Genomic DNA, 40,886 nt, shown 5'->3' on the forward strand with positions numbered 1-40,886 from the left:
GGCCGCCGATGTAGACGCCGGTCCAGGTGAAGATGGGCGCCGGCGGCACGTAGACCGGCGGCGGAGCCCGCGACGGCAGATCCGCCGCCATGGCGCTTCCGGCGAGAGCGATGGCGCCCGCCGAAGCCAGGAGGATGGAACGAAGCATTGCTTTCTCCTTTAGATCTAAAGCTCCCGAAAACTAGCCGTTTCCGAGGCCGACGCAAGAGTTCTGGGGCTGGTTGAGGGGCGCGCCGCGCCCTAAGTTCGCGGCAGTGGCGCAAATGCCACATTGGTTTTCAAGATTTAGTTACACAACGTGAAGTTATTACTACTTTCTTAAAGAAAAAGCCCGACGGATTCCGTCGGGCTTCGAGGGCGCGAGGGCGCTTGACATCGCGTATGTTAAGTTTTTGTTCAATATTTGGCGACGACTGGCGCCGGGGGCGGCGCGAGGTCGAACTTGTAGCTGAAGCCGGCCTGCACCTGATTCTGTTTCAGCTGGCGCTGGAAATAGATGCCCGGCTCGATGGCGGAGAGGTTCGTCGGATAGAAAGTCGGATGGCCGAAGTCCGAATAGCGGTACTCGGCGCGGATCGACCAGTTGTTGGTCACGGCGTATTCGACGCCGCCTCCGACCGTCCAGCCGACGCGGCTGTTGCTGGCGCTGTCATAGGTGAACGGCGTAGACACGTTGATCTTCGTGCTGGCGAAGGCGACGCCGCCGGTGGCGTAGATCAGCACGCGGTCCCAGGCGTAGCCGACGCGGCCGCGGATCGAGCCCTGGACGTCGCTGCTGACACTATAGCTGACGGCCGGGTCTGCGCCGCCGAACAGGCCGAGATGCGCATTTTGGCCGATGCTCGTGCCGTCGACCGAGCCTTCGAGGCCGACGACGAACTGGTTGAGCTGCAAATTATAGCCGACATGCGCGCCGCCGATCACGCCGTCCGTATTCTGCGAGAACGACGAGTAGCCGCCGACGGAATCGCCGTAATTGGCGTTCTGCTTGGCGAACGCATAGCCGACCTGGCCGCCGGCGTAGACGCCGGTCCAAGTGAAGATGGGGGCCGGCGGCACGTAGACCGGCGGCGGAGCGCGCGACGGCAGGTCGGCTGCAAACGCGGAACCGACCAGCGCGACGGCGCCGGCGGAAGCGAAAAGCACTCGACGCAGCATTATGATACCTCCTATTGCGTCAGATTACCCGGATTAGACAGCCCGACCAACGCGGACCGCTGCAAAAACGTCAATTTCGCGGCGTAATTATCTGAAGGTGTGGCTTGCCGGCAACGAAGCGCGCGCGGCGAAGCCAATTTGCGCGACGGATCAGCGCCCGAAGATCGGCGACGCGAAACGATAGCTGAAGCCGAGCCTCACGGTGTGCGACGTCAGATGGTTGGTCACGCTCGAGCCGGGCCCGGGGGCTGAGACGTAATCCGTGAAGGAGCCGAGGTCCGTATAGCGATATTCCGCGCGCGCCGACCATTCAGGCGTGATCGCATATTCGAGGCCGCCGCCGATGGTCCACCCGGCGCTGGAGCGCGACAGCGAATCGTAGCCCATCCAGGACTGATAGGACGTGTCGACGCCGGCGAAGGCCGCGCCGCCCGTGACGTAGAGCAACGCTCGGTCGAGCGCGAAGCCGAAGCGGCCGCGGATCGTTCCCTGAACCGGGATCGAGGCCCGGTGCAGCGTCGGGCCGAAGCCGTAGCTTTGCGAGACGCCGCTGCCCTCGACGTCGCCTTCGAGGCCCAGCACGAACTGGTTCATCTGATAGTTGTAGCCGACATGGGCGCCGCCCACGACGCCGTTCGGGCTGTAGTTGACGCCGGAGTATGAGTAATAAGGCCCATAACTCGCCAGCGTGTTCGTCGCCCAAGCGTAGCCGATCTGCCCGCCGAGATAAAACCCGGTCCAGCTGAAGATCGGCGTCGGCGCATAGGCCGGGGCTGCGTCATAGGGCGCGTCCGCCGCGACGGCGGCGCCCGCCCAAGCGGCCGCGAAAGTCGTCAGAAGCGCTTTGCGGAGCATATGTCTTCCTCCAGAAGCGGGTCGAGAGCAGGACGGCGCGCGGCGGTCCGCGCAGCTTCGGATAGGGCGTAACGTTTACTAAAGGTTGTCGAAACATGCTTAGCGTCGCGTTAACGGCGGCGCGCATGCGCCATTTGCAAAATCCGGAACGCTCCGCGCAGGGTCGCCAGGCGTTTTCATTCTCGAGCGAAGCGATATAAAGGGCGGATGGCCGCGGCGCCGGGGAAGAGTGTCCGAGCGGTTTAAGGAACCGGTCTTGAAAACCGGCGACGGGGCGACCCGTCCGTGGGTTCGAATCCCACCTCTTCCGCCATTACGCATTGATTTTGTTGTATTTTTCCGAATTTCAGAAAACCTACTAACGATCTACTACAGCAAATCGGGCGGTAGGATCGGGGCTTTTGCCCACACTTAGCAACTCGCGCGGCCGCTGCGATCACGCGGACGTGAACGGCCGAATTGCTGTTCCGCCCGATAGGAAGGCTGTCTACGTTATCTGAATGCGGGATTTCATTCTTCAAGAGATTCGACGGTTAGCTTCGGCAAATGGCGGGCAGGCTCCGGGGCAAAAGCTGTTCGCCAAAGAGACGGGCATTGCTGAACATCAATGGCGCGGTCGGTTTTGGGCGCGATGGGGCGATGCGCTAACGGAAGCGGGGTTCCAGCCGAACGATTGGACGGGAAGGTCCGACACGAATGCAATCCTTTCGGGGGTAATTGCAGCTTGCCGCCACTATGGGCGTTTGCCGACGAACTCTGAAATGGAGATGCTGCGGCGAACCGATCCTTCAATCCCGCATCCGAAAGTGATCCAAAACAATTTCGGGCGTCGATCCGACATGATCGCCGCCCTTGCCAAGCATGTAGCGGCCGATGCGGCTCTATACGACGTTGCTGCGATGTTGCCTGAACAAAGCAACGACGCATTGCTGCGGAAACCTTCATCTAAGCCGGTCGAAGGCTTCGTGTATCTCATTAAGTCCGGCGACTTCTATAAGATCGGCCGCAGCGACGACGCGGAACGGCGCTTCAAGCAAATCACCATCGCCTTGCCCGACAAGGCCGAACTGTTTCACACGATCCGAACCGACGATCCGCCCGGTATTGAAGCTTACTGGCATCGTCGCTTCGATGATCGTCGGGCCAACGGCGAATGGTTCAAGCTCACCGCGCAGGACGTTGAGGCCTTTAGACGACGGAAGTTTCAATGAACGGAACAATCGTCGTCGCGATTATTACGGTTGTGGGCAGCATCGTCGCTGCTGCGATCACATCTTATCTGACCAAGGCGAAAGACCGTGAAGCCGAATGGCGGGCGGTGAAGCTCACGCATTACAAGCGGTTCATGACGGCGCTAAGTGCGATAGTTGGTCCGAAGCCTACAGATGCAGAACGGATTACCTTCGCCGATGCTGCCAACGACATATTCCTTGTCGGCTCGCCCGCTGTGTTGGTTGCCCTTCGCGGCTACCTTGACGAAACGGCCGATTCGAACACCGGCAAAACCTTGGATCGTCACGACGAACTATTGACTGCCCTTATATTCGCTATTCGCGAAGACCTTGGCAGGAAGCCCAATCGACCGGACGAACCGTTTGAATTTCGCATGTGGTCCGGCAAGCCCAAATAGGTGCAAAACTTACCTGTTGTGCTGCCCGACGCCGAAGCAAAAAGTCCGCCAGCTTTGCGGGCTGGCGGGCAAGGAAGCGACGACCGCAGGGCATACGTCGTCGCTATCGGCCGGGGCGAGGCAGTGCCAACCACAACGCCCCCGGCCAATCTTAAATCATTCCTTCCATCCCAAACGGTGCGCCGGGACTGTCCGCCCGTGGTTGTGTGTGGGCATGGTGCCGGGAACGCCGCTCGCTTCGTCAATGCGGCGGGAAACTTCGTCGGATTCCTCACGGAACATTCGTGAATTGCCCACACTCAGGCGCAGCATAGGTGTCAAGCGTGCTTCGCCATTGCTTGCGGTGCTTTTCGTTCCTGAACTCGCCGTCCTTCTTGGCGAGATATTTAGGGGCCTCACTCAAGTCCATGAGATGACGGCGGCTACGAGGGCGATTGCGGGGAGGTAATTGGCGGCGATCCGATCGTATCGTGTGGCGATGCGTCGCCGGTTTTTCAGCCTGCAAAACAGGCGTTCGATGACGTTTCTGCGCTTGTAGGCCTTGGCGTTGAACGGGTAAGGCGCGCGCCGAGTTGCGGTGGAAGGGATGACCGGTCTGACCTTCCGTTGTTTGAGCCATTTGCGCAGGCTGTCGGCGTCATAGGCCTTGTCGGCGAGCAGCCGTTTCGGCGCTTCGACAGTTTCGAGCAGGGGAGCCGCCATCGAGACGTCGGCGACGTTTCCGGGCGTCAGCGCGAAAGCGACCGGTCGGCCGCGATCATCGGCCACGCAATGGATCTTGCTCGTTCTTGCGCCGCGCGAACGGCCGATCGCCTCGGCGAACTCCCCCTTTTTGCGCCGCTCGCCGAGCGGTGCGCCTTGACGTGGCTTGAGTCGATTGAAAGCTCGTCAGGAACCGGGCCGGTCGCCGCCATCTTCTCGAAGATGCGATGCCAGATGCGGCGCTGCGACCAGCGATTGTAGCGGTTGTAGATGGTCGTCGGCGGCCCATAGGCGGGCGGAACGTCGCGCCAGCGGCATCCCGTCTTCAACACATGCAGGATGCCGGAGATGACCGTGCGATCGTCGACGCGCGGCTTGCCCGGCTTGCCGCGCGGCAGATGCGGCTCGAGCGCCTTCCACGCAGCCTCCGACAGCCAGAACAGGCTCTTCGCCATGACACGCCTCCAAAAGACCCAAATCATGGCGAGAAGATGCCAGTGAATCAATAAATTGTATGAGTTCTCAACATAGGCTCCGGACTCATAGCCAGTATGAGACGGTTGCCGTGAGGCAGACGGCGGCGAGATAATTGACTGAGAGGCGGTCGTAGCGCGTGGCGATGCGGCTGAAATCCTTCAGCCTGCCGAACATGCGCTCGATGGCGTTGCGGTTGCGATAGAGGAACGGCGGGAAGCAATTCTTCCATTTGCGGTTCGCCTTTGGCGAAATGTTCGGCATGGCGCCGCGCTCCTCGACCTGGCGGCGGATGGCGTTGCTGTCGCAACCTTTGTCGGCGTGCAGGATCGAGGCGGCCGGCATTTGTTGCAAGAGCAGCGCGGCCGCGGCGCAATCGGCGACGTTGCCGCCCGTCAGCATGAAGGCGAGGGGCCGGCATAAGGCGTCGGTCAGGGCGTGGATTTTGGTGGTTCCGCCGCCGCGTGACCGGCCGATTGCCTGACGGCGCTCCCCCCCTTTGCCGCCCGAGGCGCAGCGGTGGGCTTTGACCGCGGAGCTGTCGATCAACACTTGCGCCGGCGGTCCGCCGGCCGCGGCGAGAGCATGGAAGATCTCGACCCACACGCCTTTCGCAGCCCGGCGCACGAAGCGGTTGTAGAGCGTCTTGCGCGGACCATGCTGCGGCGGCGCGTCGACCCAGCGGCCGCCCGATTTCAGCACATGCACGATGCCGCTGATCACCCGCCGGTCGTCGACGCGCGGCTTGCCGCGCGTGTCGCTTGGAAGCAGCGGCGAAAGACGCGCAAACTGATCATCTGTCAGCCAAAACCCTTCGCGAATCATTCACCGTCTCCTATTCGGAGACGGTGAATCACAAATCCGCCTTACGCGAAACCGTTATGGGTCCGGCGCCTAGGAAATGGACGCGATCGATCATGCGCCCGCGCGAAGCAAGGTCCCCGAGCCGACCCTCGGTTTCTGGATCATCAAGATTCTCGCGACGACGCTCGGCGAGACCGGCGGCGACGCGCTCAGCATGTCGCTCGATCTCGGCTATCTCGCCAGCACCGCCATCTTCGCCGTCATTTTCGCGGCGCTGGTCGTCGCGCAGATCAGGGCGCGGCGCTTCAACGCCTATCTCTACTGGCTGACGATCATCGCGACGACGACGCTCGGCGCGACGGTCGCCGACTTTTGCGCTCGCTCGGGATCGGCTATCTCGGCGGATCGCTCATTCTGCTCGCATTGCTCCTCGCCTCACTCGCGCTGTGGCGGCGCGTCGAAGGCACGGTCGACGTCAACACGATCGCGACGCCGCGCGCCGAGGGGTTCTACTGGGTCACGATCCTGTTCTCGCAGACGCTCGGAACGGCGCTCGGCGACTGGACGGCCGACACGAACGGCCTCGGATACGGCGGCGGGGCGGTCGTCTTCCTCGCCGCGCTCGCCGTGGTCGCCGGCTTCTATTATATGACCGGCGTTTCGCGCGTCGGCCTGTTCTGGGCGGCCTTCGTATTGACGCGGCCGCTCGGCGCGACGGTCGGCGACCTGATCGACAAGCCTGTCGCGGTCGGCGGTTTCGCTTTCGGCCGATTCCACGCGTCTCTGCTGCTGCTCGTCGCGGTGTTCGCGCTGATCGCGGTCACGCGGCCAAAAGCCGGCGCACATCCAGGCGCGCGCGACGCGCGTGTTTGAAAGCCCACCGGCGGGACGGCACAGCGGCCGCGCTGCGAATCATCGAACTTCGGCACCGTCAGTCGCATCGCATGACGGCGTCGACCGCTTGCATTTGGACGACGTTGCGCGCTGTCCGGCACCGCAGGATGGAAACGCGCGCCATGCCAGCGCAGCAAAGGGCAAGGCGAAATTTGATGCGCAAATCGTTGCTATTGCCGCGGTCGAGTCGGCAACGGTGATTTACTCCGACGATGATCACATCAGAAAGGCTGCAGGCTCTCGCTTCGAAGTGAAAGGCATCACTGACCTTGAACTGCCGCCCGAAGATGCGCAGGTGAGCTTTAGGTTCGAAACCCCGTCTGCAAACGAAGACGACGAGCCCCTGGAAGAATAGGCTTATCGTCCCGCCGCCATCGGAATGACCGCCCTCGCCCCAAACCCCGCCGCGCGTTTGAAGAACTCGCCGATGGCCTTGTCCTTCGCGATCGTCGGCGGCGGCATGGCCGCGGCCTTGTGGATGGCGGCGCCGGACCTGCCGCCGCCGAGCGTGCTGGTCTTCCTCGTCTTCCTCGCCTGGTTCGTCACCGCCTTCTTCTGCGCCGGCTATGACGAAATCAGCGACATGCTACGGGCTCGTCGAGACCGCGCCCGAGCGCCGTGAGCGCGTCGACGAGGGTCTGCAGGCGCAGCCGATGCTCGGGGGCGGCGAGCCGCGCCTGCAGGGCGAGCGCGGCGTCATAGTCGGCCGAGCTGCTGCGCAGCGGATCGCGGGCGATGTCGCGCGCCGTCCGCGCGCCGCTCGTATAGCTCGCCGTCGCCATCATTGTGCTCGAGGCGGCGCGCCTCGCGCGGTTGCGCGAAGGGGCGCGGTCGCGCCAGCAACTCCTTGCGCGAGCGGCCGGCGCGCTGGCTGGGATGCCGCGCCATCACGCCCGTCACGGTATGACAGGCGCATTCAAACGGTCGTCGCAACACCTGAACGAAGAGGTTGCGAGGAACACTCGAATGCGCCAATCCACCGTTCTGGACGAGCTCCGCTTTCTGCTTCTGGCCGTCGTCATGGACGCCAGATCGCGCCGGATCGCCGGATGGTCCTTTTCGGCCGATCTCAAGACCCGTATCGCGCTGGACGCGCTTGACATGGCGTTCGCCGCCCGGAAGCCACATAGCGTCATCCATCATAGCGATCAGGGATCGCAATGCGCGTCGCGGGCTTTTGGCGTCCGCTGCAAAGACGCCGGCGTGCGGCCGTCGACCGGATCGGCGGCGATGCTTATGACCATGCGATGTGCGAGAGCTTCTTCGCCGCGCTCGAATGCGAACTGCCCGATCGCCATCGGCTCCGCTCGCACAACAAGGCCGGAATGGCTGTCTTCCAGTTCATCGAGAGCTTCCACAACACGTCACGTCGCCATTCCGCGTCAGCCCATCTCTCGCCAATCGAATACGAAAGACTGAACCATGAGCTGACCTAACCCGACCACGCCGTGAACCGTCCAAGGAACCGAGTCACTCCAAATTCTACCACGAAACTCATGAGCAACCGCAAAAGTACGACTTTGCTCGCCGGCTCAAGACATTGCGCAGCCTCACGCGTTACGAGTTCATTTGCGAGCGTTGAACAAGCGAGCTCCACAGCTCACAGTCAACCCCCACCAGCAAATGCCGGGACTAAACATCTAAAACTGAGCGACGCAGGGCTTGCGAGAGGGGGCGAGCGCTTCGATAATGCGGCGCAGGCCGCAGGCGCCGTTCGTAGGCGCCAAGCCGAGGCTCCGAGGCTTTCCCATGTACGATCTGGCCGCCAGCGCGCTCCGGTTCCTGTCCGGCGCCGTCTCGAGCCTCTTTCTCCCGGATGGGACGGTGCGCTTCTCGATCTTTCAGGCCATGGCGATGATCGTGCTGATCGTCGCGCTCATCCTGCTCGCCGTCTATCTGCCTGTGCTCGTCCGCCGCCTGCGCGGGGAGAAGGAGAAAGGGTGACGCAAGCGACGCCAGCGCGGATTGCGCAGGCGTCGCTCGTCGACGATTGCGTGGAAGTCCGGCGTCGATGTGACGTCTCGAAGACCCTGGTGTAGTCCCGCCGGCGCCGGTAGGAGCCGAGGCTCGTTGGCGACAGCTTCCACCGTTGCGCGGGATCTTCGATGCGCTTGACGAAGCGGCGGTCCTGCTTGTCCTCGCTCACCGTCAGGAAGCATTTCAGCGGCGTGACGCCGGCTTCGGTCAGAAGCGCTTCGAGGTGGAGACTCTTCTGCAGGAGCTGTTGCGCGACGTGATCCGGGCAATATCCCATGACGCGCTCGACGCCCGGCCTGTCGCGCCAGCTGCGGTCGAAGATCACGGCCTCCCCGGCCGCAGGCGGCCGCTCGACGTAGCGCTGCATGTGGATCTGCGTCTTCTGGCGGCCGGACGGCGCGGGAAGAGCGACGACGAAATGCCCGCAGGCCGACCGTTCGATGAGACGCCTGATCAGCCCGCCTTCGCCAGCAGCGTCGCGACCATCGAAGACGATGATGCGGGCGCCCGAATCTTTCACCAGGCCTGCAGGTTCGCGAGCTCCGCCTGAAGGCGGCGCAGCTCCTTTTCATAAGCCTTGTCGCGGACTTTCTTCGCTTCGTCCTGACTGGACGTCGCCAGTTTTCCGAAGCGCTCGATCTTCTTGCGCTTCCTGCTCATGGCGTCCCTCATTGTTTTTTATTTCGAAGGCGCGCAAGGCGTCGTCGAGGTCTTCGAAGATCATGTCCCGGCCGATCGCGGCGATGAGCCCGGCGCGGTCGAGGAGGCTGTACACATCCGCGTGCAGCTCGGCGAAGCCAAGGGCCACTCCGCGCGCCTCGAGCTCGTCGCGCGCCTCGTGAAGCATGGCCGCCGCCGTCGAGTCGACCTGGGTGACGGCGCTGGCGTCGATCAGCAGCCAGCGGACGTCGGACGGCGCCGCGTCGGCGATCGCCGTAAGGCGAGCGTGCTCATGGTCGGCGTTGAAAAACAACAGATCGCCCTGGATGAGCACGATCGTCATGCCCGGAACGCCGCGCGCGTCCGGACGCCGGTGCAGCTTGTAGAAGCCCTCACGGCCGGGAACGCGCCCGAGCAGCGCGTCGCGTGGATACATCATCTTGTGCAGCAGGTAGGCGAAGGTCGCGCCGACGGCCACGAGCACGCCGTTCAGAACGCCGAGGCTGATCGGCGCGAACAGCGCGATCATGGCGAAAGCGAATTCGACGCGGCTGATGCGCCAGATTTCGCGCAGCGCCGCGACGTCGATGAGGCTGAGGGCGGCGGCGATCAGGATGGCGCCAAGGGCCGGGATCGGCAGGATAGCGAGCGCCGGCTGCAGATAGATGATGACGAGCAGAAGCGTGGCGGCGGCGGCGGCGCCGGCGAGCTGCGAGCGGCCTCCGACGCTGGCGTTCACCGCCGTGCGTGAATCGGAGGCGGTGATCGGGAAAGCGGAAAAAAGCCCGGCGGCGATGTTGGCGGCGCCGAAGCCGATCATCTCCCGGTCGGGATCGACCGGATAGCCGCCGCGCTCGCCGAAGCTGCGCGCCGTCACGACGCCGGCGGCGAAGCTGACGAGGAAAATGGCCGCGGAGCCGAGAAGGATCTCGTCCAGGCCGGCGCCGGCGGCGCGCGGAAGCGACAGGGTCGGAACGCTGGAGGGAATGTCGCCGACGACCGCCACGCCGAGGCCGCGGAGATCGAGCAGCGCCGAAAGGACGACGGAGAGAACCACGACGATGACCGGGCCGGGGACGGGCAGGCGCAGAGATTGCGCGCCCTGTTGCACGCCGAACATCGCGAGCGCGAGCGCAAGCGAGAGCCAGTGGATTTGCCCCGCCTTGGCGAGAAGCTCGGCGACGGGCGGGATCAGGCCGTCCGCCTCGATGTCCACGCCGGTGACGCGCTTGAGTTGTCCGACGAGAATGGACAGCGAGATGCCGGCGAAGAAACCGAGCAGAATGGGACGCGAAAGAAAGGTCGAGAGCACGCCGAGGCCGAGCAGGCGGGCTCCGAAATAATATCCGCCGACGACGAGGGCGAGCAGCGCGGAGACCGAGGCGCGGTCGGCGACGGGAAGAGCCGGCATGGCGCCGAGAACTGCGGCCATCACCGTGATTGTCGCCGCGTCAGGACCGACGATCAGTTGACGCGACGGGCCGAAGATCGCGTAGGCGACGAGCGGCGCGATGGAGGCGTAAAGACCAGTTTGAGGCGGCAGGCCGGCGATCGCCGGGTAGGCGATGGCGCTCGGCAAGCCGACCGCCGCGATGGCGAGGCCGGCCGCAAGATCGGCCGTAAGCCACGACATCCGGTAGCCGGCGAAGCTCGCGAAGATCTTTCTGGATGATGGCGCGCCGCCCGATGGCACGGCTCAGTCCCCGCCGCCATGGGCGGCTCCCGAGGCGAGGGCTTCCGCGCAGCCGTCGGGTGGGAGCCGATTGCAGGCGTAGGCTTCGCCGAGCAGGGGGGCCGCCTCGTCCCATCGCGCCGGCATCGCATGGCGCCGGCCGAGATCGGCGAGGATCGTGGCGTCGTTCGGATTGAGGGTTCGTTCCATCTCGAGCGCCTCCAGCGCTCCGTTGAGATCGTCTCCGACCAGCGTCTCCTCGACGATATGCGTCAAGAACCTCCGGTTACGCTCCGAGGCGTCGAAGCAGGGCGATTCGAGGATTCGCCGCAGCGCCGCGCGCGCGGCTTCGGCTGAAACGTCCAATTCTTCCATGCCAGAGGCCTGTCGCCCTCATATTTTTGTTTCGGACAACGCCATATCGCCGATCCTGGGGAAAATCATCGCGGCGGCTTGGCGACCGTAACGCATTTTCGCTTGAGCGCAGCCTCGTTCGTGATCTCTGGAGGCCGCATCTTTGACGGCGACGCACTTCGGAAGGCGGCGCCTCACGATCAGGATGCGCGTCGCGAGCGGGGAACGCCATGGCGGCGCGCGTCGACATGGCTTCGTGACGAAATGCGCTGGAATTCCCAATGTGGCCGGTTTAAAAGAAACCGCCACGGCGCCGCTTAACTTGAGGACATCTTCGACGCGGAAATTATCCCGTCATGCTTTAGTATCGCTCTCTCCATGTCTAATTCATCTCCTCGCCCGCGACCTTCGCCGAGCGCAGTCTCCCGACTGAGCCCTCCGACGTCGTGCGCGCTCGGACTGGAAAGCTTCGGAACGGGCGTAAGCGTGAGCCGGCGTCGCCGTCGAATCGCCGGCCGCTTCGCAGCGCCGGTCGTCGAAAACTCTCCTGCTCCAATCCTCGCAATAATGGAAAACAAGCCATGAAATCAGGAAACGCCTTCTTGAAGTCCGCGATCGTCGGACTTTCGTTGTGCGCCGGCGCGCTTTACGCTCCCGTGGCGCATGCGCAAGTCACATACGACGTCACGAAAGTAACTTGTGAAGACTATCTCGCCATGCCGCCGGAAGTTTCGCACGGTTTTGCGGCGTGGATGAGCGGATGGTTCAATCAGAAGCACAATAATTCCACCATCAACTTTGACGGTTTCGAGCAGAATGTCGAAAACGTCAAGAAATGGTGCGGGACGAACCCCAAAGAGTCGGTTTTCAACGGCCTCGAGCGCGCTGTTCCCAACGCCAAGCAGGGCGTCGGCGGTCCGCTAGAAGTGGATATGTCGCTCATCACCTGCAAGCAGTTCAAGGGCTTGGGCGACGACAGGCGCGCCGTCGCGCAATCATGGCTGAGCGGATATTTCAACTCAAGCAAGAATATCACGAAAATCGACCCGCGTTACGTGGAGCGCAACACAAAGGTCGTCACAAAATATTGCCTCTCCCACATGAACGACAAGCTGATGGCTGTCATCGCGAAGAAAGCCAAATAGGCGTCGCGGGTTCGTCGCCATTGCGGCGATGTGAGAGCAAAGGCGGCCGACCGGCCGCCTTTTTCGCGTCGCCCGCCGTCTGGCGAGCGCCCGTCTCCTTTCTTCGAGGCGCTCCTAGAGAGCGTCAGGCCCAGCTGAGAAAGAATCCGACGTCGCCGGGCATGCCGTTCGGCCAGTCGATGATCATGGCCTTGAGCCGATAATGACTGGGCTTCAGGTGGTCGCGCCAGAACTCATACGCCTGCTTCGGACGCCCGGTGAGCGTGTCCGGCCAGCCTTCCTCGGCGTAGTTGATCGCGCGGCCCCTGTCCGTGCACAGGCTGTTGGGAAAGCGCATGACCATGATCTCGGTTTCGCCGCGCTGCGCCGCGAGACGCATCTTCATCTGCAGCGCGGCCGTGATCTCGTGGATCTTTTCCGCAGTGAGCTCAACCGGCTTGCTCAAAGTCCGTTCGAGCTCCGCGCGCGCCTTGTCGGCGCCTTCCATGACCGCGAACTCCTTCGAGGCCCTGGCGCGCTCGAGCTCCCTCATATAGGCCTTGAGGTCGTCCGCCGTCATGAACGTCTCGTCGCCGAGCGTGGCGTTGGCGTCGGTTGATTTCTCGGTCATCGCGTCACCTGCTGGCTTGAAGTGGGCTTTGCGCTCGGATGGGACGGGCCCGCTCACGCAGCGGGCGGGACGCCGGCTCGCGGCCTTGCGCCGGGGCGCAGTTTTTCACGCAGGCCCTGAAAGAGGACGTAAAGCGGCGGGATCACAAAAATCCCGAGGAAGGAGGCCGCGATCATGCCGCCGAACACGGGCGCGCCGACGTTGCGCCGCGCAATCTGCGCCGCTCCGGTCGCCACCACCAGCGGAAACAGTCCGAGGATGAAGGCGAGCGAGGTCATCATCACCGGACGGAACCGCAGGCGGGAGCCCTCCGTCGCGGCCTTGAACAGGTCGACGCCGCGCTCGCGTTGCTCCTTGGCGAATTCGACGATGAGGATGCCGTTCTTCGCCGCCAGGCCGATGAGCACGATCATGCCGATCTGGGCGTAGAGGTCGAGCGTGAGCCGTCCGATCAGGATCGCGGCGAAGGCGCCGACCATGCCGACCGTCACCGAGAGCAGGACGGGGACGGGAATTGACCAGCTTTCGTAGAGCGCGACGAGGAACAGGAAGGCGAACAGCACGGCGAAGGCGAGGATGATCCCCGTCTTGCCTTCCGCGCGCTTCTCCTGGAACGAAGTGTCGGTCCAGGCGCCCGAGAATCCTTGCGGCAGCGTTTTCGCCGCGACCTGGTCCATGGCCGCCAGCGCCTGGCCGGACGAGACGCCCGGCGCCGGAGAGCCCTGCACGGTCACGGCGCGCTTGTTGTTGTAGCGGATGAGCGCCGGCGGCCCGATGTCCGCCCGCGCCTCGACGATCGAGCGCAGCGGGATCATCTCGCCCTTATCGTTGCGCACATGGATCTGGTAGATGTCGTCGACGGTCTTGCGATCCTCGGCCTCGGCCTGCGCCTGCACCTGCCATGTGCGGCCAAAGAGATTCATGTCGTTGATATAGAGGCCGCCGAGCGAGGTCTGGAGCGCCTGGAACACGTCGTTGAGCGGCACGCCGAGAACCTGCGCCCTGTCCCGGTCGATGTCGAGCACGATGGACGGATTCGTCGCCGTATAGGTCGAGAAGACGCGCGTCAGCCTCGCGTCCTGGTTGGCGGCGACGATCAGGCCGCGCAACACCTGCGCCAGCGCCTTGGGATCGCCGGCGCGCAGGTCCTGCAGCACGAAGGCGAAGCCGCCGCCCGTGCCGAGACCGACGATCGGCGGCGGCGCCAGCGGCGTCACCGAGCCGCCGGAAATCTGCCGCATCTTCTTGCCGAGCCGCGCGATGATCGCGTTCGCCCCGTTCTCCACGCCCTTGCGCTCCTCGAACGGCTTCAGCGTCACGACGATGAAGGCGGCGTTGGGCTGCGAGTAGTTGTCGATGAAGTTGAGGCCGACGACGGAGGTGTAGTCTTCGACCGCATGCTCCTCCTTGAGGAGCGCCTCCGCCTTGCGGATCACCTGCGTCGTGCGCCCGACCGAGGCGCCGCCCGGCAGCTGCACGACGACGAAGAACGCGCCCTGGTCGTCCTCCGGCAGGAAGCCGGTGGGCGTCAATTTGGCGAGCGCGTAGACGCCCCCCGAGGCGACGAACACGCAGACGAGGCCAATGACGGAGAAGCGGACAATGCGCGCCACGGCCGCGCCATAGGCGTCGCGCACGCGGTCGATGGCGCGCATGACATAGCCGATCGGCCCTCTCTTTGGTCCGTGCGAAGGCTTGAGCAGGATGGCGCACAGCGCGGGCGACAGCGTCAGCGCATTGATCGCCGACAGCAGCATCGCGACCGCCACCGTCACCGCGAACTGGCGGAACAATTCGCCCGAGATGCCGGGAATGAAGGCCACGGGCACGAAGACCGAGAGCAGCACCAGAGTGATGGCGATGATCGGCGCCGTGATCTCCGCCATGGCCTTTTTCGTCGCCTCGGCGGGCGTGAGCTCGGGATGCTCCTCCATCACGCGCTCGACGTTCTCGACGACGACGATGGCGTCGTCGACGACGATGCCGATGGCGAGCACGATGGCGAGCAGAGACACCGTATTGGCCGAATAGCCTATGGCGTTCAGCACGATGAAGACGCCGATGAGGCTCACCGGCACGGCGAGCGTCGGAATCAGCGTCGCGCGAACGCTGCCGAGGAACAGGTAGACGACGAGCACCACCAGGATGAACGCCTCAAACAGCGTCTTCTGCACCTCGTGCATGGTTTCGGTGACGAATGTCGTCGGATCGTAGGTCACCTTCCAGGCGAGGTCCGCTGGAAACGCCTTGGCCAGCTCGTCCATGCGCGCGCGGATGGCGTTTACCGTCGCGATGGCGTTGGCGCCGGGCGACTGATAGAGCGCCAGCACCGCCGCAGGCCCGCCGTTGAACAGCGTCTCGCGGTCGAGGTTGGCCGCGCCGAGCTCGAGCCGGGCGACGTCGCCGAGCCGCAGCGTCGAGCCGTCCGGGTTGGTGCGCAGGATGATCTTCTCGAACTCCTCGACGCTGGACAGCCGGCCTTTGGTGCGCAGGTTGAGCTGGAGTTGCTGGTCGTCGGAGATCGGCCGCGCGCCGATCCGGCCGACCGCCGCCTGCACGTTCTGCGCGCGGATCGCGGAGACGACGTCCTGCGTGGTGAGGCCGAGGCCGGTCAGCCGGTCGGTCTTGATCCAGGCGCGCATGGCGTAGTCCTGCGGGCCCCACAGCGAGGCGTCGCCGACGCCCGGAATGCTCTTCAACTCGTCGAGGATGTTGATGGTGACGTAATTGGAGATGTAGAGCGGATCATAGGTTTTGCCCGGCGAGTAGACGGCGAGCACGCCGAGCAGCGCCGAGGACTTCTTCTTGACCGTCACGCCCTGTCGCTTCACGTCCTCCGGCAGCTTCGAGAGCGCCGTCTGGACGCGGTTGTTCATGTTGACGGTGTTGATGTCAGGGTTGGTCCCGAGCTCGAAGGAGCCGGTCAGCGTGTAGGACCCGTCGTCGCCGGAGACGCTCTTCATGTACATGAGCTTGTCGACGCCGACCACCTGCGCCTCGATCGGCTGGGCGACGGTCGAATCGACGATCTCGGCGGAGGCGCCGGGATAGGAGGTCGTCACCGACACCTGCGGCGGGATGATGTCCGGATATTGCGCCACCGGAATGGCCAGCATCGAAAGCAGGCCGGCGATCACGGTGACGATCGAAATGACGATGGCGAGCCGCGGCCTGTCGACGAAGACGGACGAAATCATCGGCTCAGCTCTTGAGGCCGGGCGCGGGGACGGCGCGCACGGGCGCGCCTGGCTTGAGGCTCTCGAAGCCGTCGACGACCACCGGCTCGCCGGCCTTCAGGCCCTCCGTCACCACGATGTCGGCCCCTTGCGTCGCGCCGGTCTTCACCCGGCGCATGACCGCCTTTCCGTCCTCGACCGCGAAAACATAGACGCCGCCCTGATCGGCGATGAGCGCGGCCTGCGGGATGACGACGCGCTCCTCCGGCGTTTCGCCCGTCAGCTCGACGCGCACGAGCTGGCCGTCGATCAGCTTGCCGGCCGGGTTCGGCACGTCGGCGCGCACGATCACTGTATCGGCGCCGCGGTTCACGGACACGTCGACGAAATTGATCCGGCCCGTTTCGCCGTAGACGGAGCCGTCCGAGAATTTGACGCGCACCTCGACCTTGTCGAGGTTCAGCTTCCCCTCTTTCTTCTGCGCCTCGAGAAAATCGCGCTGGCTCACCGGAAAGACCACATACATGGGGTCCTGGCTGACGACCGTCGCGAGCGCGCCGCTGTCAGGCCCGACGATATGGCCGCGGGTGACGGCGGTGCGGCCTATGCGGCCGGCGATCGGCGAGGCGATGTCGGTATAGCCGAGATTGATGCGCGCGGTGTCGAGCGCGGCCTGCGCCGAAAGAAGCGCGCCGCCCGAGGTCTCCTCCTCCGCCACGGCTTTGTCGCGCGCCACGACCGTGCCGGAGTTGCGGGCCAGAAGCTCTTCGGCGCGGCCGAGCTCGATCTTCGCCAGCGCCACCGAAGCCTTGGCGCGCTCGAGGTCGCCTTTGGCCTGCTGCACGTCGGCCTCGAACAGCGGCTTCTCGATGGCGTAGAGCGGCTGGCCTTCCTTCACCGTCTCGCCTTCCTTGAACAGCACGCCCTCGAGCATGCCCTTCACCCGGGCGCGTATCTCCACGTGCTCCGGCGCCTCGACGCGGCCGACGAACTCCTTCGCGTCCGAGACCGGCTTCAAGGCCGCCGGAACGACGCTCACCGGCGCGCCCTCCTGCGCCCGGACGGCGGGCGACGCGACGAGCGCCGGCGCCAGAACGGCGGCGACGCAGGCGAATTTGGCGCGAGGCATGGCTTTATCTCCCGGCGTTCGGCCCAAGGCGTCCGGCGGCTCGCCGTCGCGCCGGAAAGGAATTCGTGAAGCCACGAAGGCGCGAGCGGAGCGCTTTCCGCCGCGGCGCCTGTGGAGCAGGCTTCCGGCGCGTTCGGGCTTTCAGGCTGTTCGAAGCCTTCGCGGCGACACTAGCGTCGATTCGCCAGCTTGTTGAGCCCTTCCGCGCGGTTCTCGTCGCCGTAAGCGCGCCGGCGTCTAGCCTCGCCGACCAGGACGTCGGAGCTGGCGCGCGCGGCGGAAGTCGGCGGAGGCTTCGTCCCGCGGCGCCGCGCTTCTGACTTTCAGCGGCATGTCGCTTCGGACGCTCGCAAGGTCAGGCGTCGCGTCTGGCGTCGAGGCTCCACGGACCGGCGCCGGCCGCAGCGAGATAAAGGAAGGCGAAGCAGTAGAGGATCGCCTCCTCGCCGCCGTTGAGGATCGGGAAGAAGCTCTTCGGCGCGTGAACCATGAAATAGGCGACCGCCATCTGGCCCGACAGAATGAAGGCGGCGGGGCGGGTGAACAGGCCGAGGACGACGGCGAGGCCGCCGAACGCTTCGAGCACGCCGGCGAGGCCGAACAGGCTGAACAGCGCCGCCTGGCCGGGCGCCGCGCCAGCCGGAAAGCCGAACAGCTTGACGAGCCCGTGCGACATGAACAGGAGGCCGACGACGACGCGGAATATGGACAGGAGGGGAGGCGCGAAGGAAGGGGGAATCGGCGCGGTCAGAAAATTCACGTTCAATGTCCTTTCGTCAGGCGGACGAGCGGGTGGGCCGACGAGGCCGAAAGGGCCGCTCATGGCGAGGCGCAGGAGATCGCTCGAGCTCCATCTCCACCGCCGCCATTCGGCGCGCGAGCCTATCAACGGGCGCCCGAATTCTCAATGGAGCGAGGCTCGCGCGGGACGCAGGCGAGCGCCGGCGAAGGCCGCCGCGCTTGACGTGGGCGCGGCGATAGCCTGATCTGCCCGCGGGGCGAGCCGCGCCGTGCGCGAGGCGGCGGCGCGCGCGAAGCTGGGAGCGTGCGAAAGTTGGGCGAGCTCAATCTGATTCATATGTCCGGGCTGCTCGTCGGCGGCCTCGCTTTGTTCCTGTTCGGCCTTCAGCTGATGACCGACGGCCTCAAGGCTATGGCCGGCGCGCGGTTGCAGGACGTTCTGGGCAGGCTCAGCGCCAATCGCTTCCGCGGCCTCCTCGCCGGCGCGGCGGTGACCGCGCTCCTGAACTCCTCGACCATCACCACCGTGCTGATGGTCGGCTTCGTCTCTGCCGGGCTGATGACGCTGGCGCAGACCGTCCCCATGATCATGGGGGCGAACATCGGCTCGACCTTCACGGCGCAGCTCATCGCCTTCGACATGTCGGTCCTGACGCCGTTCATGCTGGCGCTGGGCTTCCTCGCCCACGCCTTCGCGCGGCGCGAGCAGCTGCGCCGGCTTGGCGGGATCCTTCTTGGCTTCGGCCTTCTGTTTCTGGGCATCCAGTTCATGGGCGACGCCACCCGCCCGCTGCGCACGTTCCAGCCGTTCATCGACGCCATGCAGGAGATGCGCTCGCCGCTCGTCGGCGTCGCCGTCGGCGCGATCTTCACGGCGGTGGTGCAGAGCTCGGCGGCGACGCTCGCGATCATCATCGCGCTAGGCGCGCAGGGGCTGATGCCGCTCGAGTCCGGCATCGCCCTCATTCTCGGCGCCAACGTCGGCACCTGCGGCACGGCGCTGCTCGCGGCCATAGGCAAGCCGCCGGAGGCGCTGCAGGTCGGCATCGTGCATTTGCTGTTCAACGTCTTCGGCGTGCTGCTGCTCGTTTTCATCATCCCGCAATACGCCGATTTCGTTCGCCATATTTCGCCGAGCGCGCCCGAGCTTTCCGGCGTCGCCCGCCTCGCCGCCGAGACGCCGCGGCAGGTCGCCAACGCCCATACCGTCTTCAGCGTGGCGAGCGCGCTCGCGCTCATCTGGTTCACGGGGCCGCTCGCGCGGCTCGCGCAAATTCTGGCGCCGTCGCGGCCGCAGCCGCCGAAGCCTGATTTTTCGCCGATCTATCTCGACGAGGAGGCGCTGCTCGCCCCGAGCCTCGCCATCGAGAGGGCGCGGCTCGAGCTCGCGCGCTACGGCGGGCAGGTGGCCGCCCTCGCCAGGCGCGGCGGGACCGTCGCGGTCGAGGGCGGGCTCGACGACATCGCCGCCCTGCTTGAAAGGGACAAGGACGCCGAACGGCTCGGCGCGGCGATTCTCTCCTATATCGGCCGGGCGACGCAGGAGGAGCATTCCGAGCGCGACGCGGAGCGGATGCTCGATCTCGCCCAGATCGCCGCAAGCCTCGACGCGGTCAGCGACGTCGCCAGGACCAATCTCGTCTCAGCGACGAAACGGCGGCTCGAGGGCGGGGCGGACCTTGTCCATCTGCGCGACGAGACGACGTCGCGCTTCGCCGAGACCGTCTTCGCCGGGCTCGACGAGGCCGTGGCGCTGATCGCCGAGCCCGACGAGGAGAGGGCGGAGCGCCTGATCGAAGCGAAGGCGAAGCTTGACGATCTCGCCGCCGCGACGCGGCGCGACGTGCTGCAGAAGGCGCGTCTCAATGACGAAGCGGATGTGCTGAACTTCCGCCTCGCGAACGAGCTGATCGAGCAGCTCAAGGAGATTTCGCGCCTGTCGCGCGCCGTCGCGCGGTTCGTGAAGGGGCTTTGAACGCGGCGGCGGGCGGGCTCGCCGTCCGCCTCACTCGCCCGCCTCGCTCGACGGATCGTAACCGTCGGACAGCGTGCGCAGAAAGGCGACGATCTGGGATTCCTCGAGATCGCTCAGGCCGAGCCGGCCGGTGAACTGCCAGTTGACCGTCGCGGGGATCTCGGAAGCCGGCCAGCAGTTGTAGCCGACGGTCTTCGAGCCGTTCGTGTCGCCGTAGCGCTGCAGCCCGTCGGGGCATCGGTCGAGAATGCCGCGCGTGTTGTAGAAGTGGACGAGCGCCTTGAGGCTCGGGAAATAGCCGTTGTGGGCGTAGCTTTTCGCAAAGGCCGGACGCGGACGTTTGTCGACGTTGCGCAGCGTCGGCGTGCGGAACGCGCCCTTGTAGAAAGAGGCTTGCGCCTTCCACGCGCTGTTGACGACTGCGGACGAGGCGAGGAAGCCGCCGAGGCCAAGATCGACGAAGGCGCCGCCGTCCGAATTGGCGACATAGCCGAAGCCGTCGGGCCGGTTCTCGGAAAGGTAAGGAATGTCGGGGTTGCGCGGCGTCCCGATGTTGAAGGCCTGGAAGTTGGTGAACAGGACCGGCTTTCCCGCGGCGGTGTGGCAGTTCGAGCATTTCGCCCTGCCGCCCGTGAACAGCGCGAAGCCCGCCCGCTCCGCGGGCGTGAATTTCGCCTTGCCGGCCTGCACGGCGTCGAATTTCGAGCTGAAGGGGCTGGCGTCGGACGAGGCTTCATAGGCGGCGATCGACAAGGCGATGTTCTTGAACGTCGCCTGCGCCTGCTTGCGGTCGACGGCCGCGAGGACCAGAGCGCGCGGGTCGGCGTCGGCGCTCGAATTGGGCCGCGCGCACGCCGTCGCCGTTCCGGCCGGCCAGCGGACGGCGAAGGCGTTTCCGCCCCAGACCTCCTCGAATTTCGCGCGATAGGCGCCGCGCGCCACGCGATAGACGACGCAGGCCGGATCGGGCATGGCCATCTCGAAAGGCGAGGTGAAGGGCGCCTGCGCCTGGTCGGCGCTCGCCGAGCCGGTGACGAGCCCCGTCGCGCGCATGTCCCAGAAATTGCCGCCGACGAAGGCGGAGGCGGCGTTGTTGTAGGCGAGGACCGGAGCATAGGTCGCGTAGGCGAGGCTCATCGGCTTGCGCAGGCCGGCGCGCATGGCGACGGAGCCGGGGTTCGCCGCGGTCTTTTTGTTGATGAGCGCGACCGGCCCGGAAAAGCCCGCGTAGGACGCATGGCACGACGCGCAGGCCTGGTTCTTTTCGACCGAAAGCGTCTCGTCATGGACAAGTATGGCCCCGAGCAGGGCTTTTCTTTCGGCGCCCGGCCTCGCTTCGTCGAAGCGCAGAAGCGCGTTTCTTTTTTCGATGGCGTTGGCTCGGCGCACGGCGAGGGCGTCGGCGTTTTCCGCAAGGACGTCCGGAAAGTAGACGGCGGGACAGGAGGAATAGCCCGGACAGCGGTCGGTCGCCTGCGAGGCGCCCATGGCGACGGCGAGGGCGCCCGCGAAGACGGGCGCAAGCCATAAAACGGGCGCCGCGCGAAGCCGGCCCCGTTCTTCGCCCCGACTATGAAAATCCATCTTCGAAACACGGCTCCGTCGCTGTCCGCCGGAGCGGCGGACAGCGAGAGCTGTATCATTAAGGCTATATGACGCGGCGCGCGAGAGGCGGGCTCAGGCTTTGGGATCGAACGAGGGCGAGGCCATGCGCGTCGGCCGGGTCATGTTCTCGACGCCGAGAAGCTCGGCGAGCTGCGCTTCGCTCATCAATCCTTCTTCGAGGACGACGTCCGCGACGCGGCGGTTCTCCGCGAGCGCGCGGCGCGCGATATGCGAGCAGGCCTCATAGCCGAGCATCGGAGCGAGCGCCGTGACGAGGCCGATGCTGTTCTCGACGAGCTCGAGGCAGCGCTTGCGGTCGGCCTCGATCCCGGCGACGCAGCGCTGGTTGAGCGTCTCCACCGCGTTGGTCAACATGCGCAGCGAGGTGAGGATCGAATAGCCGATGGTCGGCTCGAAGGCGTTGAGCTGGAGCTGGCCGCCTTCCGCGCACATCGTGACGGTGAGGTCGTGGCCAATGACGAGATAGGCGACCTGGCTGACGACCTCCGGGATCACCGGATTGATCTTGCCGGGCATGATCGAGGAGCCCGCCTGCGCCGCCGGCAGGCGGATTTCGGAAAAGCCCGCGCGCGGGCCGGAGGAGAGAAGCCGCAAGTCGTTGCAGATCTTCGAGAGCTTGACGGCGATCCGCTTCAGGACGCCGGAGAAGAAGACGAAGGCCCCCATGTCGGAGGTCGCCTCGATCAGATTGGCGGCGAGGGTGAGGCGTTCGCCTGACAGGCGCGCGAGCTCGGCCACCGCGAGCGAGGCGTAGCGCGGATCGGCGTTGACGCCGGTGCCGATGGCGGTGGCGCCCAGATTGACCTCGCGCAAGAGGTTGGCGGCCTCCGCGAGCCGGTCGACGTCCTCGCCGATGGTGACGCCGAAGGCGTCGAACTCCTGGCCGAGCGTCATTGGCACCGCGTCCTGCAATTGCGTGCGGCCGATCTTCAGGACGTCGGCGAATTCGACCGCCTTGGCCTTGAAGGCGAAGGCGAGGTCCTGCAGCGCCGCCGACAGGCCGCGCGCGGCGAAGATCGCCGAGAGCCGCAGGGCGGTGGGATAGGCGTCGTTGGTCGACTGCGCCATGTTGACGTCGTCGAGCGGATGGATGGCCCGGTAGTCGCCGCGCGGCCGGCCGGTCAGCTCAAGGGCGACGTTGGCGATGACCTCGTTGGCGTTCATGTTGGTCGAGGTGCCCGCGCCGCCCTGCACGGCGTCGACGACGAATTCGCGCGCGAAGGCGGGCTCAGTGAGGATCTTGCGGCAGGCGCGTTCGATGGCGTCGGCGCGGGCGGGCTCGAGATGGCCGAGGCGCCGGTTGGCGCGGGCCGCCGCCTGCTTGACGAGGACGAGCGCGCGCACGAGCTCGGGGAAGTGCCCGATCGGCACGCCCGAGATCGGGAAATTCTCGACGGCGCGCAGCGTGTGGACGCCCCAGTAGGCGTCGGAGGGGATTTCAAGCTCGCCAAGCAGGTCGTGCTCGCGCCGCGTGCGGGGGGCGGGGAGATCGAAGGCCGCCGTCGCGGCGTGGGGAGGGGCGAGGACGTCGTCCTCGGGACGAAAGTCTACAGCCGTGTCCATGGCGCCCGCCTTGTGTTGCGACGCTGAGACCCGGCGTCGCGCATCGTTGCGCTTCAAGGTTCGAACCGCGAGATTTCGAAACGATGAAGATCTGCGCCAAATATAGTCGCTGAGCCTTGCGCCGATGTGCTCCCGGACGCATTTGCGCGGCAAAATCGTCAAAAAAGCGCGAGGGGCGCGAGTTGCGGAGCGCCGCGATTTTCGCGGCGCCCTGTTGTTCGAACGAAGAACGCCGGCTCAGCGCCGCCGCATGGCTTCGGCGAGCGCGGCGGCCAGCGCGCCGTCGCCGCCGGCGCGTTGCTCGGTCTTCGGGCGGCGTTCGTCGCGCGCGGCGGGAGCAAAGCGCGTCTCCTGCGCCCGCGCCGGCGCGGCGCCGTCCTTGCGCATGGTCAGCGAGATGCGCTTGCGCTTGAGGTCGACTTCCAGCACCCGCACCTTCACCACCTGGCCGGCCTTCACCACCTCGGCCGGATCCTTCACGAAGCGGTCGGCGAGCTGGGAGACATGGACGAGCCCGTCCTGATGCACGCCGACGTCGACGAAAGCGCCGAAATTGGCGACGTTGGTGACCGTCCCCTCCAGCGTCATGCCGGGCTTGAGGTCGGATATGTCGTCGATCCCCTCTGCGAAACTCGCGGTCCTGAACTCGGGGCGCGGGTCGCGGCCGGGCTTCTCGAGCTCGATCAGGATGTCGCGCACGGTCGGCAGGCCGAAGCGCTCGTCGGCGAATTTCGCCGGATCGAGCGCCTTCAAAGTCCTGGCGTCGCCCATCAGCGCGCGCAGGTCGCGCCCGCAGGCCTTGATGATCTTGCGCGCGACGCCATAGGCTTCAGGATGCACGCCGCAGGCGTCGAGCGGCTCGTCGCCGTCGCGGATGCGCAGGAAGCCGGCGGAGAGCTCGAAGGCGCGCGGTCCGAGGCGCGCGACCTCAAGCAGCGCCTTGCGGCTGGCGAACGGGCCGCGCTGCTCGCGATGCAGCACGATCGCCTGCGCGAGCGAGGCGCCGAGCCCTGAGACGCGCGCCAGAAGCGGCGCCGATGCGGTGTTGAGGTCGACGCCGACGGCGTTGACCGCGTCCTCGACCACGGCGTCGAGCGCTTTGGCGAGCTTCGCCTGATTGACGTCGTGCTGATATTGCCCGACCCCGATGGCCTTCGGCTCGATCTTCACGAGCTCGGCGAGCGGGTCCTGCAGCCGGCGGGCGATCGAGGCCGCCCCGCGCAGCGACACGTCGAGGTCCGGCATCTCCGCCGCCGCCTGCGCCGACGCCGAATAGACCGAGGCGCCGGCCTCGCTGACGATCACCTTCAGCGGCTTCGGCGCGGGCAGGGCGTCGAGAAGCTCGGCGACGAGCTTCTCCGTCTCGCGGCTCGCCGTGCCGTTGCCGATGGCGACGAGCTCGACCTTGTGCGCGCGCATGAGGCGCGAGAGCTCGGCCTGCGCGCCGCGCACGTCGTTGCGCGGCTGGAACGGATAGACGGTCGAGGTTTCGAGCAGCTTGCCGGTCGCGTCGACGACGGCGACCTTGACGCCGGTGCGGATGCCCGGATCAAGCCCCATGGTGGCCTTGGCCCCGGCCGGCGCCGCGAGCAGCAGGTCTTTCAGGTTGCGCGCGAAAACCTCGATGGCCTCGGCCTCGGCGCGCTCGCGCAGGGCGTTCATGAGGTCGAGCGAGAGATGCAGCGAGAGCTTGGCGCGCCAGGCGAAACGTGCGACCTCCATCAGGAAGGCGTCGGCCGGACCGTCCTGCGGCCTGATCGCGTAATGGCGGGCGACGATCAGTTCGGTCGGCTTGAACGGCCCCTCGCTGTCGGCGTCGACTTCGATGTCGAGGGTGAGCACGTCCTCGTTGCGCCCGCGCAGCATGGCCAGCGCACGGTGGCCGGCGACGCCGGAAAAGCGCTCGGCATGGTCGAAATAATCGGAGAATTTCGCGCCGGCCTCCGCCTTGCCCTCGACGAGGCGCGCGCGCAGCACGGCCTTGTCTTGCATGTAGGCGCGCAGCTCTCCGACGAGATCGGCGTTCTCGGCGAAGCCTTCGGCGAGGATGTCGCGGGCGCCGTCCTGCGCGGCCTTGGCGTCGGCGATCTCGGCGCTGAGGAAGCCTAGCGCGAGCTCGGCCGGCGCAGACGAACGATCCTCGATGATCGCCTGCGCGAGCGGCCCGAGGCCGCGCTCGCGGGCGATCTCGGCCTTGGTGCGGCGCTTGGGCCGGTAGGGCAGGTAGATGTCCTCGAGCTCGGCCTTGCTGGCGGCGGCCTCGATCTTCGCCTCGAGCTCGGCGGTCGCCTTGCCTTGCGTCCTGATCGAGTCGAGCACCGCCGCGCGGCGCGCCTCGAGCTCGCGCAGATAGGTCAGGCGTTCCTCGAGCAGGCGGAGCTGGCCGTCGTCGAGGCCGCCGGTCGCCTCCTTGCGGTAGCGCGCGATGAAGGGGACGGTCGCGCCCGAATCGATGAGCTCGATCGCCGCCCGCGCCTGCTCCGGCCGCGCGGAGATGTCGGCGGCGATGGTCCTGACGATGCGGTCGGCGGCTGTCATGTCGGCTGGCGTCCTTCAAGGAATTGGCGGGCGAGGGTTCATAGACGGGATCGCCCCCGCATTGGAAGGCCGATTCAAGGCGGCCTGACGGCGCAGCCTCGGCTCAGGCGTCGGCGATCTCGCGCAGCGCCGCGAGGCGGCAGTCGAGCGCCTTGCCCTCCCGCCGCAGCGCCCCGCGCGCCACGAGCGCGCCGAAGGCGAGGCTCGTCTTCGGGCGGCTCGCGCCGATCAGCGCGGCGACTTCGCTCTGGGTCATCCGCAGCGCGAGCCGCGCCCGCCCGCCGGCGGGGCCGGAGGCTTCGGCGAGGCGCAGAAGAAGGCGCGCGAGCCGCGCCTCGACGGTCTTGAGGGCGACGGATTCGAGCTGCTCGCTGGCTTCGCGCAGGCGCGCGCACAGGAAGGCCACGACGCCGAGCGCCAGCGAAGGGCGGGCCGCGAGAAGGCGCGCGAGGTCGGCGGCCGAAAGCGCCAGCGCCTCGCCGTCGCTGAGCGCGCAGACGTCGGCGCTGCGCGGGCGTCCGTCGAGGACGCCGATCTCGCCGATGGTCTCGCCGGGGCCGGCGACGCGGAAGGCGACCTCGCGCCCCTCGGTCGAGGACACCGAGACGCGCAGGCGGCCGCGGGCGACGAACAGCGCCTCGTTCGAGGGATCGCCGCGCTGGAACAGGACGCGGCCGGCGCAGAAGGCGCGCCGGCGCAGGAGCGGGGCGAGCGCCGCCGCGTCGGCCGGATCGAGCCGGCCGAACAGGGCGAAGGCGGACAGATCGGGCGGCTCGGCCATCTCGCGCTCCCGCGCGCAAAGCTCTTTTTCGCGCTCCCGCGCGCAAATCTTGGCGCGCCGGCGGGCGTCAATCAAACCCGCCCGCGCGCCTTCCCGTCCGCGCTCAGCGCAACTGCAGCAGCGGCCCCCTGAGGTTCGGGAAGGTCGAGGTGTTGAGCACCTGAACGCCGGCGTTGTGCTCGCCGTTGAACGGCGTCACCGCGTCCGGGCAGCCCGCGTTCTTCGCGTCCTTCGGCGAATTGAACCACAGGCCGAGATGATAGGTGTGGATCGGCGCGGTCTTGATCCCGACCCGCGCGTCGCCGGGGTGGATCCACGGCGGCTGCGTGACGTCGGGCGAGACGACGAAGGTCTCGGAGCTGAAGCGGCCGGCGAAGTCGCCGACGGCGACGCCGAAGCCGTCGCTCTTCATGTCGCCGACGTACCAGGACACGCCGAACGGCGCGCCAGGAATCTGGATCGTGAACAGGTCGAATTCGGTGTTCGGCGGCAGGCCGCGCGCCAGCACGGTCAGGTTCTCATAAGGGCCGACGGAGGAGACGATCACCGTGGCGCGCGCGTCCTTGAGGCAGGCGGCGGCGCCGGCGGAGACGACCATCGGAAAGGTGATCGAATCGCGCTCCGGCGCGGCGGCGGCGGGCGAAGACGCGGCGGGAAGGGCGGCGGCGAGAGCCAGCGCGGCGGCGAGGGCGGAGGAGAAGGCGTTCATGATGCAAGTCCCTTGCGTTCGGTTGCGAGGGCCCCATCATTCGCGCCGACCGGCGCCGGCGCAGTTCCACAAGGAACAATGCGGAAAAAGCGCCGGCGAAGCGACGGGGGCCAGCAGATGACGCGCCAGCCTTTCGTTCGGGCCGCGCTCGCCGCCGGCGCGCTGGTCCTCGCCGTCGCCGGCGGCCTCTGGACGCTCGACGCCGGCAAGGCGCGCGCCGCGCTGCGCGAGAGCGCGCTGGATCTCGCCCTGTCGCTCGTCCCGCCGCCCGCTCCGGCCGAAAGAATCGTCGTCGTCGACATCGACGACGCGACGCTCGCGCGGTTCGGCCCCTGGCCGTGGAGCCGGACGCTGCTGGCGCGCCTCGTCGAAGCGCTGGCGGCGGGTTCCCCCGCCGTGATCGGCCTCGATATGCTCCTCGAGGGCGAGGACCGCCGCTCGGAAGCTGCGATCGCGCGTCGCCTCGCGGCGCAGACCGGGCGCGCCGATCTCGCCGCCATCGCCGCCGAGCTGCCGGACGGCGACGCGGAGCTCGCCCGGGCGCTCGCGCGCGCGCCGGTCGTCCTCGGCGCAGTGTTCGGGAGCGCGCCCGCCGGCGAGACCGTCCCGCTCCTTGCGCGCGGCGCGCCGCGGCTGCCGGACATCTGGCGCGGCGAGGGGGTCGCCGCTCCCGTCGCGGCGCTCGCGGCCCACGCCGCCGGCGTCGGGCTGATCGCTTTCGAGAACGACGCCGACGGGACGCTGCGCCGCGCGCCGCTGCTGGCGCTTGCCGGCGGGGCGCCGCTGCCGGGTTTCGCCGCCGAGGTCGCGCGGGTCGCGCGCGGCGCCTCGACGCTGATCCTCGAGGGGCCGCCCGAGCGGCTGCGCCTCGGCGATCTCTCCGTTCCGCTCGGCCCCGACGCCGCCTTGCGCTTCTTCGCCACCGGGCCGGAGGCCTGGCGCGCCCGCGCGCTGTCGGCCGCGAGCGTTCTCGACGGCGGCCTCGCGCCCGGCGCAATCGAGGGCGCCGTGGCGCTCGTCGGCTCAAGCGCGCCCGAAGCCGGCGCGTTCCGCCGCACGGCCGCCTCGCCCGCGGCGCCGAGCGTCGAGATCGAAGCCGACGCCGTCGCCGGGCTGCTCTCGGGCGCCGCGCCGATCCGCCCGCGCTGGGCGCCGAACGCGGAAATCGCCGGCGCGCTGGCGACGGGCCTCATGGCCGCCGTCGCCGGCGCGCTGCTCGCGCCCTCGCTCGGGCTCGCCGCACTCGCCGGCCTCGCCATTCTCTGGGTCGCGGGCTGCATGGCGGCGCTGCGCTTCGCCGGCGTCCTGATCGATCCCGCCGGCCCGCCGGCGCTCGCCGCGCTCGCCTTCGCCGCTTCGGCGCTCGCCGCCGCCGCCGTCGCCGAGCGACGCGAGCGGCGCCTGCGCGACCGCTTCGAGCAGCATCTCGCGCCGCAGGTCGTCGCCCGCATCCTCGCCGCGCCCGGCGCGCTGCGCCTCGCCGGCGAAGCGCGCGAGGTCACGGCGATGTTCACCGACATCGAAGGCTTCACGGCGATGAGCGAGCGCGCCGCCCCGCGCGAGCTCATCGCGCTGCTCGACGCCTACTTCCAGATGGTCTGTGACCTTGTCGTCGAGCATGGCGGCATGGTCGACAAGATCATCGGCGATTCGGCGCACGCCCTGTTCAACGCGCCGCTCGACCTCGACGACCATCCGCGCCGCGCGGTCGAGTGCGCCCTCGCCGTGGCCAGAGCCTGCGCCGCCTTCCGGCTCACGCCGCAGGCGAAGGCGCTCGGCCTCGGGCGCACCCGCATCGGGATCGAGACCGGGCCGGCGATCGTCGGCGACGTCGGCGGCAGGCGCAAGCTCGACTACACCGCGCACGGAACGGCGATCAACACCGCCGCGCGGCTGGAGCAGGCCAACAAGACGCTCGGCACGACGATCTGCGTCGGCCCGGAAGCCGCCGCGCGCCTGCCCGCCGGCCTGCTGCGCTGGACCGGGCGCCTGCCGATCCGCGGCCGCAGCGCGCCGCTCGACCTTTACGAGCCGGCGGCGCCGGCGGACTTCAAGGAAAAGGCTCAGTAGACGCTTTGCAGCGCCTCGATCGCGCGCGTCTCCGACCAGCGCGCCGGCGGCGAAGGCGGATCGCCCGGGCGGCGCACGTCCGATCCTTCTCCGGTCGTCAGGCGCACGGTCTTTCCTCCGGCCGTGAAATCGACGACGCCGCGCGCGACGAAGACGCCGAAGCGGCCGTTGCTCGGGCCGGCGAAGACGCGTGTGCCGCGCAGCGCGATCATCCCGTAAGGAGAGCGGGCGCGCAGCGGCAGCGGCGGCGCCCCTTCGTCTCGGTCGATCACGAGCGGCCCCGAGTCGAAGCGCAGCTCGCCGCCGGCCGAGACGAGGAAGCGGTCGATCTTCAGCCGCGTGCGGGCGCCGAGCCGCACGTGGGTGTCCGCTCCAAGAAGCATGGCGAGCCGCGCGTTCTCGCCGGCGCTGACGAGGTCGCCGACGAAAATTTCCGATCCTTCGGCGAGCGGGCGAGGGGCGCCGCCGGCTTCGGCGAGGCAGGCGCCGATGAGGCTTTCGACGCGGCCGGCCGCGCCGGCCGCCGCGCCCGCGGCGGGCCATAAGGCGAGGGAGGCGAGGGCGCGCAGAAAGCTGCGGCGCGACGCGTGGAAGCGGTCGTCGGTCCTCGGTCCCATGAGCGTTCCCCGCCGCGGCGCTAGACGTGCGCCATCCGCGCCAGCATAGGCGCGGGAACAGGCGCCTCAAAGGCCGATCGCGTCAGACTGAGGGCCGCCTGCGGCGCGCCTTGGACAGCCTATGCGGGGATTTCCGCCGCGAAACGCTTGAGGACCTTTTCCGGCATGGTCCACACGCCGCGGAATCCCTTGCGAATGGCGAGCCCGTCTCCCGGTCCGAACTCCTTCGTCTGGCCGGTGTCCTCGTCCGTCACGATGATCCGGCCCTCGATGACGACGGCCATTTCGTTGAACGGATAATCCGTGAGCTTCATCTTTCCCGGCGTGCAGGTCCAGACGCCGGCGAGGAAATTGCCCTTTTCGCTGGTCATGAAGACGTCGAGAACCTGTTCGCACGATCCCTCGACGATCTCGCCGAGCGTCGCTGGCCCGCGAATTTCCTTCCCGCTCTGGCTTCCCTGGGGGTCCAACGACACGAGAACCTGCGTTTCCTTCCGCTTTTCCATTAGAATTCTCCTTTTGAAAGCGCCTTCGGAGCGTAAGCTTGGCCTCAAAACACGTCAATCTGGAGAAATATTTATTCGTTCAGAGAAATTAGTCGGCCGCGTATCCGCTTCCGCCTTCATCGCCATGAACACGGTCCTGCACGCGTCCACGCCCGGCATGCGTTGCTGGCTCTTATCGCGCCGCCGGCTCAATTTCCGCCATCCGGACGCAGCCGGCGCCGTTTCGGCGACGAAGGAGCTGCGATCCGGGATCTGGCTCTTGCGGCCGGCCGCGGCCCCGCCGCGGAAGGAATCGGCGGGACGGACCTTTTACGTCCGGGAACGCGACCGGCCAGAGGAGGCCGTGCTCGTCAACGACGACTGATCGCGCTCACAATTTTCCTTCGAGCGCGCGCTCGAAATATTTGTGGACGATTTTCTCCTGATTTTCCAGAAGCCACTCTATGGACGGCTCGTTCGTCATGGCTTTGTGAATCGCGCGCGTCGTCGCCTCGCGATGAATGTCGAAGAGAACCTTGTGGTCGAGCTTCTCGACGTCGACGATCGAAGGGTTCAGCCAGAGCGATATGATGATCCCGACGTCATTGACCTTGGCGAGAGGGATGTCGCCGTTGCGCACCGCGTCGAGAACGCCCATCGCCGTCGCATACTGGACGGTGCCCATGAGGATGTTCGTGTAGCGCGAGTCCTTCACGGTCACCTTGCTCACGCACAGGGTGGCCGGGCGGACCATCACGTCGGTGTTGAGCAGGGCGAGGACGCGCGTGTGGCCGACGACCTGATTTCCGAGCAGATTGGCGAAAGCCGATCCGAACGGGCCGTCGAGATCGCCGATGACGACTTCCGGCTCCGCCGCCGTTCCCGGCGGCCCGCCCGCGACAAGCGCTTCTCCGACGCGAATTCCAATCTTCGTGCTCATGCCTGATCCCGCATGTTTCGATGCGCGGCCGCAGCCGGCCGACGCTCTTGCCGTTGATACGGCTGTTTATCTCAAATAAACAAACATTCCTAGTAGGATATGTTTGCGCGGCTCCGCGCCATGCTGAATTCGTCTCGGGATGAATTTTCACGTCGACGAGCCTGAGCCCGTCGCCCTGCGCACGCCATCGCCCGGCGCGATAACCGAAGCTCGCTCCACGCTTGTCAGCGGAGACCGGGCCAGATCCACGCCATGGCGCGCGGCGGCCCGAACTGTTGCGAGCTACGCGAGCTCATGCAGATCGCATGGGAGATCAAGAAGATCCGGGACGACTTCATCGGCGCCGACGAAAATAAGCGGCGTCGAGGGCGCAAGCGACGCGGCGAGACCCAGGCTGGTCCGGAATTTGACCGCATCACGATCGATGCCGCGAGATATGCGCGAAGCTTATTCGGCCTGCGCGCTGACCCCCGACCAGCCAGGCAGACTTTTCGCCTTGTCGCTCTTCGCCAAAAGAAGCGCTTCGGCGAGCGCCTTGTCGAAGTTCTTCTCGACCACATTCTCGTCGATGCGCCGGCGCAGAAAGTCGGCCCACAAAAACTCGAAGAAGGGCTTGTCGCTTTTCGCACATCCGCCCTGCCGGATGAGCGCGCCGACCAGGCTGCGGTAGGGATCGTCGACGAGGTCGGCCATGCGTTTGGGTATGTCGCCAAGCTCGCGCCGACGCCCGCGCCGGTCGTAGGCGTGGCACCATGCGCTATTGTCCAGAAAGATCCAGAATTCGTCCTTGGGCAATGGAGAAAGGTCGGCGATCACGTAAACGGCGATGCGGCCGGCGTCTTCCTCAAGCAGCGCACGGACGAAATGATGATGATCGACGATATAGGGCGTGTCCTTGGGGCCGACGACCGCGGGAACGACATGACGACGCAAGATCCGCGAGCGCTCCTCCTTGTCGGCGTCGCGCCATTCTCGCCGCTTGATCTCGACCTCCCGCAGCCCGACCGTCATCTGCGTCGGACGAAGCTCAGCCACGTCGATCCCGAATTTCAGGCTGTCCGACATGAGGGGCGACCTCCCGTTCATCGTCGCCTCGGGGCGCTCGCGTATGCTAGGCGTCTGGCGCCTTTACGGCCAGAGGCTGGAGGAACGCCGGTTGGTCACCATGCCGTGACAGGCGAATCGAGGCGACGCGTCCAGGCGACGCACCTGAACTCGCGCCGCCTCGCCCGGACGCGGTCGGGTTCGCCCTGCCAAGCGCCGGCGATGAAGAATGGGCGCAGCAGGATCCATGGCGGACTGTCGCCGGGCGCGCCGAAAGGTAGCGCCAACGGAGCCTGCCGGCACGGTCTGTTCACCGCTGAAGCGATCGCGGCCCGACGCGAGATCGCCGCGCTCGACAGGGCCATGCGCGAAACGGCGGAGGACGTGAGTTGATGTCGCGCGCTTACCGTACGCTTACCAAGCGGATGGCGAGAGCCAGATGCATACGCTAAGTCGTTGATTTTATGGTGAGCGCGCTGGGACTCGAACCCAGGACCCTCTGATTAAAAGTCAGATGCTCTACCGACTGAGCTACGCGCTCCCCTGGAGCGAGGGTGAAGTAGCCTCAATCGCCTGCGAGCGTCAATAGAGCGGGAGCCGAAGCGACATCGTCGGGTCAGAGCTTCACATATTGGACGAAGATCGAAAGCGCGACGAAGACCGCCGCCGAGATCGCCGTCGTCCAGAGCGCCTTGGCGAGGAGGCCGGGCGAGGCGGGCGCGCCGGGGTCGGTGCCGCGCGCGACGTCGCCCGCTTCGCGCTGCGAGGAGATCCCGAACGGAAGCACCGCGAACAGCACGACGAACCAGATGACGAAATAGATCGCGATCGACAGCGGAAGCGGGAAGGGCATGGGCGACGTCGTTCGATGGCGGCGCGGGACGCGTCGCGGGCGCAGGTTAACGGCCTGTCGGCGATGCGGCAAATCCGCGGCGTCGGCGAGAGACGTTCCGGCCTCAGGCCAGGCGGGCGGCCTTCGTTAAATTTCGCCGTCGCTCGAGCTGTCGAGCCGGTCACGGCGTTCTCGCTCGAGCTCGTCCGAGCAGGTCGGGAAACGTGAGCGCAATCCGCACCCGGGCCGTCGTCGTTCGCCTCGAGCGCCGACGCGCGGACGGCGGCCGCGCCGCCGCGCCCGGTCGACGTCAGCTCCCTTGTCCGCCGCGCCGGCTTCCTCGCGCCGGCCCGTCACTTCTGGCCCGGACGATCGCGGTCGAGCCCCTTGGCGGCCAGCTCCTCCTCATAGGCGCGCCATCTCTGCGCGAAATTGGCGCCGAGGTCATAAAGATAGTCCCAGGTGAAGATGCCCGTGCTGTGCATGTCGTCGAAGCCGAGGCGCACGGCGTAGGAGCCGACCGGCGCGACCTCGATCATCGCGCAGCCGCGCTTGCCGCCGATGGTGACGCGGTCCTTCTCCGAATGCCCCTGCACCTCCGCGCTCGGGCTCATGACGCGCAGATATTCCGCGCCGAGCGCGAACCGGCGCCCGTCCTCGAACGTCACGTCGAGGACGCGGCCCTTGTCCTTGAGCCTGATCTCGGTCGGCCGATGGCCAGTCCCCTGCGTCGCTTCCAAAACTTTATTTCCTTGCGCGCGTTGCGCCCTATATAGGTTCTAAATCCTTGAAGAGTCCCGGGCGCAAGCGCGAAATGACCGTCGTCACGCCGATTGCGGCGCAATCCATGGGCGGAGCCCCCGCGTCGTCCCTCATCGATCCGTTCGGCCGCATGGTCAGCTATGTGCGCGTTTCGGTGACGGACCGTTGCGACATGCGCTGCGTCTACTGCATGTCCGAAGACATGGATTTTCTGCCCAAGCGCGAGATCCTGACTTTCGAGGAGCTCGACCGGCTCTGCTCCGCCTTCGTCTCGCGCGGGGTGCGCAAGCTGCGGATCACTGGCGGCGAGCCGCTGGTGCGGCGCGGCGTCATGGGGCTGTTCAGGGCGCTGTCGCGTCATCTCGAGTCGGGCGCGCTTGACGAGCTGACGCTCACGACCAACGGCTCGCAGCTCGAAAGCCATGCGGCGGAGCTGGCCGCGTGCGGCGTGCGCCGGATCAACCTGTCGCTCGACACGCTGGACGCCGCGACCTTCAAGACGGTCACGCGGCGGGGCGATCTCGCGCAGGTGCTGCGCGGCGCGGACGCGGCGCAGGCGGCCGGCCTCGCGCTCAAGATCAACATGGTCGCGCTCAAGGGCGTCAACGACCATGAAATCGAGACGATGTTGCGCTGGGCTCATGGGCGCGGCGCCGACCTCACGCTGATCGAGGTGATGCCGCTCGGCCGGATCGAGGCCGAGCGCGCCGAGCAGTTCGTGTCGCTCGCCGAGGTGGAGCGCGGCCTCGCGCGGCGCTTCACCCTGCGCCCGCTCGCTCACCGCACCGGCGGCCCCGCCCGCTATCTGCATGTCGAGGAGACTGGCGGGCGGCTCGGCCTCATCACCCCGCACACGCATAATTTCTGCGAATCGTGCAACCGCGTGCGCGTCACCTGCACCGGCACGCTGTACATGTGCCTCGGGCAGGAGGACGCCGTCGACCTGCGCGCGCCGTTGCGGGCCTCGTCGTCGGACGAGCTTCTCCTGCAGGCGATCGATCGGGCGATCGCGCGCAAGCCGAAAGGTCACGACTTCATGATCGAGCGGCGCGCGGCGCCGCCGGCCGTGTCGCGCCACATGAGCGTGACGGGAGGCTAGGGCTCGCCATCTTCTCAGCGCGTCAGGAAGCCGATCGCGCCGGCGTTGGCGATGTCGATGAAGAAGGCCGAGACGAGCGGCAGGATGATGAAGGCCCGCGGCGCGTCGCCGTGGGCGCTGGCGACGGCGGTCATGTTGGCGATCGCGGTCGGCGTCGCGCCAAGGCTGATCCCGCCGAAGCCCGCCGCGATCACCGCGGCCTCATAGGTTTTCCCCATCGCCGGGAACACCACGAACAGCATGTAGAGGACGGCGACGACGGTCTGGGCCGCCAGCGCGACGGCGAGCGCCGGGCCGAGGCCGCCGAGCGTCCATAGCTGCATGCTCATCAGCGACATGACGAGAAAGACGTTGAGCGAGACGTCGGAGATCAGCGCGAGCGCAGGCGTGCGCGAGGGCCATTCGACGCGCGGCAGCAGCGCGGGAACCACGTTGGTCAGAACGATGGCGACGATCAGGCACACGACGAAGCGCGGCATCCTCACGCCGAATTGCTCAAGCGCGTCATGGCCGAGCGAGCCGATCAGGATCGCGACGTTGAGGACGAGCAGGGCGCGCAGGAAGCTGACGTGATCGATGTCGGGCTCGCGTCGCCCGCCCTCGGCGAAGCCGACGACGGGGGCCTCGCCTTTGGGGCCGCTCAAGGCGAAGCGCTTGATCAGCACGCTCGCCACCGGCCCGCCGATCAGGCTCGCGATGACGAGGCCGAGCGTCGCCGAGGCTATGCCGATCTCGAGCGCGTTCTCGAGCCCGAAGCGCTCCCGGATGATCGGCGCCCACGCGATCGTCGTGCCATGGCCGCCAATCAGCGAAACCGACCCGATGAGCGCGGTCGCTCCCTCGGGCAGGCCGAGCGCCCGGACCGCGCCGGCCGCGATCGCGTTCTGCAGGATGAGATAGACGAGCGTGACGCCAAGCAGGATGAGGAGCGGGCGCCCGCCCGAGATGAGGTCCGAAAGGCGCGCGTTGAGTCCGATGCCGGTGAAGAAATAGAGGAGGAGGACGTCGCGCGCGCCGAGCGTGAAGACGACCTCGACGCCTGCGAGCTCATAGAGCGCGAATGTGACGAGGGCGGCAAGCAGCCCTCCCGTCACGGCCTTGGGGATGTTCCAGCGCTGCAGCGGCGGCGCGACGCGGTTGACGCCGGCGCCGATGAAGAAAATGACGATCGCCAGCGTGACGCTCATGAGGCCGGACGCTGTAAGAAGAGTCATTGCGCTCCTTTCCCCGCGCCCGGACGGGCCCGTCCGGGCGCGGCATCCAATCGCAATTCAGGCTGCCCCGCAACTGCCGGACTGCGCGGCGGGCGGCTTTTCGCGCGGCCACGCTTTGGCCGCTTGCGGCGTGGAAGATTTTAAGCCTAATGCGTGACGCCGGCGGCGTCCGGCGCGCTCGTCCACGTCCGTCAGGAGATGCAGCTTGATCATTCGCCAAGAGGGCGCCGCGTCGCAGCGCGCAGCCGGGGCAGGGAAAGCGCGCGCGACGAAGCTCGCGACGCTCGCGGCCTTGTGCGGCGCGCTTCTGGTTTCCGGCTGCCGCGAGCCCGAGAAGGAGCAGGCGGAGCGCCCGCGCCCGGTGCGCACGATCACGGCGGAGAAAGGCGAAGCCGGCGAGACGGCCACCCTCACCGGTCAGATCCTGGCCGAGAAGGAGGCGGGGGTCGGCTTCCGCATCGGCGGGCGCATCCTCGAACGCTTCGTCGGCGTCGGCGACCGGGTGACGCCCGACAAGCTTCTCGCGCGGCTCGATCCGCAGGACGAGCAGAACGCGCTGCGCTCGGCGCGCGCCGCCCTCTCCGCGGCGGAGGCGCGCCTCGTCCAGGCGCGCAACGCCTACGACCGCCAGAGCCATCTCATGCAGCGCGGCTTCACGACGCGCGCGCAGTTCGACCAGGCGGAGCAGGAGCAGCGCAGCGCCACGGCGGCCGTCGACGACTCCAGGGCCCAGCTCCAGCTCGCCGAGGACCGGCTGAGCTACACCGAGCTGCGCGCCAATGTGACGGGCGCGGTCACGCGGCGCCTCGCCGAGGCCGGAGAGGTGGTCCAGCCGGGGCAGATCATCTTCCAGATCGCCCGCGACGACGGCCGCGACGCCGTCTTCGACGCTCCCGCCTCGCTGCTGCGCGGCGCGTCCTCCGGCTCGACCGTGACGGTGAACCTCACGGACGACGCCTCCGTCTCGGCGACCGGCCGCGTGCGGGTGATCGATCCGCAGGCCGATCCGGTGACGCGCACCTTCCGCATCAGGGTCGGGCTGATCGATCCGCCCGAGGCGATGCGCCTCGGCGAGACGGTGACGGGCCACGTCCGACTCGAGGGCGAGGCCGGCGTGAGCGTGCCGGCGAGCGCGCTGACCCGCCTCAACGACCAGCCGGCGGTGTGGATCGTCGATCCGCAAACCTCGACGGTCGCGCTGCGCAACGTCGAGGTGGCGCGGTTCGATCCGGCCTCCGTGCTCGTCGCCGACGGGATCGGCGCGGGCGAGATCGTGGTGACCGCCGGCGTGCAGGCGCTGCATCCGGGCCAGAAGGTCCGCCTCGTCGGAGCGGGCTCGTAGGATGGGCCTCAATCTCTCCGACTGGGCGCTGCGCAGCCGCTCCTTCGTCATCTTCCTGATGGTCGTCGCGACGGCGGCCGGGATTTTCGCCTTCGTCGACCTCGGCCGCAACGAGGATCCGCCCTTCACCTTCCGCGCCATGGTGGTGCAGGCGGGCTGGCCCGGCGCGAGCCTCGAGGAGACCACGAAGCAGGTCACCGAGCGCATCGAGCGCAAGCTGCAGGAGACGCAGGGCCTCGACTATCTGAACAGCTACACCAAGCCCGGGCTGTCGACGATCTTCGTCCATCTGCGCGGCGACACGTCGCCCAAGGACGTGCCGAACATCTGGCGCCGCGTGCGCGAGAACGTCGGCGACATCCGCGCGAGCCTGCCGCAAGGGGTGGTGGGGCCGGGCTTCAACGACGACTTCGGCGACACCTTCGGCGTGATCTACGGCTTCACCGCCGACGGCTTCACCCATCGCGAGCTGCGCGACTACGTGGAGGAGGTGCGCTCGCGGCTGCTCGCCGCACCCGACGTCTCGAAGATCGAGCTCCTCGGCGACCAGGAGGAGCGCATCTTCGTCGAATTCTCGACGAAGACCCTCGCCGGGCTCGGCATCGACCGCGCCGCCCTGATCGCCGCGCTCAGGGCGCAGAACGCCGTGGCGCCGGCCGGCGAGATCCAGACCGGCGAGGAGACGCTGCTCCTGCGCGCCTCCGGCGCCTTCGCCTCGGAGCAGGACCTGCTCGACGTCAATTTCCTGTCGAACGGCCGGCTCGTCCGCCTGCGCGACATCGCGCAGGTGCGGCGCGGCTACGCCGATCCGCCGCAGCCGATGTTCCGGGTGAACGGCAAGGAGGCGATCGGCCTCGCCATCGCCATGCGCGACGGCGGCGACGTGCTGGCGCTCGGCCGCAACCTCAAGGCCGAGCTCGACAAGGCGACCGCCGACCTGCCGATCGGCGTCGACGTCAAGCTCGTCTCGAACCAGCCGCAGGTGGTCGACCACGCCATCGGCGAGTTCATGGAGTCGCTGTGGCAGGCGATCGCCATCATCATGGCGGTCAGCGTCATCAGCCTCGGCCTGCGTCCCGGCGCGGTGGTGGCGCTGACCATCCCGCTGACCATCGCCGTCGTCTTCCCGATCATGAAGATCTGCGGCATCGACCTGCAGCGCATCTCGCTCGGCGCGCTGATCATCTCGCTGAGCCTGCTCGTCGACAGCGCGATGACCTCGATCGACGCGATGACGACCCGCATCGCCGCCGGCGATTCGAAGGAGCAGGCGGCGAGCTTCGCCTACAAGACGCTCGCCTTTCCGATGCTGACCGGCACCTTCGTCACCATCGCCGGCTTCGTGCCGATAGGCTTCGCGCGCTCGTCGGCGGGCGAATACACCTTCTCGATCTTCGCCGTGGTGGCGATCGCGCTCATCGTGTCCTGGTTCGTGGCGGTGCTGTTCGCCCCGCTGCTCGGCGTCTGGTTCCTGAAGAAGCCGGAGGCCGACGCGCCGCCGGCGGCGCCCGGCCCGGTCATGCGCGCTTTCCGTGGCGTCCTCGTCGCGATGATGCGCGTGCGCTGGCTCTCGATCGCCGCGGCGCTCGGCTGCCTGTTCGCGGCCGGGCTCGCTCTGCCCTATGTGCAGCGCCAGTTCTTTCCGGCCTCGGACCGGCCGGAGCTCGTCGTCGACATGGCGCTGCCGCAGAACGCCTCGATCTTCGCGAGCGAGAGAGTCGCCGACAAGCTCGACGCGCTGCTCAAGGGCGACCCGGACGTCGACCGCTGGAGCCTCTATGTCGGGCGCGGCGCGATCCGTTTCTATCTCCCGCTCGACGTGCAGCTCGCCAACGACTTCTTCTCGCAGGCGGTGGTGGTGGCCAAGGACGTTCCGGCGCGCGAGCGGCTGCACAGGAAGATCGAGGCCTATCTCAAGGACGAGGTCCCCGGCGTCGTCTCCCGCGTCTCGCCGCTCGAGCTCGGCCCACCCGTCGGCTGGCCGGTGCAGTACCGCGTCAGCGGGCCGGACATCGAGGAGGTGCGGGCGATCTCGCTCAAGCTCGCCTCGGCGATCGGCGCCAGCCCAGCCGTGCGCGACGTCAACTTCGACTGGATGGAGCCGGCGCGCCAGCTGCGCATCAGGATCGACCAGGACCAGGCGCGGCTCGTCGGCCTCAGCACGCAGGCGCTCGCCACCACCCTCAACGCGGTGATGACCGGCCTGCCGGTGACGCAGGTGCGCGACGACATCTATCTGATCCCCGTCGTCGCGCGCGCGCTCGACGAGCAGCGCGCCTCGCTGACGACGCTGCGCGGCCTGCAGCTTCCCGTCGCCGACGGGCGCACGGTGCCGCTCTCCCAGGTCGCGACCTTCGAGTTCGAGCAGGAGCAGCCGATCCTGTGGCGGCGCGACCGCGTTCCGACGCTCACGGTTCGCGCCGAGCCGACGCCGGGCTTCCTGCCGGAGACCGCGACGCAGGCGCTGGCGCCGGCGGTCGAGAAGGTGATGAAGGAGCTGCCCGACCGCTACCGCATCGAGGTCGGCGGCACGGTGGAGGAGAGCGCGCAGTCGCAGGCCTCGGTCTTCGCCATGCTGCCGCTCGCGCTGATGCTGATGCTGTTCTTCCTGATGGCGCAGTTGCAGAGCTTCGGCCGGGTGTTCCTCGTCGTCGCCATCGTGCCCTTCGGCATGATCGGCGTGGTGTTCGCGCTGCTGATCTTCGGCCGGCCGCTCGGCTTCGTGGCGATCCTCGGCATTCTCGCGCTCGTCGGCATGATCGCGCGCAACGCGGTCATCCTGATCGACGAGATCGAGACCAACCGGACGCTCGGCAAGGATATCTGGACCTCGGTGATCGACGCCTCGATGTCGCGCTTCCGGCCGATCATGCTGACGGCGATCTCGACGGTGCTCGGCATGATCCCGATCGCGCCGACGGTGTTCTGGGGGCCGATGGCCTTCGCCATCATGGGCGGCCTGTTCGTCGCGACCCTTTTGACGTTGCTGGTGCTGCCGGTGTTCTACGTGACGCTTTACGGCGCGAAGGAGCCGAAGGCGGCTTGAGGCGCAAAGGCGTTAACCCAAAAAAAGCCGCTTAAGGTTTGCGGCTTTTTTCGTTGGGGATTATCCCCTTGACGCAAGTACGATGATTTGGCATATTGGGGACGTCAAGAGGACGTCGTCGCCATGCCTTCCAAGTGAACCGCCCCGAGTTTTTTAGACGCCCTCGGCTTGCATTTTGTGCTGCCGTTCGAACTCGGCGGGCGACAGCATCCCGTTCCGCGCGTGCTTGCGGGTCGGATTGTAGAACATCTCGATGTAGTCG

The 40,886-nt window shown here is 67.1% G+C and carries 36 protein-coding genes, 2 tRNA genes and 2 pseudogenes; 15 read left to right on the forward strand and 25 right to left on the reverse strand.

Features of this window, described 5'->3' with window-relative positions; translation table 11 throughout:
• Positions 1-396: 396 nt before the first annotated feature.
• A complete protein-coding gene (locus ACE3OG_RS14910) occupies positions 397-1,158 on the reverse strand; it encodes an outer membrane protein (RefSeq protein ID WP_374310038.1) in 762 nt (253 codons plus the stop codon).
• A 150-nt stretch (positions 1,159-1,308) separates the two neighbouring features.
• Complete coding sequence (locus ACE3OG_RS14915) at positions 1,309-2,013, reverse strand: outer membrane protein (RefSeq protein ID WP_374310040.1); 705 nt, start codon at positions 2,011-2,013, stop codon at positions 1,309-1,311.
• 223 nt (positions 2,014-2,236) lie between these two features.
• Between ACE3OG_RS14915 and ACE3OG_RS14920 the strand changes: the two genes are divergently transcribed.
• From ACE3OG_RS14920 to ACE3OG_RS14930, 3 genes are all read left to right on the forward strand, one after another.
• Positions 2,237-2,326, forward strand: a tRNA-Ser gene (locus ACE3OG_RS14920).
• Between the two features lie 187 nt (positions 2,327-2,513).
• On the forward strand, positions 2,514-3,224 hold the full coding sequence (locus tag ACE3OG_RS14925; RefSeq protein WP_374310042.1) for a GIY-YIG nuclease family protein: 711 nt from the start codon (positions 2,514-2,516) through the stop codon (positions 3,222-3,224).
• The gene (locus ACE3OG_RS14930; RefSeq protein WP_374310044.1) at positions 3,221-3,643 is read left to right on the forward strand and encodes a hypothetical protein; all 423 of its coding nucleotides are present in this window, start codon (positions 3,221-3,223) and stop codon (positions 3,641-3,643) included. The genes ACE3OG_RS14925 and ACE3OG_RS14930 overlap by 4 nt, the downstream gene beginning before the upstream one ends.
• 399 nt (positions 3,644-4,042) lie before the next feature.
• Here ACE3OG_RS14930 and ACE3OG_RS14935 read toward each other — a convergent pair.
• Both ACE3OG_RS14935 and ACE3OG_RS14940 read right to left on the reverse strand, forming a co-directional pair.
• A protein-coding gene (locus tag ACE3OG_RS14935; protein ID WP_374310046.1) for an IS5 family transposase occupies positions 4,043-4,800 on the reverse strand; the annotation gives its coding sequence in 2 pieces (ribosomal slippage) (positions 4,043-4,474 and positions 4,477-4,800; 756 coding nt in all).
• A gap of 85 nt (positions 4,801-4,885) precedes the next feature.
• Positions 4,886-5,644: an IS5 family transposase gene (locus ACE3OG_RS14940; protein ID WP_374310048.1), complete on the reverse strand. Its 759-nt coding sequence runs from the start codon at positions 5,642-5,644 to the stop codon at positions 4,886-4,888.
• Between the two features lie 76 nt (positions 5,645-5,720).
• On the opposite strand from ACE3OG_RS14940, the pseudogene ACE3OG_RS14945 reads away from it, so the two are divergent.
• The 3 genes and pseudogenes from ACE3OG_RS14945 (at position 5,721) to ACE3OG_RS14955 (ending at position 7,139) form a co-directional block, all read left to right on the forward strand.
• Positions 5,721-6,496 (forward strand): annotated as a pseudogene (locus tag ACE3OG_RS14945) (hypothetical protein).
• Positions 6,497-6,584: 88 nt separating this feature from the next.
• Positions 6,585-6,872, forward strand: a complete 288-nt coding sequence (locus ACE3OG_RS14950) for a hypothetical protein (RefSeq protein ID WP_374310050.1) — start codon at positions 6,585-6,587, stop codon at positions 6,870-6,872.
• Positions 6,873-6,944: 72 nt separating this feature from the next.
• Complete coding sequence (locus ACE3OG_RS14955) at positions 6,945-7,139, forward strand: hypothetical protein (protein WP_374310052.1); 195 nt, start codon at positions 6,945-6,947, stop codon at positions 7,137-7,139.
• Here the strand turns inward: ACE3OG_RS14955 and ACE3OG_RS14960 are convergent.
• Positions 7,093-7,299 carry a hypothetical protein gene (locus ACE3OG_RS14960; protein WP_374310054.1) on the reverse strand — a complete coding sequence of 69 codons (207 nt, stop codon included), beginning with the start codon at positions 7,297-7,299 and terminating at the stop codon, positions 7,093-7,095. The two genes, ACE3OG_RS14955 and ACE3OG_RS14960, sit on opposite strands and share 47 nt — an antisense overlap.
• 217 nt (positions 7,300-7,516) lie before the next feature.
• Between ACE3OG_RS14960 and ACE3OG_RS14965 the strand changes: the two are divergent.
• Positions 7,517-7,953: pseudogene (locus ACE3OG_RS14965) on the forward strand (transposase); the annotation flags it as partial.
• Positions 7,954-8,266: 313 nt separating this feature from the next.
• A complete protein-coding gene (locus ACE3OG_RS14970) occupies positions 8,267-8,461 on the forward strand; it encodes a hypothetical protein (protein WP_374310056.1) in 195 nt (64 codons plus the stop codon).
• Here ACE3OG_RS14970 and ACE3OG_RS14975 read toward each other — a convergent pair.
• From ACE3OG_RS14975 to ACE3OG_RS14985, 3 genes are all read right to left on the reverse strand, one after another.
• Complete coding sequence (locus ACE3OG_RS14975; protein ID WP_374310058.1) at positions 8,394-9,014, reverse strand: hypothetical protein; 621 nt, start codon at positions 9,012-9,014, stop codon at positions 8,394-8,396. The genes ACE3OG_RS14970 and ACE3OG_RS14975 overlap by 68 nt on opposite strands.
• 48 nt (positions 9,015-9,062) lie before the next feature.
• Positions 9,063-10,787 carry a SulP family inorganic anion transporter gene (locus ACE3OG_RS14980; protein ID WP_374310060.1) on the reverse strand — a complete coding sequence of 575 codons (1,725 nt, stop codon included), beginning with the start codon at positions 10,785-10,787 and terminating at the stop codon, positions 9,063-9,065.
• A gap of 63 nt (positions 10,788-10,850) precedes the next feature.
• Positions 10,851-11,102 carry a hypothetical protein gene (locus tag ACE3OG_RS14985; RefSeq protein WP_374310062.1) on the reverse strand — a complete coding sequence of 84 codons (252 nt, stop codon included), beginning with the start codon at positions 11,100-11,102 and terminating at the stop codon, positions 10,851-10,853.
• 659 nt (positions 11,103-11,761) lie between these two features.
• Between ACE3OG_RS14985 and ACE3OG_RS14990 the strand changes: the two genes are divergently transcribed.
• Positions 11,762-12,325 carry an HdeA/HdeB family chaperone gene (locus ACE3OG_RS14990; protein ID WP_374310064.1) on the forward strand — a complete coding sequence of 188 codons (564 nt, stop codon included), beginning with the start codon at positions 11,762-11,764 and terminating at the stop codon, positions 12,323-12,325.
• 124 nt (positions 12,326-12,449) lie between these two features.
• Here the strand turns inward: ACE3OG_RS14990 and ACE3OG_RS14995 are convergent, their stop codons facing one another.
• From ACE3OG_RS14995 to ACE3OG_RS15010, 4 genes are all read right to left on the reverse strand, one after another.
• Positions 12,450-12,935: a hypothetical protein gene (locus ACE3OG_RS14995; protein ID WP_374310067.1), complete on the reverse strand. Its 486-nt coding sequence runs from the start codon at positions 12,933-12,935 to the stop codon at positions 12,450-12,452.
• A gap of 53 nt (positions 12,936-12,988) precedes the next feature.
• Positions 12,989-16,132, reverse strand: a complete 3,144-nt coding sequence (locus ACE3OG_RS15000) for an efflux RND transporter permease subunit (RefSeq protein ID WP_374310069.1) — start codon at positions 16,130-16,132, stop codon at positions 12,989-12,991.
• A gap of 4 nt (positions 16,133-16,136) precedes the next feature.
• Positions 16,137-17,240 carry an efflux RND transporter periplasmic adaptor subunit gene (locus tag ACE3OG_RS15005; RefSeq protein ID WP_374310071.1) on the reverse strand — a complete coding sequence of 368 codons (1,104 nt, stop codon included), beginning with the start codon at positions 17,238-17,240 and terminating at the stop codon, positions 16,137-16,139.
• 355 nt (positions 17,241-17,595) lie between these two features.
• Positions 17,596-18,006 carry a DoxX family protein gene (locus ACE3OG_RS15010; protein ID WP_374310073.1) on the reverse strand — a complete coding sequence of 137 codons (411 nt, stop codon included), beginning with the start codon at positions 18,004-18,006 and terminating at the stop codon, positions 17,596-17,598.
• A 279-nt stretch (positions 18,007-18,285) separates the two neighbouring features.
• Here ACE3OG_RS15010 and ACE3OG_RS15015 point away from each other — a divergent pair, with 279 nt between their 5' ends.
• Positions 18,286-19,956 (forward strand): Na/Pi cotransporter family protein, encoded by a 1,671-nt coding sequence (locus ACE3OG_RS15015; protein WP_374310075.1) that lies wholly within the window; start codon positions 18,286-18,288, stop codon positions 19,954-19,956.
• 30 nt (positions 19,957-19,986) lie between these two features.
• Here the strand turns inward: ACE3OG_RS15015 and ACE3OG_RS15020 are convergent, their stop codons facing one another.
• The 5 genes from ACE3OG_RS15020 to ACE3OG_RS15040 all read right to left on the reverse strand — a co-directional run bounded on the left by ACE3OG_RS15020 (position 19,987) and on the right by ACE3OG_RS15040 (position 27,173).
• The gene (locus tag ACE3OG_RS15020) at positions 19,987-21,444 is read right to left on the reverse strand and encodes a cytochrome-c peroxidase (RefSeq protein ID WP_374310077.1); all 1,458 of its coding nucleotides are present in this window, start codon (positions 21,442-21,444) and stop codon (positions 19,987-19,989) included.
• A gap of 189 nt (positions 21,445-21,633) precedes the next feature.
• The gene (locus ACE3OG_RS15025; RefSeq protein ID WP_374310079.1) at positions 21,634-23,145 is read right to left on the reverse strand and encodes an aspartate ammonia-lyase; all 1,512 of its coding nucleotides are present in this window, start codon (positions 23,143-23,145) and stop codon (positions 21,634-21,636) included.
• 237 nt (positions 23,146-23,382) lie between these two features.
• Positions 23,383-25,683, reverse strand: a complete 2,301-nt coding sequence (locus tag ACE3OG_RS15030; RefSeq protein ID WP_374310081.1) for a Tex family protein — start codon at positions 25,681-25,683, stop codon at positions 23,383-23,385.
• Between the two features lie 103 nt (positions 25,684-25,786).
• On the reverse strand, positions 25,787-26,464 hold the full coding sequence (locus ACE3OG_RS15035; protein ID WP_374310083.1) for a Crp/Fnr family transcriptional regulator: 678 nt from the start codon (positions 26,462-26,464) through the stop codon (positions 25,787-25,789).
• Positions 26,465-26,567: 103 nt separating this feature from the next.
• Complete coding sequence (locus ACE3OG_RS15040) at positions 26,568-27,173, reverse strand: hypothetical protein (RefSeq protein WP_374310085.1); 606 nt, start codon at positions 27,171-27,173, stop codon at positions 26,568-26,570.
• Positions 27,174-27,290: 117 nt separating this feature from the next.
• On the opposite strand from ACE3OG_RS15040, the gene ACE3OG_RS15045 reads away from it, so the two are divergent.
• Positions 27,291-29,243, forward strand: a complete 1,953-nt coding sequence (locus ACE3OG_RS15045; RefSeq protein ID WP_374310087.1) for a CHASE2 domain-containing protein — start codon at positions 27,291-27,293, stop codon at positions 29,241-29,243.
• Here ACE3OG_RS15045 and ACE3OG_RS15050 read toward each other — a convergent pair.
• From ACE3OG_RS15050 to ACE3OG_RS15065, 4 genes are all read right to left on the reverse strand, one after another.
• Positions 29,237-29,860, reverse strand: a complete 624-nt coding sequence (locus ACE3OG_RS15050; RefSeq protein WP_374310089.1) for a FecR domain-containing protein — start codon at positions 29,858-29,860, stop codon at positions 29,237-29,239. The genes ACE3OG_RS15045 and ACE3OG_RS15050 overlap by 7 nt on opposite strands.
• Before the next feature lie 119 nt (positions 29,861-29,979).
• Positions 29,980-30,336 (reverse strand): cupin domain-containing protein, encoded by a 357-nt coding sequence (locus tag ACE3OG_RS15055; RefSeq protein ID WP_374310091.1) that lies wholly within the window; start codon positions 30,334-30,336, stop codon positions 29,980-29,982.
• Between the two features lie 400 nt (positions 30,337-30,736).
• Complete coding sequence (gene fae / locus ACE3OG_RS15060; RefSeq protein WP_374310093.1) at positions 30,737-31,285, reverse strand: formaldehyde-activating enzyme; 549 nt, start codon at positions 31,283-31,285, stop codon at positions 30,737-30,739.
• A gap of 447 nt (positions 31,286-31,732) precedes the next feature.
• The gene (locus ACE3OG_RS15065; RefSeq protein WP_374310095.1) at positions 31,733-32,350 is read right to left on the reverse strand and encodes a ParB-like protein; all 618 of its coding nucleotides are present in this window, start codon (positions 32,348-32,350) and stop codon (positions 31,733-31,735) included.
• Between the two features lie 105 nt (positions 32,351-32,455).
• Here ACE3OG_RS15065 and ACE3OG_RS15070 point away from each other — a divergent pair, with 105 nt between their 5' ends.
• The gene (locus tag ACE3OG_RS15070; RefSeq protein WP_374310097.1) at positions 32,456-32,722 is read left to right on the forward strand and encodes an HGGxSTG domain-containing protein; all 267 of its coding nucleotides are present in this window, start codon (positions 32,456-32,458) and stop codon (positions 32,720-32,722) included.
• Between the two features lie 72 nt (positions 32,723-32,794).
• Here the strand turns inward: ACE3OG_RS15070 and ACE3OG_RS15075 are convergent.
• The 3 genes from ACE3OG_RS15075 to ACE3OG_RS15085 form a co-directional block, all read right to left on the reverse strand.
• Positions 32,795-32,870: transfer RNA gene (locus ACE3OG_RS15075), tRNA-Lys, on the reverse strand.
• A 75-nt stretch (positions 32,871-32,945) separates the two neighbouring features.
• The gene (locus ACE3OG_RS15080; RefSeq protein WP_374310099.1) at positions 32,946-33,182 is read right to left on the reverse strand and encodes a DUF1467 family protein; all 237 of its coding nucleotides are present in this window, start codon (positions 33,180-33,182) and stop codon (positions 32,946-32,948) included.
• Positions 33,183-33,514: 332 nt separating this feature from the next.
• Entirely contained in the window at positions 33,515-33,901 is a 387-nt protein-coding gene (locus tag ACE3OG_RS15085; RefSeq protein WP_374310101.1) for a gamma-butyrobetaine hydroxylase-like domain-containing protein, read from the reverse strand.
• Between the two features lie 74 nt (positions 33,902-33,975).
• Between ACE3OG_RS15085 and moaA the strand changes: the two genes are divergently transcribed.
• A complete protein-coding gene (gene moaA / locus ACE3OG_RS15090) occupies positions 33,976-35,022 on the forward strand; it encodes a GTP 3',8-cyclase MoaA (protein ID WP_374310103.1) in 1,047 nt (348 codons plus the stop codon).
• Between the two features lie 14 nt (positions 35,023-35,036).
• Here the strand turns inward: moaA and gltS are convergent, their stop codons facing one another.
• Positions 35,037-36,236 (reverse strand): sodium/glutamate symporter, encoded by a 1,200-nt coding sequence (gene gltS / locus ACE3OG_RS15095; protein WP_374310105.1) that lies wholly within the window; start codon positions 36,234-36,236, stop codon positions 35,037-35,039.
• A 205-nt stretch (positions 36,237-36,441) separates the two neighbouring features.
• Between gltS and ACE3OG_RS15100 the strand changes: the two genes are divergently transcribed.
• On the forward strand, positions 36,442-37,578 hold the full coding sequence (locus ACE3OG_RS15100) for an efflux RND transporter periplasmic adaptor subunit (protein ID WP_374310107.1): 1,137 nt from the start codon (positions 36,442-36,444) through the stop codon (positions 37,576-37,578).
• A gap of 1 nt (position 37,579) precedes the next feature.
• Positions 37,580-40,624 (forward strand): efflux RND transporter permease subunit, encoded by a 3,045-nt coding sequence (locus ACE3OG_RS15105; RefSeq protein WP_374310109.1) that lies wholly within the window; start codon positions 37,580-37,582, stop codon positions 40,622-40,624.
• Positions 40,625-40,886 lie beyond the last annotated feature (262 nt).

It is taken from the genome of Methylocella sp. (assembly GCF_041905455.1).
Lineage (GTDB): Bacteria > Pseudomonadota > Alphaproteobacteria > Rhizobiales > Beijerinckiaceae > Methylocapsa.

Bases quoted from the DNA above. Each gene is read 5' to 3' on its own strand.
- gltS (WP_374310105.1), bottom strand. From the start codon at position 36,236: ATGACTCTTCTTACAGCGTCCGGCCTCATGAGCGTCACGCTGGCGATC.
- ACE3OG_RS14995 (WP_374310067.1), bottom strand. From the start codon at position 12,935: ATGACCGAGAAATCAACCGACGCCAACGCCACGCTCGGCGACGAGACG.
- ACE3OG_RS15065 (WP_374310095.1), bottom strand. From the start codon at position 32,350: ATGTCGGACAGCCTGAAATTCGGGATCGACGTGGCTGAGCTTCGTCCG.
- ACE3OG_RS14970 (WP_374310056.1), top strand. From the start codon at position 8,267: ATGTACGATCTGGCCGCCAGCGCGCTCCGGTTCCTGTCCGGCGCCGTC.
- ACE3OG_RS14930 (WP_374310044.1), top strand. From the start codon at position 3,221: ATGAACGGAACAATCGTCGTCGCGATTATTACGGTTGTGGGCAGCATC.
- ACE3OG_RS15080 (WP_374310099.1), bottom strand. From the start codon at position 33,182: ATGCCCTTCCCGCTTCCGCTGTCGATCGCGATCTATTTCGTCATCTGG.
- ACE3OG_RS15020 (WP_374310077.1), bottom strand. From the start codon at position 21,444: ATGGGCGCCTCGCAGGCGACCGACCGCTGTCCGGGCTATTCCTCCTGT.
- ACE3OG_RS14990 (WP_374310064.1), top strand. From the start codon at position 11,762: ATGAAATCAGGAAACGCCTTCTTGAAGTCCGCGATCGTCGGACTTTCG.
- ACE3OG_RS15005 (WP_374310071.1), bottom strand. From the start codon at position 17,240: ATGCCTCGCGCCAAATTCGCCTGCGTCGCCGCCGTTCTGGCGCCGGCG.
- moaA (WP_374310103.1), top strand. From the start codon at position 33,976: ATGACCGTCGTCACGCCGATTGCGGCGCAATCCATGGGCGGAGCCCCC.
- ACE3OG_RS15030 (WP_374310081.1), bottom strand. From the start codon at position 25,683: ATGACAGCCGCCGACCGCATCGTCAGGACCATCGCCGCCGACATCTCC.
- ACE3OG_RS15000 (WP_374310069.1), bottom strand. From the start codon at position 16,132: ATGATTTCGTCCGTCTTCGTCGACAGGCCGCGGCTCGCCATCGTCATT.
- ACE3OG_RS15040 (WP_374310085.1), bottom strand. From the start codon at position 27,173: ATGAACGCCTTCTCCTCCGCCCTCGCCGCCGCGCTGGCTCTCGCCGCC.
- ACE3OG_RS14915 (WP_374310040.1), bottom strand. From the start codon at position 2,013: ATGCTCCGCAAAGCGCTTCTGACGACTTTCGCGGCCGCTTGGGCGGGC.
- ACE3OG_RS15045 (WP_374310087.1), top strand. From the start codon at position 27,291: ATGACGCGCCAGCCTTTCGTTCGGGCCGCGCTCGCCGCCGGCGCGCTG.
- ACE3OG_RS15105 (WP_374310109.1), top strand. From the start codon at position 37,580: ATGGGCCTCAATCTCTCCGACTGGGCGCTGCGCAGCCGCTCCTTCGTC.
- ACE3OG_RS15035 (WP_374310083.1), bottom strand. From the start codon at position 26,464: ATGGCCGAGCCGCCCGATCTGTCCGCCTTCGCCCTGTTCGGCCGGCTC.
- fae (WP_374310093.1), bottom strand. From the start codon at position 31,285: ATGAGCACGAAGATTGGAATTCGCGTCGGAGAAGCGCTTGTCGCGGGC.
- ACE3OG_RS14925 (WP_374310042.1), top strand. From the start codon at position 2,514: ATGCGGGATTTCATTCTTCAAGAGATTCGACGGTTAGCTTCGGCAAAT.
- ACE3OG_RS15050 (WP_374310089.1), bottom strand. From the start codon at position 29,860: ATGGGACCGAGGACCGACGACCGCTTCCACGCGTCGCGCCGCAGCTTT.
- ACE3OG_RS14940 (WP_374310048.1), bottom strand. From the start codon at position 5,644: ATGATTCGCGAAGGGTTTTGGCTGACAGATGATCAGTTTGCGCGTCTT.
- ACE3OG_RS15025 (WP_374310079.1), bottom strand. From the start codon at position 23,145: ATGGACACGGCTGTAGACTTTCGTCCCGAGGACGACGTCCTCGCCCCT.
- ACE3OG_RS14960 (WP_374310054.1), bottom strand. From the start codon at position 7,299: ATGGCGACGGCGAGCTATACGAGCGGCGCGCGGACGGCGCGCGACATC.
- ACE3OG_RS14910 (WP_374310038.1), bottom strand. From the start codon at position 1,158: ATGCTGCGTCGAGTGCTTTTCGCTTCCGCCGGCGCCGTCGCGCTGGTC.
- ACE3OG_RS14980 (WP_374310060.1), bottom strand. From the start codon at position 10,787: ATGTCGTGGCTTACGGCCGATCTTGCGGCCGGCCTCGCCATCGCGGCG.
- ACE3OG_RS14955 (WP_374310052.1), top strand. From the start codon at position 6,945: ATGGCCTTGTCCTTCGCGATCGTCGGCGGCGGCATGGCCGCGGCCTTG.